The 57,671-nt window shown below is 61.9% G+C and carries 50 protein-coding genes and 1 pseudogene (1 of these 51 running past the window's edge); 38 read left to right on the forward strand and 13 right to left on the reverse strand.

The genetic code is table 11. From position 1 onward, the window contains the following. The 5 genes from B0G83_RS16880 to B0G83_RS16900 form a co-directional block, all read right to left on the reverse strand. Positions 1 to 1,136, reverse strand: a 1,136-nt coding sequence (locus B0G83_RS16880; protein WP_105508913.1) for a type VI immunity family protein, incomplete at its 3' end; no start/stop codon positions are given. Positions 1,137 to 1,181: 45 nt separating this feature from the next. Next, complete coding sequence (locus B0G83_RS16885) at positions 1,182 to 2,432, reverse strand: VRR-NUC domain-containing protein (RefSeq protein WP_105508539.1); 1,251 nt, start codon at positions 2,430 to 2,432, stop codon at positions 1,182 to 1,184. Positions 2,433 to 2,454: 22 nt separating this feature from the next. Further along, a complete protein-coding gene (locus B0G83_RS16890; RefSeq protein WP_105508540.1) occupies positions 2,455 to 5,220 on the reverse strand; it encodes a type VI secretion system Vgr family protein in 2,766 nt (921 codons plus the stop codon). A gap of 245 nt (positions 5,221 to 5,465) precedes the next feature. Continuing rightward, the gene (locus B0G83_RS16895; RefSeq protein ID WP_105508541.1) at positions 5,466 to 6,989 is read right to left on the reverse strand and encodes a CoA-acylating methylmalonate-semialdehyde dehydrogenase; all 1,524 of its coding nucleotides are present in this window, start codon (positions 6,987 to 6,989) and stop codon (positions 5,466 to 5,468) included. Positions 6,990 to 7,230: 241 nt separating this feature from the next. Then, positions 7,231 to 8,307 carry a hypothetical protein gene (locus B0G83_RS16900; RefSeq protein WP_105508542.1) on the reverse strand — a complete coding sequence of 359 codons (1,077 nt, stop codon included), beginning with the start codon at positions 8,305 to 8,307 and terminating at the stop codon, positions 7,231 to 7,233. A gap of 262 nt (positions 8,308 to 8,569) precedes the next feature. Here B0G83_RS16900 and B0G83_RS16905 point away from each other — a divergent pair, with 262 nt between their 5' ends. The 3 genes from B0G83_RS16905 (at position 8,570) to B0G83_RS16915 (ending at position 11,430) form a co-directional block, all read left to right on the forward strand. After that, the gene (locus B0G83_RS16905; protein ID WP_105508543.1) at positions 8,570 to 9,475 is read left to right on the forward strand and encodes a LysR family transcriptional regulator; all 906 of its coding nucleotides are present in this window, start codon (positions 8,570 to 8,572) and stop codon (positions 9,473 to 9,475) included. Positions 9,476 to 9,608: 133 nt separating this feature from the next. Further along, positions 9,609 to 10,265: an HAD family hydrolase gene (locus B0G83_RS16910; protein ID WP_105508914.1), complete on the forward strand. Its 657-nt coding sequence runs from the start codon at positions 9,609 to 9,611 to the stop codon at positions 10,263 to 10,265. A 25-nt stretch (positions 10,266 to 10,290) separates the two neighbouring features. Beyond that, positions 10,291 to 11,430 carry a DSD1 family PLP-dependent enzyme gene (locus tag B0G83_RS16915; protein ID WP_105508544.1) on the forward strand — a complete coding sequence of 380 codons (1,140 nt, stop codon included), beginning with the start codon at positions 10,291 to 10,293 and terminating at the stop codon, positions 11,428 to 11,430. A 32-nt stretch (positions 11,431 to 11,462) separates the two neighbouring features. On the opposite strand, the gene B0G83_RS16920 is transcribed toward B0G83_RS16915, so the two are convergent. After that, a complete protein-coding gene (locus tag B0G83_RS16920) occupies positions 11,463 to 11,696 on the reverse strand; it encodes a hypothetical protein (RefSeq protein ID WP_105508545.1) in 234 nt (77 codons plus the stop codon). A 37-nt stretch (positions 11,697 to 11,733) separates the two neighbouring features. Here B0G83_RS16920 and B0G83_RS16925 point away from each other — a divergent pair. After that, positions 11,734 to 12,018 (forward strand): annotated as a pseudogene (locus B0G83_RS16925) (response regulator transcription factor); the annotation flags it as partial. Positions 12,019 to 12,027: 9 nt separating this feature from the next. Here B0G83_RS16925 and hpaR read toward each other — a convergent pair. Continuing rightward, a complete protein-coding gene (gene hpaR / locus B0G83_RS16930; RefSeq protein WP_105508547.1) occupies positions 12,028 to 12,435 on the reverse strand; it encodes a homoprotocatechuate degradation operon regulator HpaR in 408 nt (135 codons plus the stop codon). Between the two features lie 180 nt (positions 12,436 to 12,615). On the opposite strand from hpaR, the gene B0G83_RS16935 reads away from it, so the two are divergent. Genes B0G83_RS16935 through hpaI form a run of 7 tightly spaced genes read left to right on the forward strand, consistent with a single transcriptional unit; the run spans position 12,616 to position 18,600 of the window. Continuing rightward, complete coding sequence (locus B0G83_RS16935; protein WP_105508548.1) at positions 12,616 to 13,398, forward strand: fumarylacetoacetate hydrolase family protein; 783 nt, start codon at positions 12,616 to 12,618, stop codon at positions 13,396 to 13,398. Then, positions 13,395 to 14,153, forward strand: coding sequence for a fumarylacetoacetate hydrolase family protein (locus B0G83_RS16940; protein ID WP_105508549.1), 759 nt, complete (start codon positions 13,395 to 13,397; stop codon positions 14,151 to 14,153). Before B0G83_RS16935 ends, B0G83_RS16940 begins: the two co-directional genes overlap by 4 nt. Before the next feature lie 37 nt (positions 14,154 to 14,190). Further along, entirely contained in the window at positions 14,191 to 15,648 is a 1,458-nt protein-coding gene (gene hpaE / locus B0G83_RS16945) for a 5-carboxymethyl-2-hydroxymuconate semialdehyde dehydrogenase (RefSeq protein WP_105508550.1), read from the forward strand. Between the two features lie 10 nt (positions 15,649 to 15,658). Next, positions 15,659 to 16,522 carry a 3,4-dihydroxyphenylacetate 2,3-dioxygenase gene (gene hpaD / locus B0G83_RS16950; RefSeq protein WP_181156916.1) on the forward strand — a complete coding sequence of 288 codons (864 nt, stop codon included), beginning with the start codon at positions 15,659 to 15,661 and terminating at the stop codon, positions 16,520 to 16,522. A gap of 21 nt (positions 16,523 to 16,543) precedes the next feature. Continuing rightward, positions 16,544 to 16,942, forward strand: a complete 399-nt coding sequence (locus B0G83_RS16955) for a 5-carboxymethyl-2-hydroxymuconate Delta-isomerase (protein WP_105508551.1) — start codon at positions 16,544 to 16,546, stop codon at positions 16,940 to 16,942. Between the two features lie 36 nt (positions 16,943 to 16,978). Next, the gene (gene hpaH, locus B0G83_RS16960) at positions 16,979 to 17,782 is read left to right on the forward strand and encodes a 2-oxo-hept-4-ene-1,7-dioate hydratase (RefSeq protein WP_035556232.1); all 804 of its coding nucleotides are present in this window, start codon (positions 16,979 to 16,981) and stop codon (positions 17,780 to 17,782) included. An 8-nt stretch (positions 17,783 to 17,790) separates the two neighbouring features. Continuing rightward, entirely contained in the window at positions 17,791 to 18,600 is an 810-nt protein-coding gene (gene hpaI / locus B0G83_RS16965; RefSeq protein ID WP_105508552.1) for a 4-hydroxy-2-oxoheptanedioate aldolase, read from the forward strand. 96 nt (positions 18,601 to 18,696) lie between these two features. Here the strand turns inward: hpaI and B0G83_RS16970 are convergent, their stop codons facing one another. Both B0G83_RS16970 and B0G83_RS16975 read right to left on the reverse strand, forming a co-directional pair. After that, positions 18,697 to 21,024: a bifunctional diguanylate cyclase/phosphodiesterase gene (locus B0G83_RS16970; RefSeq protein WP_105508553.1), complete on the reverse strand. Its 2,328-nt coding sequence runs from the start codon at positions 21,022 to 21,024 to the stop codon at positions 18,697 to 18,699. Positions 21,025 to 21,180: 156 nt separating this feature from the next. Continuing rightward, positions 21,181 to 21,459, reverse strand: coding sequence for a hypothetical protein (locus B0G83_RS16975; protein ID WP_181156919.1), 279 nt, complete (start codon positions 21,457 to 21,459; stop codon positions 21,181 to 21,183). Positions 21,460 to 21,923: 464 nt separating this feature from the next. On the opposite strand from B0G83_RS16975, the gene bcsD reads away from it, so the two are divergent. From bcsD to B0G83_RS17010, 7 genes are all read left to right on the forward strand, one after another. Then, positions 21,924 to 22,379: a cellulose biosynthesis protein BcsD gene (gene bcsD / locus B0G83_RS16980; RefSeq protein WP_105508554.1), complete on the forward strand. Its 456-nt coding sequence runs from the start codon at positions 21,924 to 21,926 to the stop codon at positions 22,377 to 22,379. 200 nt (positions 22,380 to 22,579) lie between these two features. Next, positions 22,580 to 23,392 (forward strand): cellulose biosynthesis protein BcsP, encoded by an 813-nt coding sequence (gene bcsP, locus B0G83_RS16985; RefSeq protein ID WP_105508555.1) that lies wholly within the window; start codon positions 22,580 to 22,582, stop codon positions 23,390 to 23,392. Then, a complete protein-coding gene (gene bcsQ / locus B0G83_RS16990; protein WP_105508556.1) occupies positions 23,389 to 24,177 on the forward strand; it encodes a cellulose biosynthesis protein BcsQ in 789 nt (262 codons plus the stop codon). Before bcsP ends, bcsQ begins: the two co-directional genes overlap by 4 nt. Further along, positions 24,174 to 26,378, forward strand: coding sequence for a UDP-forming cellulose synthase catalytic subunit (bcsA, locus tag B0G83_RS16995; protein ID WP_105508557.1), 2,205 nt, complete (start codon positions 24,174 to 24,176; stop codon positions 26,376 to 26,378). Before bcsQ ends, bcsA begins: the two co-directional genes overlap by 4 nt. 3 nt (positions 26,379 to 26,381) lie before the next feature. Continuing rightward, entirely contained in the window at positions 26,382 to 28,955 is a 2,574-nt protein-coding gene (bcsB, locus tag B0G83_RS17000; RefSeq protein ID WP_105508558.1) for a cellulose biosynthesis cyclic di-GMP-binding regulatory protein BcsB, read from the forward strand. A 9-nt stretch (positions 28,956 to 28,964) separates the two neighbouring features. Further along, positions 28,965 to 30,146: a cellulose synthase complex periplasmic endoglucanase BcsZ gene (bcsZ, locus tag B0G83_RS17005; protein WP_105508559.1), complete on the forward strand. Its 1,182-nt coding sequence runs from the start codon at positions 28,965 to 28,967 to the stop codon at positions 30,144 to 30,146. Next, positions 30,137 to 34,903, forward strand: a complete 4,767-nt coding sequence (locus tag B0G83_RS17010; RefSeq protein ID WP_105508916.1) for a cellulose synthase subunit BcsC-related outer membrane protein — start codon at positions 30,137 to 30,139, stop codon at positions 34,901 to 34,903. The genes bcsZ and B0G83_RS17010 overlap by 10 nt, the downstream gene beginning before the upstream one ends. Positions 34,904 to 35,014: 111 nt before the next feature. On the opposite strand, the gene B0G83_RS17015 is transcribed toward B0G83_RS17010, so the two are convergent. Next, the gene (locus tag B0G83_RS17015; protein ID WP_105508560.1) at positions 35,015 to 36,247 is read right to left on the reverse strand and encodes a DUF2252 domain-containing protein; all 1,233 of its coding nucleotides are present in this window, start codon (positions 36,245 to 36,247) and stop codon (positions 35,015 to 35,017) included. A gap of 212 nt (positions 36,248 to 36,459) precedes the next feature. Between B0G83_RS17015 and B0G83_RS17020 the strand changes: the two genes are divergently transcribed. The 13 genes from B0G83_RS17020 to B0G83_RS17075 all read left to right on the forward strand — a co-directional run bounded on the left by B0G83_RS17020 (position 36,460) and on the right by B0G83_RS17075 (position 47,330). Beyond that, complete coding sequence (locus B0G83_RS17020; RefSeq protein WP_105508561.1) at positions 36,460 to 37,380, forward strand: DUF72 domain-containing protein; 921 nt, start codon at positions 36,460 to 36,462, stop codon at positions 37,378 to 37,380. 133 nt (positions 37,381 to 37,513) lie between these two features. Beyond that, positions 37,514 to 38,674, forward strand: coding sequence for an N-methyl-L-tryptophan oxidase (gene solA / locus B0G83_RS17025; protein WP_105508562.1), 1,161 nt, complete (start codon positions 37,514 to 37,516; stop codon positions 38,672 to 38,674). Between the two features lie 305 nt (positions 38,675 to 38,979). Further along, positions 38,980 to 39,408, forward strand: coding sequence for a VOC family protein (locus tag B0G83_RS17030; RefSeq protein ID WP_105508563.1), 429 nt, complete (start codon positions 38,980 to 38,982; stop codon positions 39,406 to 39,408). 47 nt (positions 39,409 to 39,455) lie between these two features. Then, positions 39,456 to 39,749, forward strand: a complete 294-nt coding sequence (locus B0G83_RS17035; RefSeq protein WP_105508564.1) for a DUF1330 domain-containing protein — start codon at positions 39,456 to 39,458, stop codon at positions 39,747 to 39,749. A gap of 244 nt (positions 39,750 to 39,993) precedes the next feature. Then, the gene (locus tag B0G83_RS17040) at positions 39,994 to 40,500 is read left to right on the forward strand and encodes a GNAT family N-acetyltransferase (protein ID WP_105508565.1); all 507 of its coding nucleotides are present in this window, start codon (positions 39,994 to 39,996) and stop codon (positions 40,498 to 40,500) included. A gap of 231 nt (positions 40,501 to 40,731) precedes the next feature. Further along, a complete protein-coding gene (locus tag B0G83_RS38200) occupies positions 40,732 to 41,331 on the forward strand; it encodes a hypothetical protein (RefSeq protein WP_146120250.1) in 600 nt (199 codons plus the stop codon). 565 nt (positions 41,332 to 41,896) lie between these two features. Further along, complete coding sequence (locus B0G83_RS17045) at positions 41,897 to 42,517, forward strand: trimeric intracellular cation channel family protein (RefSeq protein ID WP_105508566.1); 621 nt, start codon at positions 41,897 to 41,899, stop codon at positions 42,515 to 42,517. A 453-nt stretch (positions 42,518 to 42,970) separates the two neighbouring features. Then, positions 42,971 to 43,489, forward strand: a complete 519-nt coding sequence (locus B0G83_RS17050; protein ID WP_258167957.1) for a GNAT family N-acetyltransferase — start codon at positions 42,971 to 42,973, stop codon at positions 43,487 to 43,489. A 273-nt stretch (positions 43,490 to 43,762) separates the two neighbouring features. Further along, positions 43,763 to 44,563: a PhzF family phenazine biosynthesis protein gene (locus tag B0G83_RS17055; RefSeq protein WP_105508568.1), complete on the forward strand. Its 801-nt coding sequence runs from the start codon at positions 43,763 to 43,765 to the stop codon at positions 44,561 to 44,563. 301 nt (positions 44,564 to 44,864) lie between these two features. Next, positions 44,865 to 45,578 carry a hypothetical protein gene (locus tag B0G83_RS39160; protein WP_258167921.1) on the forward strand — a complete coding sequence of 238 codons (714 nt, stop codon included), beginning with the start codon at positions 44,865 to 44,867 and terminating at the stop codon, positions 45,576 to 45,578. Between the two features lie 9 nt (positions 45,579 to 45,587). Beyond that, positions 45,588 to 45,941, forward strand: a complete 354-nt coding sequence (locus B0G83_RS17065; protein WP_105508569.1) for a hypothetical protein — start codon at positions 45,588 to 45,590, stop codon at positions 45,939 to 45,941. A gap of 126 nt (positions 45,942 to 46,067) precedes the next feature. Further along, positions 46,068 to 46,574 carry an NUDIX domain-containing protein gene (locus B0G83_RS17070; RefSeq protein ID WP_258167922.1) on the forward strand — a complete coding sequence of 169 codons (507 nt, stop codon included), beginning with the start codon at positions 46,068 to 46,070 and terminating at the stop codon, positions 46,572 to 46,574. Between the two features lie 180 nt (positions 46,575 to 46,754). Then, positions 46,755 to 47,330 (forward strand): cupin domain-containing protein, encoded by a 576-nt coding sequence (locus B0G83_RS17075; RefSeq protein ID WP_181156924.1) that lies wholly within the window; start codon positions 46,755 to 46,757, stop codon positions 47,328 to 47,330. A gap of 74 nt (positions 47,331 to 47,404) precedes the next feature. Here B0G83_RS17075 and B0G83_RS17080 read toward each other — a convergent pair whose 3' ends face one another. Continuing rightward, positions 47,405 to 47,974, reverse strand: a complete 570-nt coding sequence (locus tag B0G83_RS17080; protein WP_146120251.1) for a hypothetical protein — start codon at positions 47,972 to 47,974, stop codon at positions 47,405 to 47,407. Positions 47,975 to 48,556: 582 nt separating this feature from the next. Between B0G83_RS17080 and B0G83_RS17085 the strand changes: the two genes are divergently transcribed. Further along, entirely contained in the window at positions 48,557 to 49,264 is a 708-nt protein-coding gene (locus tag B0G83_RS17085) for a response regulator transcription factor (protein ID WP_105508919.1), read from the forward strand. Continuing rightward, entirely contained in the window at positions 49,174 to 51,090 is a 1,917-nt protein-coding gene (locus B0G83_RS17090) for a 7TM diverse intracellular signaling domain-containing protein (protein WP_258167923.1), read from the forward strand. The genes B0G83_RS17085 and B0G83_RS17090 overlap by 91 nt, the downstream gene beginning before the upstream one ends. Positions 51,091 to 51,178: 88 nt before the next feature. On the opposite strand, the gene B0G83_RS17095 is transcribed toward B0G83_RS17090, so the two are convergent. After that, the gene (locus tag B0G83_RS17095; RefSeq protein ID WP_181156926.1) at positions 51,179 to 51,646 is read right to left on the reverse strand and encodes a VapA/VapB family virulence-associated protein; all 468 of its coding nucleotides are present in this window, start codon (positions 51,644 to 51,646) and stop codon (positions 51,179 to 51,181) included. A 367-nt stretch (positions 51,647 to 52,013) separates the two neighbouring features. Between B0G83_RS17095 and B0G83_RS17100 the strand changes: the two genes are divergently transcribed. After that, positions 52,014 to 53,213, forward strand: coding sequence for an aspartyl protease family protein (locus tag B0G83_RS17100; RefSeq protein WP_181156928.1), 1,200 nt, complete (start codon positions 52,014 to 52,016; stop codon positions 53,211 to 53,213). Positions 53,214 to 53,250: 37 nt separating this feature from the next. Here B0G83_RS17100 and B0G83_RS17105 read toward each other — a convergent pair whose 3' ends face one another. Then, a complete protein-coding gene (locus tag B0G83_RS17105) occupies positions 53,251 to 54,162 on the reverse strand; it encodes a TetR/AcrR family transcriptional regulator (RefSeq protein ID WP_258167924.1) in 912 nt (303 codons plus the stop codon). Between B0G83_RS17105 and B0G83_RS17110 the strand changes: the two genes are divergently transcribed. The 4 genes from B0G83_RS17110 to B0G83_RS17125 all read left to right on the forward strand — a co-directional run. After that, the gene (locus B0G83_RS17110; RefSeq protein WP_105508920.1) at positions 54,115 to 55,575 is read left to right on the forward strand and encodes an amidase; all 1,461 of its coding nucleotides are present in this window, start codon (positions 54,115 to 54,117) and stop codon (positions 55,573 to 55,575) included. The two genes, B0G83_RS17105 and B0G83_RS17110, sit on opposite strands and share 48 nt — an antisense overlap. Before the next feature lie 211 nt (positions 55,576 to 55,786). Then, the gene (locus B0G83_RS17115; protein WP_105508921.1) at positions 55,787 to 56,389 is read left to right on the forward strand and encodes an HD family hydrolase; all 603 of its coding nucleotides are present in this window, start codon (positions 55,787 to 55,789) and stop codon (positions 56,387 to 56,389) included. 26 nt (positions 56,390 to 56,415) lie between these two features. Beyond that, entirely contained in the window at positions 56,416 to 57,195 is a 780-nt protein-coding gene (locus tag B0G83_RS17120; protein ID WP_105508576.1) for a hypothetical protein, read from the forward strand. Positions 57,196 to 57,240: 45 nt separating this feature from the next. Then, positions 57,241 to 57,671 carry the 5' end (the start) of a S9 family peptidase gene (locus B0G83_RS17125; protein WP_105508577.1) on the forward strand. It continues 1,474 nt past the right edge of the window, so 431 of the gene's 1,905 nt are visible here — the first part of the coding sequence; the start codon lies at positions 57,241 to 57,243; the stop codon falls past the right edge of the window.

Raw genomic sequence — 57,671 nt, forward strand, 5'->3', positions numbered from 1 at the left:
GTTCGATGGCGCAAACTCGTTGTATCACACGCGATCGACCTGACTGTCAATTGCCCGCTTAGCGGCAAAAATCGAGTTTCCACACACTCTGGGTCGTATAGATGCAAGCCATCAGGCTTCGGGTCGCGCAGCACACGCAATACGCTGTTCACGAAGACATATGGTTCGGGTAGACCTTCTTCGGGCGCGCCGAGACGCGGGAAGTCACCTGCACGAATCAGTAACGACGATCCGATACGCTCGATATGGATGTCGGGGCGGTCGAGTGCTTTGCGTAGTGCAGCTTCGCCGCCAAAACGCTCTACAAAGAAATCGCCGAGAATCGTGTACCAGTTCACGCCTTTGATGAAACCCCATCGACCGACCTTTGCTCCCGGGTGCAGGTGATCGTAGGCCGCAGTCAAATCATCCCTCGACTCGCCTTCATATGAAACGGGGTCGTAGCTATAAATCAACAGATGCGCCGTACTGTCGATTTCCAGCCCACTGAATCGGCTAGCAAGTGCCCATTCCTGCGACGTATAGCGGTGATAGCTATAGGGAAGAATCGGAGAAAGGCCACCGTAACCGCCGCGTACAACCAATTTTTCACACACGTAACGCAGGAAACTTTCGTACTGCGCGATGCCCTCTTCAGTCGTCACCAGATCCATCGGCACGTTGAATTTCAGATACGACAAGCCGGATTCTTTGCCCTTGGGTACTTTCAATCGCCCCGTGGGCGAAACGTAGTCATCGGGGTTCGCGACCCCGGTTAGCGTATGGATACTGTATTCGGCAACAGTGTCCTGATTGGTTGCGCTGGAACGAATCACGCTGACTTCGAGGTATGACGGAGTATTAAGAATAGCCCGTCTTATCTTTTCGACACCGGCAGAAGTGCGTTTGGTGAAATTACCTAGATCAGTATCTTTGCCTCCCTTCAGATGCTCGCCGAACACCTCATCGAAGCGGTCGAAGCAATCGAGAATGGCTTGACGCACAGCCGGTTGGGAACCGCGCTCAAAGTACATCGTGCCAATCACACCAGGCAGCACGCCCATACTGTTATCCGCGAGGCGCACGCTCAATTCTTCCTTGTAGCGAGCAAGCGCTTGCAAGGGAGTCAGGACAGGTTTCGAATCACGAAGCGTCATTGTCAGGTCTGCGTTTGTTGAGTGTGTTCAGATGCTATGGAAGGACTAACCCGCCGACGCGACTACCGTCACGCCAAGCGCCAAGGCAAGTGCCGCAAGCGCTTCTGCACTAGCCGCAGAGACAATCGCGGCCAGCGCAGTGAAGATTGCGACCAGCACTGGAGCAAGCAGGACGACGATTGCGACAGCAGCAACCACGACGACAACAGCAGCAAGTACCTCGAGCGTTGTGATGGCGACCTGAGCCCAATCGATCTGCTTCAGGAATTCCCAAGTCATATCGGTGGTGCGCACGATCTCATTCCAGCCGGCCCGTAACTGCTCCATCGAGTATCGATAAATTTCCTGCCCTTTTTCATCGACCCACATCCATGCATCACTGGCCTTGTCCGCAACCCACTGACCGGCCGTAAATATCCAAGGTGCCTGCTCGTGCAGGAAAGCGCTCGTTTCTTCGGACAGGTAGGTGTAGCCGCGGTGAACCGCATCCCATACTGGCGCGACCGCTTCGGCGACGTCTTCGACGTGCCGTTCCGCCGACGACCACCAGTCCTCATACCAGACCGGTTCAGTCACAGGTGCAATTGTGCGGATAGGCACGCGTCGTCGTTGCCTTCCCTTAGCGGACTGCGAAGCGGGTACGTTCGCCAGCGCTCGCTGGCGCACTTTCTCCAACTCGCCATTGCAATCGCTCACGTCAATTACCGTCATACGACTTTTAAAGTCACCCGCAATGATCTGATAGGCGCGCTCCTGACCAACGCCCCACTTATCACCGGGAAATTTCACCTCGACGAGCCTTAACATGTTATCGACATGAGGCTTACCCTCCCGATCGACGTTACCGCGACCGGGCCATCGGTCCGCCGGATTATTTACGATGACTACGTCGGGGCGGCGCAGATATCCCAGCCTCCGTCCGGGCGGAAAAGGATTCAAACTGTGACGCCGCCCCGGCCCTTCTGTCTTGTCGCTACTCAAAAATGGTATTGGTGCTGCGATGCCGCCCGACACGGTAAACGGCCACATATCAAAGCTCACTTCCGCCTTGTATTGCCAGTAAAACAACGCCCTCGTTTCATCGTAGCGAATCGCCAATGTCATCGCGACCTGCTTCAACAAATTGACCGTCGTCTTACCATCCGGTAACCGGATGTACACGATCTTCGGCATCTGCAACGCGTGCTCGACTTTCTCCTGTAAATAACCCTTTTTGCCCGGCGGAATACGCGCGTACTCCGGTTTCTCGTTGATCGTCGTGCAGGTCGAACCTGCTTCTTTAAGCGATGCCCCCATGCTATTTAGCCTCCTGTCCTATTCAATCGTTACCGGTATCGCCCAGATAGTCGGCCTCAATATCCGCCTGCCCACCACCCGCAAACGCCCAGGGCTTCACCTCGGCCGAATCCTGTTCAAGCGCCCGCAAATGCACTTCCTGCGCACTGGACGTAAACACCGGCACCGTCTCCCCCAGATCATTCGTGCGCGCCGACAACATCCGACCGGAAGGCAGCGTCAATTCATAAGGGTGGTGAATCATCCGCGCGCCGTCCGTTTCGCTTTCTAGAACGTACCGCGCCTGATACGGCGGTCTGAACATCGGCAGAGGATAGGACTCACCGCCCGGCCCCTCGAAGCTGTACTGACTTCCCTTGAAAGAGATCTCGCCGGGCGCCTGAATGTTGACCTTGCCCCCAGCTAACTCGATATAACCTTCACCTGACGACAGCCGGATGCCGTCCAGCGCCGCGATATCGACTTTCCCCTTGATTGCCAGCAGCTTGATCACCCGCTCGGCGATCAATTCGATATCGTCGTCGTGAGCCTGAATCCGGACGGGCCCCTTGGCAGCGAAAAAATCGATTCCGCTGCGCTGTGCGAACAAACTGATCTTCTCGACCGCACCCGCGATGAACGACTTCCCGGCCGCCATGACAGTACTCAGGCCACTCACGAGATTGATGTGCCGATCGGCGGTTGTATGAATGGAAGCCTTGCTCGAAAAACCAATGTGCTCCGGGCTTCCAAGCGCCAGTAGCGGTTTGGCAAACACATTCGCATTGCCGGTGCCGCCACCGGCTGTCCGCCCTCCCTTCGAAGTGCCTGACACACTGTGCCGCGTCGCATCCGAAAAGTCCTTCAGTTCCTGATGCCCCGGTTTCAGACTTTCGGCCTGGATCTGTTCACTCGCGTCGGCCAAGGTTTCGAGCAGGCTTGCCGAATTGCCGAGTTGCTCCTGCGTCTCGCGCGCATCGAGCGGCTGGCTGCCCGACGGTTTCGTATACGTGCTCACATACAGGCCGCAATTGGCCCGTATCGCGCCCCATGCATCGGTTTTCAGATCGAAGCCCGAACCGAGATAGTCGCCGCGTATATTGCCGCTCTGATCGATCAGGTAGCCTATTTGCAGCAGGGTTATGCCGTTGCTGCCGCTATTCAACAATTGGGCGCGTGTCTGGCCCGTCGCATCGTCCATGACGAAGTGACTGAAATCCGAGCCGTGATATTCCTTCGACCGATAGCCCGAAAGAATGCCGTTCGTGTGCCACGCCGGACGTACCGCTCCGTTGTAGACGCGATGCACAGCAAGCGGTCTGTCGCAATCTCCGCCGACGTGATCGATGATTAACTCTTCGCCTACTCTCGGCACATGCACGCCGCCGTAACCCGCGCCGGTATCGGCCTGCGCAGCACGAATCCAGCACGACGCGCCCGCGTTGCCGGGGTTGTGCCGGTCCCACAAAAACACCACCTTGATACGGTTCAGTTCGTCCGTGTAGACCTCTTCGCCCTTCGGCCCGACCACAATCGCGGTCTCGAGATGCATCACCGGCTTTTTATGGTCGAACGGGCTGCGATACGGCACCGTCGTACGCTGCGCTTCGATCTCGACCAGACAGCATCCTTCACTGCCGTCGAAGTGACGAATCTTCAAGGACTCGTCGTCGGCGCGTCCCGCCATCGCCTGTTTCAACTCGCGTTTCAGGCTGTGCGGATAATCCGGCTCGTGACGCGAGACGGGCAGATTGTTCTCGAGGTAGCGCCATACCTTGAGCGCAACGAATTGCCGCTGCTCTTCCGGCTCGCGATCATGTTCGGGATGATCCACCAACTGGAAAACGCGGCCCGCATCGATACCGGGCAGACCACCTACGCCATGAAACCGCTTCGCGCGCGACTCCCATTCTTCGACGCGAATCTTCGACAGCGCATGACCCCGTTCGCTTTCCCGGTACGTGTACGAGCCGGTGTAGTCGAAGATTTCGGCTTGCCTCGGCAATGCACCCTGATCCGGGCGAGCGTGAACAAGCGTGCCTTTCGGACTGGACGGACTGGGCGGATTCTTGTAATCGGAGGTACGTGTCGCATACGCGGCGCTTTGCAGCGTGCGCGAACCCGTCCACAGCGTAAGCGCATCGACGTCGCTGCCACGTATATCGGATCGGTAGTAGCGCACGGGCGCGATCCCGTCGACGTACCGAAGAGTGTCCGTAATAACGAACGTATGCGATTGACCGTCTGCGCTGTACCGGAAGAATCCGTATAGCCCCTCCGATTCCATGAGTCGGTGAACGAAATTCCAGTCGGTTTCACTCTGACGGCAATACGACAGCAACGGTAAGGATCGCGATAACGCGAAGGTGAATTTGCCCTGCGCCTGCGGGTGCTCGTTGAATACGTCGCTGATGATGTCGTCGACGGACCGGCCCTGCCAAATCCGCATGTCGCTGCGCAAGCGCAGAAAATGCAACCATGACGCGACGCTGACCTGATAGCTGGTCAGATCGCCGTTAGTGCCGAGTCGCCGGAACCGATGAACATAGCCGTTGATAGGCAGATAGGATTTATCGGCCTGCTGAATCCAGAGGGTCATCGGCTGAGACATCAGCTTCTTGAGTTCGATATCGCTGTCTACCGAGACCATGTCGATCGTCACGCTGAAATCGCGACCGAGCTCGGCAACCGTCACGGCCCGGCGTGGTAACAGCGTGTTCGCAGGCAGCGACGGAATATCCGTTTTTAGCAGTCGCTCATGCTGGATCAGGTCGCTGCGAATAGCGTGAATCAAATCGGTTAGCTTCATTCTCCGTGCCCAATTTTGTCTCCCGTGGCTCGCGCTCCCACACCAACTAACGGGCCAGAACGCGGGATTCTACGTATGACGCGGCGACGAAATTGACGAGGCAAAGGTGAGAAATTTCAGAAAGCAACCCGATTCAATGCAGAACGAATATCTAGCCTATTCTTAGGCCTCAAATGAAAAAAGCCACGCCTGATTAAGGCGTGGCTTTCTTATTACAACCGGTCTTCTTTTCTATTCTCTACCGATTACTTCGCTACCGGCATCGTGAACTCCGCACCCTTCGCAATACTATCCGGCCAGCGCTGCATGATGCTCTTGTAGCGCGTATAGAAACGCACGCCCTCTTCGCCATAAGCATGGTGATCGCCGAACAGCGAGCGCTTCCAGCCGCCAAACGAGTGCCACGCCATCGGCACTGGAATCGGCACGTTAATGCCGACCATGCCGACCTGAATCTGCCGGCCGAACGCGCGTGCCACGCCGCCGTCCGACGTGAACAGCGACACACCGTTGCCGAACTCATGCGCATTGATCAACGCAACCGCGCTCGCGAAATCGGGCACGCGCACCACTGCCAGCACCGGGCCGAAGATCTCTTCCTGATAGATCTTCATTTCTGTCCCGACGTTATCGAACAGCGTCCCGCCGATAAAGAACCCATCTTCGTTCGCCACCGGATGCGTGCGGCCGTCGACGATCAGCTTCGCGCCTTCCTCCACACCCGAAGCGATATAACCGGCCACCTTGGCCTTATGGTCGGCGGTCACCAACGGTCCCATCTCCGCGTCGAGATGCTCGCCGTTCTTGATTACCAGCGACTTGACGCGCGGCACCAGTTTCTCGATCAGCGTATCGGCGACATTACCCACCGCCACGGCCACCGAAATCGCCATGCAGCGCTCGCCCGCCGAACCGTAGGCCGCGCCGATCAACGCGTCGACCGCCTGGTCCAGATCCGCGTCCGGCATCACGACGAGGTGGTTCTTCGCGCCGCCGAGCGCCTGCACGCGCTTGCCGCGCTTCGACGCTTCCGTGTGAATGTATTCGGCGATCGGCGTGGAGCCGACGAACGACAGCGCCGCGACGTCCGGGTGCTCGATCAGCGCATCGACCGCAACCTTGTCGCCGTTCACGACGTTGAACACGCCGTCCGGCAAACCGGCTTCCTTCAGCAACTCCGCGATACGCAGCGACGCGGAAGGATCGCGCTCCGACGGCTTCAGCACGAACGTATTGCCGCAAGCCAGCGCGACCGGGAACATCCACATCGGCACCATGACCGGGAAATTGAACGGTGTGATGCCCGCGACCACGCCAAGCGCCTGACGCAGATTCCAGTTGTCGATGCCGCCGCCGATCTGGTCGGTGAAGTCGGTCTTCAGCAGGTTCGGAATGCCGCACGCGAACTCGACCACTTCGATGCCGCGCACCACTTCGCCTTGTGCGTCCGTGAACACCTTGCCATGTTCACGCGTAATCAGCATGGCGAGTTCGTCGTGATGCTGGTTTAGCAATTCCTTGAACTTGAACAGAATGCGTGCGCGCTTGAGCGGTGCGGTTTCGCTCCACGCCGGGAACGCGGCCTTGGCGGCCTGGACCGCCGCGTCCACTTCCTCGATCGATGCCAGCGCAACCGAACCGGTCACCTTGCCGGTGGCCGGATTGAACACGTCCTTGAAGCGGCCGCTAGTTGCCGCCACCGGCGCACCGCCGATGTAGTGGCCCAACTGCTGCACCGACAGCTTCGCCTGCTCGTTCACTGCATTCATGTCCTTACCTCGGGTTCGGGATCGGCCGCGACGCAGGTCGGGTTCCCGGTCGCAGGCAAAAAGATCAGGCTGAGCCGCGCCGCGCGCGAGCGGTGTTCCGCTCGCCGGCGGGCTCGCCAAGACCTGCAAACTGTAGCGACGGCGCCGGTCGGATTCCCGATACAGCGCGATAAAACCGCGCCTCACTGTATTGTTTTTTGCGTCGCAACTGTATTGGTCTGCTAGCTGTCCACAAGCGCGATCAGCGCCAAAGCTCCGTCAGCTCGTTGGCCAGCACCATCTTCTCGCGGACCCGTTCGATGAAATCTGTATTGGTCGCGCCCTGCGCCCTGAGGAATTTCAGCGCGGCGGAGTGAACGGCGCGCATAGACCGTCCGTCGATGCCGGTGATACGCGCCGCGCTGCGGCGGGTCTCGTCCACCAGATCACGTGCACTGCCGAACTCGGGCGATAAGCCGCTTTGCGTCTCGAACGCGGCACGCAAGCCGGCCGCATAGTCGCGCGATTGCCCGAGGCGGTCCATATCGACCAGCAGATCCACGCCATCGGCCATGCGCAACGCGCAAAGAATCCACAACGCGACGAACGCCCGGTACGCGTTATTGGCTTCCGCGCTGCGCGCATATTGCTCGCATGCCAGCGCATACGCATCGTCCGAGGTGGGCGCGACGGGCGGCAAGCTCACGTCGCAGACGGCGATGGCCTCCCTCACCAGCGGGTCCGACTGATTCAGACCCAGCACACGAAACGGCGCGGCGACAAAAAACGCGTTGCTCCATTGCTGACTGAGCAGCCAGCCCGACGCGAACTGGGACGCGGGATTACGCAACACGCCCACATGCATGACCTGCGGAAAGGCTTGTTTCAGCCACGGCAAACGGCCCGACGAGCGGCAGAACTTGAAGACCGGCACACGCCCCTGCTCCAGGGTGCGCTCGAAGAGATTGCGCAAATAGGCCTGCAACGCGGGAAATTCCGCATCCGGTGCGATGGCGAAACGATCGATACTGAAGCGTTTTCCATACCCTTCGACACCGCGCGTGCCTTCGTGAAGAAAGGGCCGGTATTCGTCGAAGTACGGCGCGGCGAGCGGCGGGTGACCGGACGTCAGCGTGGGACGCGACGCGGCTATATCCGTGAGGCTCAGATCCGCGAGCACATTGCTGAGCGGTTCGTAGAAACCGCTCGCCGTGTCGAGCGCGCGCAGACGCGACCAGACCCACGTGCCCGCGCTACGCCAACCCGTGTGCAGGAAGATGCCCTGTTTCAAGGGATTTTCTTGCGTGGTAGCGTCCGACGGATTAGATGAAGACGGCATGAGACTTCTCTTCCAGTGAAAGCGGCAACGATGCGCGGTAAACGGATGCGGCCTGCGCCGCTTCAATCCTGGGGCACACTTTAGCGGGTCAAGCTGTCGAGTGCGTTACAGAATCATCACTTTACCTTGCAACACAGGCCGTGGAGGTTGGCTGCCGCAGACCGTGCGGCGGTCCAGATCACGCATCCAGCAATGCCAAAACGGCTCGAAGCCCATTGAAAGGCTTTAAGCTGGCAGATTCCCGCCATGAGCCGTAGCCGATATGAACGATTCGACCGATATCCGTTTCCTGCTGACCATTCGCGACAGCGGCAGCCTGATCGCCGCGGCGCGAAAGCTGGGGCTATCGCCGTCGGCGGTCACTCAGCGTCTTCAGCAACTCGAAAAGAAGTTGGGCACGCAACTGGTCAATCGCACCGCGCGCCGCCTGCAATTCACGGAAGAAGGCACGTTGCTGTGCGAACGCGGCGCCGACCTCGTCCAGCAGTTCGACGCTTTGTTCGACGATCTGCAATTGCGGCGCGGCGGCCTGATCGGCACACTGAAAATCAACGCACCGCTCGGCTTTGGACGTCGCCACCTCGCGCCGGCCATTGCGGCCTTCCAGCAGGAGAATCCGGATATCGACGTCGCCCTCACGCTATCCGATCAGCCGTTGACCGAGACGATGGATCGCTTCGATATCGTCGTGCATATCGGCGATCTGCCCGTGTCGAACCTGGTCGGCTTTACGATCGCGCCGAATGCACGCTTCGTCTGCGCGGCGCCCGCACTGATCCGGCGCGTCGGCATGCCGGAGTCGCCGGAGGATTTGAGCCGCCTGCCCTGCATCGTGCTGCGCGAAAATAACGAAGACGTCACGCTCTGGCAGTTCAGCAAAGGCCGCACGCGTCACAGCGTGCGTGTGTCGCCGCGTATGAGTTGCAACGACGGCGACGTGATCCGCCAATGGGCCTGCGAAGGCCGCGGCGTGATTCTGCGCTCGGAGTGGGATGTCGCCGACGACATCGTTAAAGGCAAGCTGGTGCGTGTGCTGCCCGGATGGAAAACGCCGGACGCCAACGTGATCGCGCTCACGCACCAACGTAGCGGACTGCCGGCGCGCACCCGTCATTTCATGCAGTATTTGCAGGGCCGTTTCAAGCCGCTGCCGCCGTGGCGGCGCTGAATATCAAAGCACGGTGCGCTGGGTGCGTGAGCGCAGCAAGATTCAGCCCGGCTGAATCTATGAGTAAAACCGGCTAAACGCCACGGCGCCGATGCAAATCTATAATCGGGTCACACTCAAAGCCGGGCACATCATGACTGACACATCCGCACCCGCCGCCTACCCGAAAGCGGTGCTCTTCGACCTTCTGACCGCGCTGCTCGACTCGTGGACGTCGTGGAACCACGCCGCCGGCTCCGAGCCGACCGGCCGTGCGTGGCGGGCCGCCTATCTGCGTCTGACCTACGGCTGCGGCCAATACGTTCCGTATGAACAACTGGTGCGCGACGCCGCCAAAGAAGTCGGTCTGCCGGAGTCCGCGCCGCTCGCGCTCGAAGCCGACTGGCTGAAGCTCGCGCCCTGGAGCGGCGCCGTCGGCGCGTTGCAGGCGCTCGCGCCGCATTGCAAGCTGTCTGTCGTCACCAACTGCTCCGCGCGCCTCGGCAAACAGGCGGCGAATCTGTTCCCGGTCCGCTGGGACGCCATCGTGACCGCCGAAGAAGCCGGCGTGTACAAACCCGATCCGCTGCCCTACCGGCTCGCCCTCGAACAACTCGGCGTGCAAGCGCACGAAGCCGCATTCGTCGCGGGCTCAAGCTACGACATGTTCGGCACCGCGGCCGTCGGCTTGCGGACATACTGGCACAACCGCGTCGGCCTGCCGCTCGTCACAGGCGCGCAGCCGCCCGAGATCGAATCGCCCGCGCTCGACCTGCTGGTGCCGTGGCTGCGCCGCTTCGGCCAGCATTGAACTCACGCTATTCATCGGTGAAAACATGAAACTCGACCATATCGAAACGCCGGCCGCGTTGATCGACATCGCACGCATGCAGAAGAACATCGCCCGTATGCAGGGGCAGATGAACACGCTGGGCGTCGCATTCCGCCCGCATGTGAAGACCACCAAATGTATCGACGTGGTCCGCGCGCAGATCGCGGCCGGCGCGCGCGGCATCACGGTGTCCACGTTGAAGGAAGCGGAGGCGTTTTTCGCGGCCGGCGTCGCCGACATTCTGTACGCGGTCAGCATGGTGCCCGCCAAATTGCCGCGCGCGCTGGCATTGCGTCGCCAGGGCTGCGATCTGAAGCTGGTGGTGGACAACCCGAGCGCCGCGTCGGCGATTGCCGCATTCGGCGACCAGCACGGTGAAAACTTCGAGGTATGGATCGAAGTCGACACCGACGGCCACCGCTCCGGCATCACGCCCGAACAGGACACGTTGCTCGTGGTCGGCCGGATTCTGCACGAGAACGGCGTCAAGGTAGGCGGCGTGATGACGCACGCCGGCTCCAGCTACGAACTCGATACGCCCGAAGCGCTCGCCGCGCTCGCGGAGCAGGAACGCGCGGGCTGTGTGCGCGCGGCGGAGCGGCTGCGTGAAGCGGGCATTGCGTGCCCCGCCGTCAGCGTGGGATCGACGCCCACCGCGCTGGCCGCCGCGCAACTGGACGGCGTGACCGAAGTGCGCGCCGGCGTCTACGTGCTGTTCGATCTGGTCATGCACAACGTCGGCGTGTGCTCGCTCGAGGAGATCGCGCTGAGCGTGCTCGCCACCGTGATCGGTCATCAGGCGGACAAGGGCTGGGCGATTCTCGACGCGGGCTGGATGGCGTTGAGCCGCGATCGCGGCACCTCGAAACAGGCGCACGATTTCGGCTACGGCCAGCCGTGTTTGCTGAACGGCACACCGTTGGCGGGCTACGTAGTGAGCGGCGCGAATCAGGAACATGGCATTCTGTCGTCGACCGAGGCAGGCGCGATTCCCACCGACGACATCACACAGCACTTTCCGCTCGGCATGAAGCTGCGCATTCTGCCGAACCATGCGTGCGCAACCGGCGCGCAGTTCCCCGAGTACCACGCCGTGACGCCGGATGGCGACAGCGTGGAATGGAGACGCTTTCACGGCTGGTGAGGGGCCCAAGTACGCCCCCGGCCACGCCGTTGTCAGAACTGATGCTGGATACCCGTTGTCACCACCAGTTGCCGGCGCGTGCTCGACGGGCTCACACCATAAATCTGCGCCACCGCATGACGCCCCTGTTGCGCGACACCGATCAGATACAGCGTCGTGCGCCGGGACAGCAAATACTCGGTACCGAGGTTGATCTGATCCCAGCCCGGTTCCGCATTGCCCGTGCCGCTGCCCGAATAGCGTCCGTTCGTGCGGATGTAGGCCATCCCCGTTTGCCACGCGGGTGCGCGCAATCTGCAATGGCTTCGGTGCGGCTCGCCGGTGGTCGGCCTGTTCCAGCTCGAAGCGCGGCAGCGTTCGCCGCTCGACCGGTTGAGTCCGCGCGAACTCAGCGCGATCAGGCTGTATGGCGATGGCCTCTCGCACAAGGAAGTCGCGCAACGCATGACGATTTCACCCGCCACGGTGCGCCACTATCTGCGTTGCGCGTACAAGAAGCTCGGCATGCACGACAAGAGTCAGATTCCGTGGCTGCTCGGGGTGCGTGACAACGCCAGCAACGCTACGACCGCCGACGCGGGCAACTAAGCCGAGGGACTATTCGTCCTCTTCTTCGAGACCGGCCAGCAGATCGTCCACCGCGCGATAAACACGCTCGACGATCTCCGGTCCGACCTTGCGCTCCAGCTCGCGGTAATGCGCCTCGAGATCTTTTGAAATCACCCGCACCAGTTCCACGCTGGTATCGGTCAGCGATACCAGCACGCGCCGCTGGTCTTCCGCGAAACGCTCCTTGATCACCAGTTCCATGCTCTCCATCCGCGCGAGCACGCCGGCCATGCTCGGGCTCGAAATCGTACAGATGTCGGAGATGTGGCGCGGCTCCATCGGGCCATGCTCGTTGAGCGCGCGGATCACGCGCCATTGCTGCTCGGTCAACCCATGTGCGGTAATCAGGGGACGGAAACGCTCCATCATTTTTTCTCGGGCGCGCAACAGCAGCATGGGCAGGTTGCGGTGCAAAACTCGGGTGGAGGCAGCGGACATGTTCGAAGGAGAATAAAAAAAGTAGCCGTCGGAGCTTAAGGGAAAACCCGCGATCAGCCGACATGGCTATTGACCCTGGATCATATCAAGCGCGATACTACTAACATGTTAGTGTTTTTGCGGAGAGACAGCCAGCTTATGTTTGCACTTGCCGATCATCTGCTGCATCCCGAAGGCGACGCGCTGCCTCGCGACGTGGACGCAGCCACCGTGGCCGCCCTGCTGGGCCGTGGCATGGCATGCCGCGCGCCGGTTAGCGGCGCGCTTTATGGCACCTTGCTGAACGACCGCGCCACGCTCGCGGCGCTGGGCGACGCGATGCACGCCGCGCCGTACAAGGCGCCGCCGCAAGCGCCGGTGCTGTATCTGAAGCCGCGCAATACGTTCGCCGGGCATCGCGCGCGGGTCGTCGTGCCGGACAACGCGTTGGGCGTGGAAGTGGGCGCGTCGCTCGGTATCGTGATCGCCCGCACTGCAACACGGGTCGATGCGCACCACGCGTTGGACTACGTCGCCGGTTACACGCTGGTGGGCGACCTCAGCGTGCCGCATGCGAGCGTGTACCGCCCGTCGGTGCGGTTCCGCGCGCGCGACGGTTTTTGCGTGATCGGACCGGCGGTCGTTGCAGCGCATCATGTTGCCGCGCCGGATCGTCTCGACATCGCCGTGTCGCTCAACGGCGCGGGGCCGTTCACGGCGAACACGGCTTCGTCGGTGCGCGGCGTGGCGCAATTGCTCGCCGACGTCACCGATTTCATGACCCTCAACGCGGGCGACGTCATCACGCTCGGTGTGCCGCACGGTTCGCCGGTCGCGCATGTCGGCGACACCGCCACGCTGTCCATCGGCGGCATGCCGCCGTTGAGCATTTCGTTTGTCGCCGCTTCCGACGCGGCGGAACAGACAGGAGAACCGTCATGATGCGCGGCCGTTTAGCGTATGCAGGCGCGATCCACGAAGCCTATCCGGATGCGCGAGGCGTGCGCCTTGCCGATGGCCGCGTGCGTCGCGAGGATGAAGTGGTCTGGCTCGCGCCGATCGACGTCGGCACGATCTTCGCGCTCGGCTTGAACTACGCCGAGCATGCCAAAGAGTTGCAGTTCAGCAAGCAGGAAGAGCCGCTCGTGTTCCTCAAGGGACCGGGCACGGTGATCGGCCATCGCGGCGTCACGCGTCGTCCGGACGGCGTCGCCTTCATGCACTACGAGTGCGAGCTGGCGGTGGTGATCGGCCGTACCGCGCGGAACGTGACGCGCGAGCACGCCATGCAGCACGTGGCCGGCTACATGATCGCCAACGACTACGCGATCCGCGACTACCTCGAAAACTATTACCGCCCCAACCTGCGCGTGAAGAATCGCGACGGCGGCACGGTGCTGGGCCCCTGGTTCGTCGACGCCGCCGATATCGCCGACGTCACGCAACTGGAATTGCGCACGTTCGTGAACGGCACGCGCCAGCAGCACGGCAACACGCGCGACCTCGTCACCGACATTCCGGCGCTGATCGAATACCTGAGCGGCTTCATGACGCTCGCGCCCGGCGACGTGATCCTGACCGGCACGCCGGAAGGCATCGTCAACGTGAATGCCGGCGACGAAGTGGTCTGCGAAATCGACGGCCTTGGCCGTCTCGTCAATACGATCGCCTCCGACGCGGACTTCGGCCGCGCCTGATCGCCAGATCGACAGTGAATAGAGCAAGGACAACGCAATGCGAATCGACCATCTGATCAACGGCAAAACCAGCGCCGCGCAGGATTACTTCGAAACGGTCAATCCGGCCACGCAGGAAGTGCTCGCCGAAGTCGCCCGCGGCGGCGCACGGGAAGTGGACACCGCCGTGCGCGCGGCCAAAGACGCGTTTCCCGCATGGGCCGCCAAACCCGCCGCCGAACGCGCGAAACTGATCCGCAAGCTCGGCGAGCTGATCGTGAAGAACGTGCCGGAGATCTCCGAGACCGAAACGAAAGACACCGGTCAGACGATTTCGCAAACGCGCAAGCAACTCGTGCCGCGCGCCGCCGACAACTTCAACTACTTCGCCGAGATGTGCACGCGCGTCGATGGCCATACGTATCCGACGGACACGCATCTGAACTACACGCTGTTCCATCCGGTTGGCGTGTGCGCGCTCATCTCGCCGTGGAACGTGCCGTTCATGACGGCCACGTGGAAGGTTGCGCCCTGCCTCGCGTTCGGCAACACGGCCGTGCTGAAAATGAGCGAGCTGTCGCCGCTCACCGCGTCGATGCTCGGCCAGCTCGCGCTCGAAGCGGGTATTCCGGCGGGCGTGCTGAACGTCGTGCACGGTTTCGGCAAGGACACCGGCGAGCCGCTGGTCGCGCATCCGGACGTCCATGCCGTGTCGTTCACCGGATCGACCGCGACCGGCAACCGTATCGTGCAGAGCGCCGGCCTGAAGAAGTTCTCGATGGAACTGGGCGGCAAGTCGCCGTTCGTGATTTTCGACGACGCCGACTTCGAACGCGCGCTCGACGCCGCCGTGTTCATGATCTTCTCGAACAATGGCGAACGCTGCACCGCCGGTTCGCGCATTCTCGTGCAGCGTTCGATTTACGCGCGTTTCGCCGAGCGTTTCGTCGAGCGTGCGAAGCGCCTGACGGTGGGCGATCCGCTCGCCGACAGCACGATCGTTGGGCCGATGATCAGCCAGGGGCATCTGGCGAAGGTGCGCAGCTATATCGAACTGGGCCCGCAAGAAGGCGCGACGCTCGCGTGCGGCGGACTCGACGCGCCCGCTTTGCCGGACGCCATGCGCAAAGGCAATTTCGTGCAGCCGACGGTGTTCGTCGACGTCGACAACCGCATGCGCATCGCGCAGGAAGAAATTTTCGGCCCGGTGGCCTGCCTGATTCCGTTCGACGACGAAGCCGAGGCGATCCGGCTCGCCAACGACATCTCGTATGGCCTGTCGAGCTACATCTGGACCGAGAGCACGGGCCGCGCACTGCGTGTCGCCGCCGCGGTCGAGGCCGGCATGTGCTTCGTCAACAGTCAGAACGTGCGCGATCTGCGGCAGCCGTTCGGCGGCACGAAAGCCTCGGGCGTGGGTCGCGAAGGCGGCACGTGGAGCTACGAAGTGTTCCTCGAACCGAAGAACGTCTGCGTGTCGCTCGGCTCGCATCACATTCCGCGCTGGGGCGTTTGAGGAGATCAACGTGGGCACACTAGCACTAGCAGCAAAAGTCACGCACGTCCCGTCGTTATATCTGTCCGAACTCGACGGCCCGCATAAAGGCTGCCGTCAACCGGCGATCGACGGTCATCATGAAATCGGCCGACGTTGCCGCGAACTGGGCGTGGATACGATCGTCGTATTCGACGTGCACTGGCTGGTGAACAGCGAATACCACATCAATTGCGCGCCGAAGTTCGAAGGCGTCTATACCAGCAACGAACTGCCGCATTTCATCAAGAACATGCCGTACGCGTACCCCGGCAACGTCGGGCTCGGCGATCTGATCGCCGAAGTCGCGAACGAGATGGGCGTGAAAAGCCGCGCGCATAGCCAGACCACGCTCGAACTTGAGTACGGCACGCTGGTGCCGATGCGCTACATGAATAGCGATCAGCACTTCAAGACCGTCTCGGTGGCGGGCTGGTGCATGTGGCACGACCTCGCCACCAGCGCCCGCTTCGGCCTCGCGGTGCGCAAGGCGATCGAGGAGCGCTACGACGGCACTGTCGCGATTCTGGCGAGCGGGTCGCTCAGCCACCACTTCGCCGATAACGGCACCGCCGAGCAGTTCATGCACAAAGTGTGGAATCCGTTCCTCGAACAGATGGACCGCAAGGTGGTCGAGATGTGGGAAGCGGGCGACTGGAAAACCTTCTGCGACATGCTGCCGCTCTACAACGAGAAATGCTGGGGCGAAGGCGGCATGCACGACACCGCGATGCTGCTCGGCGCGCTCGGCTGGGATCGCTACGACGGCAAGGTCGAAGTCGTCACGCCGTATTTCGGCAGTTCGGGCACCGGCCAGATCAATGCGATCTTTCCAGTTACGCCGCTGCCCGCCTGAATTATCGTTAAGGAGCCTGACGTGCCGCATCTCACACTCGAATACAGCGCCAATCTCGCGGACGCCGAGCACATCGGGCAACTGTGCAACGCGCTCGCGCGATGCCTCGACGCCCAGCGCGAAAACGAACAACGGGTCTATCCGCTCGGCGGCATCCGCGTGCGCGCGTTGCGCTGCGAACAGTACTGCATTGCCGACGGCCGCCCCGACGCCGCCTTCCTGCACGCGAATCTGAAGATCGGCGCGGGCCGCTCGGAGGCCGCAAAAAAGGCCACCGGCGAAGCATTATTCGCGCTGATCAAACAGCACTTCGCCACGGAATTCGACCAGCACGGCCTCGCGTTGTCGCTGGAAATCAACGAGTTCAGCGAAGCCGGCACCTGGAAGCACAACAATCTGCACGCACGGCTCAAGGCCTGATTTAGCCGAAAAAACGCGGCTCATCGAGAACCCATCATGCTAGACGAACAAACTATCCGCGATCTCGCGGCAGAACTCGACCACGCCGAGAAAACCCGCACGCAACTGCGCCACTTCTCCGCGCGGTTTCCGACCATGACCGTTCAGGACGGTTACGCGATTCAACGCGAGTGGGTCAAGCTCAAACTCGCCGCCGGTCATGTGATCAAGGGCCGCAAGATCGGCCTGACGTCGCGAGCCATGCAGCGTTCGTCGCAAATCGACGAACCCGATTACGCGCCGTTGCTCGACAGCATGTTTATCGAAGCCGGCCAGGACATTCGCGCGGATCGCTTCATCTCGCCGCGCGTGGAAGTGGAATTGGCGTTCGTGCTGAGCAAGCCGCTGAAAGGCCCGGGCGTGACACTGTTCGACGTGCTCGACGCCACGGCCTACGTGACCCCCGCGGTGGAAATCATCGACGCGCGCATCGAGCAGTTCGACCGCGACACCAAGGCACCGCGCAAGGTCTACGACACGATCTCCGACTTCGCCGCCAATGCGGGCATTGTGCTGGGCGGGCGTCCGGTGCGGCCGCTGGACGTCGATCTGCGCTGGGTCGGCGCGCTGCTTTACAAGAACGGCGCCGTCGAGGAAAGCGGCTTGGCCGCGGCGGTGCTCAATCATCCCGCCACCGGCGTGGCCTGGCTCGCGAACAAGATCGCGCCTTACGACGAATCGCTGAACGCCAACGACGTGATCCTGAGCGGCTCGTTCACGAGCCCGATTCCGGCGCGCGCGGGCGACACATTCCACGTCGACTACGGTCCGCTGGGCGGAATTGGTTTGAATTTCATCTGAGACGGCTCATGTCCTTACCCCTCCCGCACAATCCCTTCAAACGCGCGCTGAGCGAAGGCCAGGCGCAATTCGGCCTATGGGCCGCGCTCGCCGATGGGTACGTGACCGAATTGCTGGCCACGGCCGGTTTCGACTGGCTGCTGATCGATAACGAGCATGCGCCGAACGACGTGCGCAGCACGCTCGCACAATTGCAAGCAATGGCCGCCTACCCGTCGCATCCGGTGGTGCGGCCGGTGCGTAGCGACAGCGCGCTGATCAAGCAGTTGCTCGACATCGGCGCGCAGACCCTGCTGCTGCCCATGATCGATACCGCCGCGCAGGCCGCCGACGCGGTCGCCGCTACGCGTTATCCGCCGCAAGGCATTCGGGGGGTGGGCAGCGCGTTGGCGCGCGCATCGCGCTGGAACCGGATTCCCGATTATCTGAACGCGGCGGCTAGCGAACTGTGTGTGCTGGTGCAGGTGGAAACCGTGCAAGGCATGGAGAACCTGCCGGCCATCGCGGCCGTGGAGGGCGTCGACGGGGTGTTTTTCGGACCGGCGGATTTGAGCGCGTCGATGGGTTTGCTGGGCAAACCGGGCGACCCCAGCGTGCGCGAAGCGATCCGTCGAGGCATCGACATCGTGCGGCGAGCGGGCAAGGCGGCGGGTGTGCTGGCGCCGGACCCGGCACTCGCGGCCGACTATCTCGCGGCGGGCGCGACGTTCGTGGCGGTGGGAACCGACACGTGCTTGCTGAGCCGCGCGGCGGCGGATCTGGCGGCGTCGTATAAAAACACGGCGGGCGCGGCGGCGCCGGTTAAAGGCGGGTATTGAGTTCGTCGCACGGTGACCGGCAATCGGTCACCGCCCGCCTATCGCGCAAGCACCGCTTGCAGTGAAGACCGACCGCTCACTGCCGCCTGCGAGCGATTAATCCCCCGCCGGCCACGGCAACCCCAGCGCCGACCAGTCCAACTCCACGCCAATCACCGAGCGCCCGGCCGCGAACTGCACCGCCAACGTCACGGCGACACACGGCCGGCCGCTCGCCAGCGACAGATACGGATTGCTCGCCACCGCCACGCCCGGCAGCAGCACCGCGTTGCGGAAATACGGCCGATGATCCCAGCGCGCATCGCGCGGATTCGCGACCGGATGCAGCGACGCGCCCTTGCTGTTGTGCGCCGGCCCAGGCACCTCGAGCCCGACCTGCCGCCCGGAATCGTCGAGAATGAAGCAGCTGATGCAGCGTTCGAAGCGCGACAGCGCGGCAAACGCGTCGTCCATCACGACGCCCGCCAGCAGCGCGTCTGCCGCGCCCCGCAAACCCAACCGGTAAGGCTCCACTTCGGACTCGAACAACGCATGCTGATGCGCGCGGCCCTGCGCGATCACGTCGAACGCGTCGTCGATACGCCGATGCACCGATTCCGGCGGCGCGATCTCCGCCGCCGGCCGGCCGAGCAGATAGCCTTGCGCAAAATCCACGTTCGACTCCACCGCGAGAATCAGCTCCTCGGTCGTCTCCACGCCTTCGACCACCACCAGCATGCCCGCCTGGTGCAGCAGCGACACGAGCTTCGGCAGGATCGGCTGTTCGGTGCCGTGACTGGTCGCGCGAATCAGTTCGCCGTCGAGCTTGACGATGTCCGGGCGGATCCGCAGCAAACGGTCGAGATTCGACTGACCGGCGCCGAAATCGTCCACGGCGATCAGGAAGCCGTGCTCGCGATACAACGCCGCCGCGCGCGACATGTCGTCGACGCTGCCGCCATGCGATTCGAGAATTTCGAGGATCACGCGTTCAGGATCGAGCCCGACCGACCGCACGATCATCGCGAGCTGATCCGCATAACCTTCCGCGATGAAAGTCGCGGGCAGAATATTGAGGAACAGCCACGAATCGGCGGGCAGCGACTTGCGCGCATTGCCCAGATGCACCGCATGACTTGCGCGGTCGAGCGCGCCTTCGTCGCTGGAGGGCTTCGGCGCGAACAGCACCACGGGCGGCACCAGCGTGCCGTCGTCCTGTTCGCCGCGCAGCAAGGCCTCGAAACCGACCTGCTTCTGATGCGACAGGCTGTAAAGCGGCTGGAAGTGCGAGGTCAGGTAATACTCTTCCCAGCGATGCCGGCGCAGCGTGCCTTCCGCAGACAAATCGTCGCCGAGCAGTTGCAGCGCTTCGAGCGGCAGCGCGCGCTCGGCGCACACGCGATTACGCCCGGAGTGCTTGGCGCGCAACAAGGCTTCGTCGGCACGATCCAGCAGCACCATGATGCTTTCGCCGCGCCGGTGCTCCGCCACGCCGAAGCTCGCGGTCAAATGACCGTCCGGCCGCTCGATCGCGGCGATCGCGCCGCGCAGCCGCTCGGCCAGATGCAACGCGCCGGCCAGCCCGTCGCGCCGCAACACCGCGAACTCCTCGCCGCCGATCCGGCTCACGCTGTCTTCCGCCGAGGTCTCTTCCATCAGCACCTGAGCGACCTGATACAGCGCATGGTCGCCCACCGCATGACCGAAGCGGTCGTTCAGCGATTTGAAACTGTCGATGTCCAGAAAGATTGCGCTGACCCGCTCGTCGGGCGCGCGGGTATCGAGCCTGCGCTCGGCCTGCTTGACGAACGCGCGGCGGTTTTGCAGGCCGGTCAGCGGATCGGTCGCGGCGAGTTGCGCCAGTTGGCTCTCAAGGAGAAAGTGGTTGCGCCGGAAGCGGTAGAACCCGAAGTGAAACACCGCCGACGTCGGCATGCCGATCGCCGCGATCCACATCCACACCACCACGTTGACGTCGTGCGGGCGCGGTTCGCCGGACAGCAGCGCGAGGGCCGCCGCATAGAACAGCACGGTGCCGGTGAAAAAATGCGTGGGCGTAAGCCACAGCGGCGCGGCGCAGACGGGGATCACCGCCAGCGCCGGCAGCACCCACAGCAGCGGCGCCTCGACACCGGCGACGTTCAACGCCATGCCGGCCACCAGCACCTGCAGATAGACGATCCCGATCGCGCCGAACAGCCAGATGGTTCGGGCGCGCGGAATCGCCAGCACCAGCAGGGCGAGCACGAGCGCGCACGTGAGCCGGTAGGCGAGCGGCGCGGCCGGACCGCCGACCAGGTTGCGCGCCCCGACGAAGCATAAGAACGCGACCACGGTGAACGCCATGGTCACCGTGGACAGTGGACGCTGGTGTTCAAGCGATCGTCGATGGAAGCGATCGCGTAAACCGGAATCGGACAGATGTTGCGTGGAGTTCGAAAGCATATTGATGGGTATCAGGCTCGTTCCGGTCACTCTGCCCATGGTTATCGGCAAACATCTGACAAATATTTAACCTTTCCACGCAAATCGATACGAACGCCTGTTCGCTTACGGCTGCTTCAGGCCGTTTTACGGTGTTTCACCCTGCTCCCGCAACCCTCATGCGGCTTGCGCCGTGGCGGCCATCACGCGATTGCGGCCGGCCGCCTTGGCGGCGTACAGCGCGTTGTCGGCACGCACCACGGCGAAGGTCCAGTACCACAGCTCTGCGAACAGAACGGCCAAGTCGGCGTAGGCCGCCCACGGTCGCGCGGGGCGCGCGAGAAAGCGCCGGCAGTCGACGCCGGGAATCGCCGCGCGCCGCAACGAGCCGAGCACGACCATCGCCATGGCGCTCGACAAAACGGTGACCAGCCGAATACTGAGTGGATTGAGCATCGCAATGAGTGGATCGAACAGCAAGCGGCTAAAGCATCGGCAAGAATGTCTGCGTAGACCATTGTGGGCCGACACCCTGCTCTCACCGCCTGGCGTTGCGTTCAGCACGAAAAAGAAAAGCTAAAACAAGCGCGCGAACTGCCGTTAGTACAGGCTAAGCGGTCGATCTTACGACACGCGTTCAGGCGAAGGTGTTATTGCATCGTAATCAGAAAAAATTACGTCATTGCAATGCATCCGACGCAATCGATTGCGCGTATCAAAAGACAAATGGAAAGTGGCTAAAACTTAACGTCTTAAGTAGACTCCTGCGCATTGTGTCTGACAAAGTTTGACAAACCCGACAAGCCGGTAAAAACAACCTGGCCGCGCGCAAGACGCGATTCCCGAAACACGTTCTTTTGCACCGGCCGTCATCGCCCGCCTGTTACACGAGGAGGCGGAACGGCCACTTCCCGGAAAACATGGTCTCCATTCTCGATTACCTGCTGGAACGTCAGATCTCGCCACAGTGGCGCGGCATGCTAAGCGCCTTGGCGACCGAGTTCGAAGCGCAGATTGGTCGCGATGAACTACGTCAACTGATGCACCGGGTCGGCAGCCGTTTCGCGGCCGCGCATCCGCTGCCGGCTTGCGGTTCGACCGCCGAGCTCGCGCACACGTTGAACCTGGTCTGGCATGAGATGGATTGGGGCTATGTGGAACTGGCGGACGAACCCGAATCGTTGCGAATCGTTCACTACTGCTCGCCGTTGCTCGCCTTCGGCGGCACGGCCCTGACGTGGACCCCGGCGTTCCTCGAAGGCGTCTATCAGACGTGGTTGAGCGCCTTGGGCGCGCAGGGCTTGTCGGTTGCGCAGACGAGCGGCTACGGCGAGGACACCGCGATCGAGTTTCGGCTCGGGCGCCATCCGGGTTGAACGCGGCTTGCGGACAGGTCGTGAGTGGGAGTAGTAGCAGTAAATAGTCGTGACGGTTGCTTTTGTCGAGCAGCATCAGGCAGTCGAACCACGCGCCAGACCGGTGCGCGTGCAATGGCAGATTCCGCTTTCCAGCGCCGGAAGCAGGCAGGGACGTACGGCGTCGGGGTTACGCAAGTCATGAACAAGACGGTGGCACTATGAGTTCATCCAGCGACATCGAGAAGCTTTTCGATCATTTCGGCGGCGACGCCAATGCATACCAGGAAATCGGCCGCGAAAACGAAGCGCGTTCGGCGCGTACGCGCTGGCCCCTGCTGGTCACGCTGGATCTGAGTCAGCCGACCATTCCCGCGATCGGACAACGCGTGGCGCGGGCTCAGCCGCCGGTGGCCGCAACGCCGCTCGCCGCCGATCCGCAGGACACCCCACCTAAAGACGCCGCCTCGGTCACGCGTGCCAAGGCGCCGTTGTTCACGCGCTCGCATCGGCGGGACATTCCACCTGTGGCGGTGGCTGCCGCGCCGTCCAACGCACCGCGCGGCGCTTCGCGCTTCGGCGAACTCGAGTTGCCGGAGACGGTTGCGAAGATCGATGCGGTTACGCCGGTGGCACCGACTGTCGCGCGAGTCGACGCGGTGGCGGCGGAGGTCGTGCCGGCGGCACAGGCTGCTACGCCGATTGCGAGTGCCCCGGTCGCCGCCGTCCAGTATCGTGCGCCCGTCTCGCAACCCATTCCGCCGAGCCCACCCGTCGCGCCAACCTGGACGCAACCGGTAGCCGCCGCGCCCGCCGCACCCGCTTCAATCCTCGGCAAACTCTTCGCTCTGGAACCCGCCGCCACGCCGCCGCAACCGGCTGCGTCCCAAACCGCCGCCGCGCCGCTGCACTCGGTGTTCGACCGTCTGCGCGGCACGCCCGCTCAACCAGTCGCCGCCCCGGTCAGCACCACGCGCGCCGCCGCGCCCGCCCCCTCCAATTCGTGGCTGGTCAACGGCCCGCGTCGCTCATGAAAGTTATCGCGGTGGTGTCCGCCAAGGGCGGGGTCGGCAAGACCACCCTCGCCGCCAATCTCGCCTGCGTGCTGGCCGCCGGCGGCCGGCGCGTGATCGCGATCGACCTCGATCCGCAGAACGCGCTGCGTCTGCACTTCGGCGTGCCGCTCGACAGCATCGACGGTTTGTCGCGCGCCACGCTGACGGGCGACCCGTGGCAAACGGTGTTGTTCGACGGTCTGGACGGCGTGACCGTGCTGCCCTACGGCGCGGTACTCGAAGACGACCGCCGCCGCTTCGAAGCGCTCGTCGACCAGGACACGCACTGGCTGGCGCAAGCGTTGCAGAACCTGCGGCTCGATCCGTCGGACGTGGTGATTATCGACACGCCGCCGGGTTCGTCCGCGTATGTCCGCGCCGCGCTGAGCACGGCCACGTTCGCGCTGAACGTGGTGCTCGCCGACGCCGCCTCCTACGCGGCGATTCCGCTGATGGAGCGGCTGATCGATAGCTACGCCACACCGCGCGCCGAGTTCGGCGGCGTGGGCTACGTGGTCAACCAGATCGACCAGTCGCGCCAGCTCACCAAAGACGTGCTCAAGGTGCTGCGCCAGATGCTCGGCACGCGGCTCTTCCCCGGCGTGATCCATCTGGACGAAGGCGTGAGCGAGGCGCTCGCCTGCGACACCACGCTGATTCATTACGATCCACTCAGCCAGGCCGCCGCCGATTTCCGTGCCTGCGGCGCGTGGCTGATGACAGCGGTCGACGCGATCGCCGTCTCGCCGAGGAGCGTGGCATGAGCACGGCACCGTCGCAGGACATCGAGACCGCCGAACCCTCGCGGCTGGAACGCTTCGTCGACGCGCGCTTCTGGAACAGCCGCGTCGTCACCGGGCTGGTGACGCTGTTCGCGCTGACCATGCTGTACTTCGTGTTCACGGTGCCGCTTGCGTTCTACCAGCAACTGACGTTCGCGACCTGCTGCTTCGTGACCGCGCTGCTGTTCCGCCGCCTGCCCGGCCGTTACGCGACGATGGTGATGATCATGCTGTCGGTGGTCACGTCGGGCCGCTATATGTACTGGCGGCTGACCGCGACCACTTACTGGGAACATCCGCTCGACGCCGCCTGGGGTCTGCTGCTGGTGTCCGCCGAGGTCTATTCGACCGTCGTGCTGATGCTCGGCTACTTCCAGACCGCGTGGCCGCTCAAGCGCAAGCCGATGCCGCTGCCCGCCTCGCGCGACCTGTGGCCGACCGTCGACATTTTCATTCCGACCTACAACGAGCCGCTCGCGGTCGTGAAGCCGACCATCTACGCCGCGCTCGCGCTCGACTACCCGGCCGAAAAAATCTCGATCCACGTGCTCGACGACGGCCGCCGTCCCGAGTTCAAGGCGTTCTGCGAAGACGTCGGCGTCAACTGGACGATCCGCACGCACAACCGCCACGCGAAGGCCGGCAACATCAACGAAGCGCTGAAGATCACCAGCGGCGAATATCTTGCAATCTTCGACTGCGATCACATTCCGACCCGCTCGTTTCTGCAGATCGGCCTAGGTTGGTTCCTGCGCGACAAGCTGCTGTCCATGCTGCAGACGCCGCACCATTTCTTCTCCGCCGATCCGTTCGAACGCAACCTCGGCACCTTCCGCAAGGTGCCGAACGAAGGCGAACTGTTCTACGGCCTCGTACAGGACGGCAACGATCTGTGGAACGCGACCTTCTTCTGCGGTTCGTGCGCACTGCTGCGCCGGACCATGGTCGAGGAGATCGGCGGCATCGCGGTCGAAACCGTCACGGAAGACGCGCACACGGCGCTGAAACTCCACCGCCTCGGCTACACCACCGCCTACCTGGCGATTCCGCAAGCGGCGGGTCTCGCCACCGAATCGCTGTCGGGCCACATCGGCCAGCGGATTCGCTGGGCGCGCGGCATGACGCAGATTTTCCGGATCGACAATCCGCTCACCGGCAAAGGCCTCAAGATCGGTCAGCGGCTGTGCTATCTGAACGCGATGATGCACTTCTTCTACGGCATTCCGCGTCTGGTGTTCCTGACCGCGCCGCTGTCGTATCTGTTCTTCGGCGCGCACGTGATCGAAGCCGCCGCCAGCACGATCGCGATCTACGCGCTGCCGCACATGATGCACGCGAGCATCACCAATTCGCGGATGCAGCGCTCGTTCCGCCATTCGTTCTGGGCCGAGGTGTATGAGTCGGTGCTGGCCTCGTACATCACCGCGCCGACCTTGCTCGCGCTGATCAACCCGAAGCTCGGCAAGTTCAACGTGACGGCCAAGGGCGGCCAGATCGAGAAGAACTATTTCGACTGGGCGATCTCGCGGCCGTACCTGTTCCTGCTGTTGCTGAACCTGATCGGCTTCTGCGTGGGCATCGTCCATATCTATTTCAACTGGCATCTGCGCAGCGTGGTGCAGACCACCGTGCTGAACCTCGCGTGGACCACCTACAACATGCTGATTCTCGGCGCGAGCGTGGCTGCCGCGAGCGAGCGCCGGCAGATTCGCGCGGTGCACCGCGTGGCGATGCAAATGCCCGTGATGCTGAAATTCTCGACCGGCCGCACGCTCGCCTGCGAAACCATCGACTACTCGGAAGGCGGCGTGGGTGTCGCACTGCCCGCGTCGATCCAGGTGCCGATGCACGAACGCGTGACCGTGTCGCTGTTTCGCGGCGACGAAGAATACGCGTTCCCGGCAACGGTCGGTTTCACCGCGCCGGGCCGCGTCGGCCTGCGCTTCTCGCAACTCACGCGCGAGCAGGAATACGAGTTCGTGAAGACCACCTTCGCCCGCGCGGATGCATGGACCGGCTGGGCCGAAGGACGTCAGCAGGACACGCCGCTGCGCGGCCTGTCGCATGTGCTGACGGTTGGCGCGCGCGGCATCGTGGGTCTGTTCGAGCATCTTTACGCCGACCTTCGCAGCTCGATGAAAAGCCGTCCAGCGGACGTCAAGAAGCTAAAAACCAAAGACTGATCTATGCGCAACCGGATGGCGAAGGCACACAACGAACGCTCGCGCGACGAGCGCGGTGGGATGGAACCGGCAGCGCGCCGCGTCGCGGGCCCAGGCTCGCAACGGCTGATGCGCGGGCTCGCCTGCTGGCTCGCGTTGCAGACCGCATTGGCGGCGCCGCTCGTGTCGGTCGCCGAGGCGGCTGAAGCCGTTGCGGCGGCAACGAACCCCACGGCGGGCTCCGCCCCGGCACACGCGACAGCGACCACTCAAGGCGCACCCGCCGCGCCCGTCGCCACCGGCGTGGGCAGTGTGCCCGCGCCGAGCCCCGCCGTGCCGTACGACCCGAACACGCTCGCGCAAGCCGCGCTGGCAACACCGACACCGGCGCTCACCGCGGCCTCGATGAAGGCCTTGGGCGTCAGGACGCCGACCACCGCCGAACCCGGCACGCTGGTGCCGGGCGGCCGGCGTCAGACGCTGAACTTCGCCGATCTCGGCGCGCTCGATCCGCTGCAACTGCGCGGCACCGACGGCCAGAACGGCGTCGCGTTCTCGGTGCGAGGCGACGAAGTGGTGACCGGCGCGGTGCTGCACCTGGTTTATAGCTACTCGCCCGCGTTGCTGCCGAACATCTCGCAACTGAAGGTGCTGGTGAACGGCGAAGTCGCCGCGACCCTGCCGGTGCCGCACGAACAGTCCGGCATGCTGGTGGCGCGCGACGTGTCGATCGATCCGCGCTTCATCACCGAATTCAACCACCTGAACGTGCAGTTGATCGGCCATTACACGACGAGTTGCGAGGATCCGGCGAACTCGTCGCTGTGGGCGACCGTCAGCAATGCAAGCTCACTCGATCTGACCTACGCGTCGCTCGCCAGCAAGCCGGATCTGGCGGCGTTGCCGCAGCCGTTCTTCGACCGTCGAGATGTGCGCCGGCTCGAACTGCCGTTCGTGTTCCCGCAAAAACCGGGCGCCGCGACGCTCGAAGCGGGCGGCATCGTCGCCTCGTGGTTCGGCGCGCTGGCCGGTTATCGCGGCGCGGTATTTCCGGCGCAACTGGACAACGCACCGTTGTCGGGCAACGCGGTGGTATTCGCGACCTCCGACCAGCGCCCGGCCGGCATCGAGATTCCGGCGATCTCCGGTCCGACCATCGCGGTGGTGGATCGCGAGGCACCGGCGCGCGGCAAGCTGCTGCTCGTGCTCGGGCGCACTGAAGCCGAACTGAAAACCGCCGCGAAGGCGCTCGGCATCGGCCAGAACACGCTGACGGGTGCGAGCGCAACCATCACGCAGTTGAACGAACTCGGGCCGCGCGCGCCGTACGACGCGCCGAACTGGTTGCCCACGCATCGTCCGGTGCGCTTCGGCGAACTCGCCGAAGCGCGCGATCTGACCGTGTCCGGCTACGACGCCGACGCGGTGCGCGTGAATCTGCGCGTGCCGCCCGATCTGTTCATGTGGCACACCAAGGGCGCGCCGATCGATCTGCGCTACCGCTACACGGTGCGCCCGCACGTCGACCGCTCGTCGTTGAACGTAAGCGTGAACAACGGCTTCGTGCAGGCCCTGCCGATTCCGGCCGAGTCCGCCTCCGTGTTCGATCTGAGTCATTACTTCGCGCGCGTGTTGCCGGACAAAACCGCCGAGGCACGCCGCACCGTCTACATTCCGCCACTGCTGCTGACGCCGCGCGCACAGGTGCGCCTGCACTTCTACTACGACATTCCCGATACCGGCGAATGTCACGGCCGTCTGCTCGACAACGTGGTCGGCGCGATCGATCCGAATTCGACGATTGACCTGTCGTCGTTCCCGCATTACATGGCGCTACCCGATCTGGCCGCGTTCGCCAATAGCGGCTTCCCGTTCACGCGCATGGCGGACCTCTCCGAGACCGCCGCGATCCTGCCGAACGAGGCCGATTCGAGCGACTACAGCCTGTATCTGCTAACCATGGGCCGCATGGGTGCCTCGACCGGTTATCCGGTGAACGGTGTGAGCGTCGGCACCGCGGACGACGTCGACAAGTACGCGAACAAAGATCTGCTGGTTTTCGGCGCGCCGGGCAAGCAGCCGCTGCTGCAACGCTGGGCCAAGTCGATGCCGTTCTCGAGCGACGGCGATTCGCGCACCTTCCAGCTCTCCGACATCGTCTTCAAACTCGAGGACTGGTGGCACGGCGAGCGTGGTGTCGAACGCACGCCGGCGCGCGCCGACCTGACGCTGGTGAGTTCAAACGGCGACGCGCTGCTGACCGGTTTCGAGTCGCCGTTGCAGAAGAACCGCAGCGCGGTCGCGCTGGTGAGCGCGGCCGGCCAGTCGGACGCGGATCTCTCCGCGGCGCTGCTCGATGCCGACGTGCTGCCGGAAATTCAAGGCGCGATGGCCGTGATTCACGGCCGCACCGTGACCGTTACGTCGAACGGCGAAGCGTATTACGTCGGCCATCTGTCGCCGCAGGAGTATCTGCGCTGGGCGCTGTCGTCGCATCCGCTGCTGTTGATGCTGGGCGGCGTGCTCGCCGCCCTTATCATCGCGGGCCTGTTCTACCGGACGCTGCGCTCGGTCGCCGCGCGCCGCCTGAAGGACTGAGGACTGTTTATGCAGGTTCGAATCAACCGGAAGGCATGCCTCGCGTTGACGCTCGGCCTCGCCGCGTCGGCGAGTTTTGCCAATCTCGTGAAAGTGGCCCAGGTGAATCCCGCGCCCGGTGCCTGCGGTGAGTGGAGCGGCTACCGGAGCTTCGTCGAACGTTTCGTGCAGGCCGACGGCCGCGTGATCGACTATTCGACGCCGACCCAGCAAACCACCTCCGAAGGCCAGTCGTACGGTCTGTTCTTCGCGCTGGTCGCGAACGACCGCGCGACCTTCGACCGGCTGCTCGGGTGGACCCGCACCAACCTCGCGGGCAATCAGTTCGACGCGCAAAACATGCGGTTGCCGTCGTGGCAATGGGGCAAGAAGCCAGACGGCTCGTTCGGCGTGCTCGATCCGAATTCCGCCTCCGACTCCGATCTGTGGATCGCCTACGACCTGCTGCAAGCCGGCCGGCTGTGGAAAGACCCCACCTACACGCAACTCGGCCAGGCGCTGGCCACACAGATCGCGCGTCAGGAAATGACTACGTTGCCGGGCGTCGGCCCGATGCTGCTGCCTGGCCCGCAAGGCTTCAAGGTAGGCGGCCTGACGCGTCTGAATCCGAGCTATCTGCCCTTGCCGGTGCTGCGCGCGCTCGCCCATGAACAGCCGGACGGCCCGTGGGCCAAACTCGCCGAAAGCGCCTACAAGCTGATCAAGACCACCGCGCCGCAAGGCTTCGCGCCCGACTGGGCCGCGTGGCAAAACGGCCAGTTCGTGGTCGATCCGAAAAACGGCGACACCGGCAGCTACGACGCGATCCGCGTTTATCTATGGGCGGGCTTGACGTCGCCCGCCGATCCGCTCGCCAAACCCTGGCTCGCGGCGCTCGGCGGCATGCGCACGAAAGTCGCGCAAACCGGCATTCCGCCGGAGAAAGTCTCGTCGACCAGCGGCGCGGCCAGCGGCGAGGGTCCGCTCAGTTACTGGGCCGCGCTCGCGCCGTATTTCAAGGCGCTGGGCGACGAGCGCGGCCTCGGCCTCGCGCGCACCCATCTCGCCGCGCTCGACGCCAATGTGCCCGGCCGCGAGCCGGTTTACTACGATCGTGTGCTGGGGTTGTTCGGCACGGGGTTTATCGACGGCCGCTATCGCTTCGACGAAGCCGGCCGTCTCGTGCCTGGTTGGAGAAACGCATGCGATTGAGCGCCCTCGCGTTGTCATTGCGCTTTGCGCTGAGCGTCACGGCGGTCTGCTACGTGGCGACCGCCGCGCCCGACGTGCTGGCGCAGGCGTCGAAAGATCCGCTGAACGTGCTGATCGATCAGGGCAAATACTGGCAGTCGCATCAGCGTGGCGACCTCGCCGAGCAGGCCTGGCTGAAGGTGCTGCGGCTTGATCCGAAGCAACCCGACGCGCTTTTTGGCATGGGCATGGTGCTCGCCGACCGCAAGGACGGCGCCGGCGCGCAGCAATATCTGGCGCGCCTGAAAGCGGTCGCGCCGACCTACCCGAATCTGGATGAACTCGGCCGGCGTCTCGGCGAATCGAGCCTGCGCGACCAGACCGTGAACGACGCGCGGCGGCTCGCGCAAAGCGGCCAGAGCGCGAGCGCGGTGGAGCAGTATCAGCGCGCGCTGAACGGCAAACCGGCCACGCCCGAATTGCAGCTGGAGTATTACCAGGCGCTGTCGGCCACGCCGCAAGGCTGGGACCAGGCGCGCCGCGGCCTCGAACAGCTCGCGCGCGACAACCCCGACAATCCGCGCTACGCCCTCGCCTACGCGCAGCATCTGACCTATCGCGACGTCACGCGGCGCGACGGGATCGCGCGTCTGCAAAAACTCGCGGCCGACAGCACAGTCGGCGCGTCGGCGAAAAAGAGCTGGCGTCAGGCACTGTTGTGGCTCGACGCGCGGCCCTCCGATTCCGCGTTGTACGAGTCGTATCTGCAAACCGCCGGCGACGACGCCGCGGTCAAGGCGCGCTTCGATTCGATGGTGCAGCAGGACAAGGCGGCGCGCGACCGCTCGCAGGAAAACGCCGCGACGGATGCCCGCGGCCGCGTCATCGCCGACGGTTTCACCGCGCTCGACAAAGACGACGTGGCGACCGCGCGCTCGAAGTTTTCGTCGGTGCTCGCCAACAGCCCGAACGACACCGACGCGCTCGGCGGCATGGGGATCGCCGCGCTGAAGCAGGAGCGCTTCGCCGAGGCGCGCAATTATCTGGAACGCGCATCGCGCAACGGCAATCCGGCGCGCTGGAAAACCGCGCTCGACAGCGCGACCTACTGGACCTACACCAGCGACGCCATCGGCGCGCGCAGCAACGGCGAATTCGCGAAGGCGAAGTCGCTGTTCGAACGCGCGATCGCGCTGAATCCTTCCGACGTCACCGCGCAGGTACTGCTCGGCGAAATGCTGCTCGCCAACAACGACCCGGTCGGCGCGGAACAGGCGTACCGGATGGCGCTGCGCCGCCAGGCCGACAATCCCGACGCCGTGCGCGGGCTGGTCGGCGCGCTTGCCGCGCAAGGCCGTGGCGACGAGGCGCTGCAGTTCGCCAATCAGTTGAACGCCGAACAGCAAACCAAGGCCGGCGGCATCAACCGTCTGCGTGGCGAGGCGCAAGCCGCGCAGGCGCGCGCCGCCGAAGCACGCGGCGATCTCGGCAGTGCCCGCAGCCTGTTCGAAGATGCGCTGCTGAACACGCCCGACGACCCGTGGCTGCGCCTCGACCTCGCGCGCATTTACGTGCGCCAGGGTGCGGTGGCCAACGCTCGCAGCATGATGGACGGGCTGCTGGCCGCGCATCCCGACATGACCGACGCGCTGTATGCGAGCGCGTTGCTGTCGGCGGAAACGCAGGACTGGTCGGCGGGGCTCGCGCAGCTGGAACGCATTCCGGCCGCGCAACGCACCGACGCGATGACCACCTTGCAGCACCGTCTGTGGGTGCATCAACAGGCCGATCTCGCGACACGGATGGCGCGCAACGGTCAGAACCAGCAGGCGCTCGCCACGCTGCATGCGGCCGAACCGGTCGCCGGCAACAGCCCCGAACTGATCGGCGTGATCGCCGCCGGTTATCAGCAGGCGGGCGACCCGAACCGCGCGTTGGGTCTCGTGCGCAGCGCGATGAACGCGGCGCCCGGCAACACCGATCTGCTGCTGCAATACGCGGGCATTCTGTCGGCCACGCAGCAGGAAAACGAACTCGGCATGGTGATGCGCCGGCTCGCCGCGATGCAGTTGACGCCGCAGCAACGCACAGACTTCGGCAATCTGAATCTGGGCATCGTCATCAAGCAATGCGATGCGGTGCGGCAGCGCGGCGATCTGGCCAGCGCGTACGACGTGATCGCGCCGTGGCTCGCGGCCATGCCGGACAACCCCGATCTGCAAGCGGCGCTCGGCCGTCTCTATTCGAGCGCGGGCGACGACCGCAACGCGCTCGCCAGCTATCGCGTCGCCCTGCAACGCAAGCCCGACGACCTGAACCTGCTGCAGGCCACCATTCCCGCTGCGGTCGGCGCGAAGCAGTTCAGCTACGCCGAAACGCTCGCGAATCAGGCGTTGCGCGCCGCGCCCGGCGATCCGGGCGTGCTGGCCACCGTCGGCCGGATGTATCGCGCCGAAGGCAAGCTGTCGCTCGCATCGACGTACCTGCAGCGCTCGCTGGTCGCCGCCAATACGCCGCTGATGGCCAACGCGCCACGCACCCCGGCGAGCAACGTGCCGCGCGGCTGGGAAGTGGCCATGCGCCGGATCGGCGCGACGCCGCTGCCCGGCACCAATCCGTTCGAAGGCAAAACCGCTACCGTCACGCCGTCCGACGCCGACAACGCCGCGCTGGGCGGAGGCAATTACACCGCCGCGCGCGCCGCGCTTCCGTACTCGCAGTCCTCCTTGCCGACACAGACCGTGCCGAACTATCCGCCGCCCACGCAGCCCGCGCCGTATGTCGCGCCTTATTCGGTGCCCGCGCAACCTTATGCGCCGAACGGCGCGCCCGCTGCGTTGCCGTACAACGCGCCTCGTCCCGCCGTGAATTCTGGTGGCTATGGGCAGGAAACTTACGGGTCGAGCCAGTCGGGCGCGCCGTTGCAGCCTTATCCGGGGCAAGGGCAACCGCCGATGCAGGCGCCGATGCAGGCGCAACAGCAACCGTATAACCCGGGTTACCCGCAGCAGGCCCAACAGCCCTATCCGCAGCAAGCGCAATACGGCGCGCCGGACGGCTACGCCGCGACGCCATGGCCGATGTCGCCGGCCGCGCGCGAAGCGCAGGCCAACGCCGGTTCGATGCAAGCGCAACCTTATGCGCCTTATGGCGCCAACGCGAAACGGTCGACCTCGACCGCTAAAAAGCAGACTACGTCGAAGAGCAAACGCAGCACGCCGACCTATGCGCGAGCGCCCTATGGGCAACAGCAGGGTTATCCGCAGCAACCGGGCTATTACGGACAGCAGCCGTATCCGCAGCAACAACAGGGCTACGCGCAACAGCCTTATCAACCGTATCCGCCGCAACAGCAGGGGTATGGTCAGCAGCCGTATCAACCGGTGCCGCCGCAGGCTTATCCGAATCAGGGCTACTACGCGCAGCAGCAGCCCTATATTCCGCAGCCGCCGAGCGGTTACGCGCAGCCGTATTACCCGCAACAACCCGGCGCAAATGGCAATGGCGGCAACGGCGCGAATTACGCGCCGTCGAACGTGGCCAACACGCAAACGCTCGGCGTCGCGGAAGAACTGGCGCAGGTCAATCGCGAACAATCGAGCAGCGTGACGGGCGGGATCGTGTTCCGCAACCGCACCGGCGAGGACGGCCTGTCCACCCTCACCGATATCGAAGCGCCGGTTCAGGGGCGCATCAAGGCGGGCAACGGCCACATCGTCATCACGGCCACGCCGGTGACGCTCGATGCGGGCACCGCCGCGGGCACCACGTCGACGCTGGCACGCTTCGGCGCCGGGCTGTCCAACCCGAAGTCCGCGATCGCGGCGGTGGCCGGCAACAACACCTACGGCAGCCAGACCGCGAGCGGCGTGGGTCTGTCGCTCGGTTACGAAGGCCGCAGCATCAGCGCCGATATCGGCGTGACGCCGCTCGGCTTCCCCGAGAAAAACATCGTGGGCGGCGCGCAGTACAACGGCGCGATCACCGACAAGGTGACCTACTCGCTCGCCGTCGCGCGCCGTGCAGTGACCGACAGCCTGCTCTCCTATGCCGGCGCGCGCGATTCGGGCTCCGGCCTCGAATGGGGCGGCGTCACGTCGAATGGCGGCCTGGGCAGCCTCGCGTGGGACGACGGCACCAGCGGCCTGTACGTGAACGCTTCGTATCAGCACTACATGGGCTACCACGTCGCGAGCAACAACGCGTACAAGGGCGGCGGCGGCGTTTATACGCGTCTGCTGAAAGACGCCGACCAGACGCTGACGGTCGGCGTGAACACCACGCTGATGACGTACAACAACAACCTGTCGTACTTCACGTATGGTCAGGGCGGCTATTTCAGTCCGCAGCAGTACATGATCCTGAATCTTCCGATCGAGTGGATGGGCCGCAACGGCGCGTTCACTTACGACGTGAAAGGCTCGATCGGTGTGCAGCACTATCGGCAGGACGCGTCGAATTACTTCCCGCTTAACGACGGCTCGAATCGTCAGGCCAACGCGGCAGGACAGGCCAATTCCCTCGGCGGCGGACTGGATGGCAACGCGGTGTATCCCGGCCAGAGCAAGACCGGCGTGTCGTATTCGCTTAGCGCTGTCGGCGAATATCAACTCGCGCCGCAACTGGCGTTCGGCGCGACGGCGTCGCTCGGCAATGCGTATGAGTATCGCGAATGGCTCGCGGCGGTTTATGTGCGCTATAGCTTCAGCAAGCAGACGGGCTTGCAGCCGTTCCCGCCGACGCCGCTCAGTTCGCCTTATCTGTCGCTGTCGAACTGATGCCGTAGTTTGAGGTTTTTGTTGGCGGCGGCGACAGCGGGGTTTTTCGGGCCGCTGTCGCTGTCGCTACCGCGCTTGCTGGCGCTCGGGATGTCCCCCGGGATGGCTCCGTTAGTCGTCCCGGCGTTCGGTGGCATAGCGGCGGCAGTGCTCCAGATAGCCGGCCGCATGGCTGCTCACCAGTTCCACGATGCTGGTCCAAAGCCAGCCCGGCGCGTCGAGTGTCTTCGAGCGATTGCGGCGCAATTCGGTGAGCCACGCCTTGCGCTCGCCGCTATCCATCTGCCGTGCGTGCGCCTTCCCCACCACCAGCGCGAGAAAGCGCGCCGCTTTCATGGCCTCGTCGCGGGTCAGTTGTTCGATCGTCAATTTCATGTCTTGCGGTAGCAGTTCGCGGATCACGACCGCGCGGTCTCCGAGGCGTGCCGCGCGCATCCGCTCGCCCAGTGAGGGCGACAGATGCCGCGCGCCCTCCACCACCCGCTCGGCGTTATCGCGCGGCATCCTTACGCGCGGATAACGCGGCGCGGCCGCCTGCGCGGCCTCCTTGATATCGATCAGACAGAGATCGTCGCCGTCCAGCGCGGCGCCGTCGATATCGAGCAGCACCGCATAGCGCAAGCGGCCCAACGAGCTGCACCCTTTGACCCAATACGCGGCGTCGAGCACTTCCACGTCGGCTTCGTCGCCGGCGCCGCGCAGCACGGTCGCCAATCGCGCCAGCGTGCCCTTTTCGAACAACGCGTCGATCTCGCGACGCTCGCTCTTCGCTAACGGCCAGAAGCGCGGGCCCAGCGGAATGGTCGGTTCGATATCCTCGATCCGTTCTTCCGCCAGATGACGCCACGACCGGCGCACCGCTTCCTTCATCACTACACGCACCGCTTCGGGCTTTTCGGCGTGGATGTCGGCGTCGCCCGCGGCTTCGTCGAAGGCGCGCTCGTAGCCGTCGGCGAGCGCTTCCATCATGCGCACCGTGGTCACGCCCGGCAGGTCGGACCCGCGCGCGGCGGTGGCCAGCGACAGACCGAGGCGAATCAGATCGTGCGCCGGATTGCCGATCACGGTCTGGTCGAGATCGCGAATCTGGATTTCGACGCGGCCTTGCGCGTCGGCCACCGGTCCGAGGTTGCCGGTGTGGCAATCGCCGCAGATCCAGATCGCCGGGCCTTCGGGCAACGTGTGGCTCTCCATGCCGTCGAGCCATTCGTAGAATTTGCTGGTGTTGCCGCGTACGTAGGCGTGCGCGGAGCGCGCCATTCTGGCGTTGCGACGCGTGATCAGCAGCGCCTGGCGGGCGTCGGCTTTCGGCAGTTTGGCGAGGGTGGAGGTTTTCTTCGACATGTTGGGGTCCGCGTTTATTGATGTTCGAATTCAGCGTGCTGTCCAGTTGCACCTTGCGCTCATTGGCGCGCGCGAACAAGTAGCGGGAGCACGAATCGGGCCTGAGGCGCGGCAACGGAGCGCGTGCGTTTGGGCCGCGAGGTTGTGACCTACAATGATTTGAGCCGCGCGGGCGGTCGGCGCGCGCGGCTCACATTCACACAGCTTCGCTCATGGACATCCAATGCGGCACTGCCGGCTGGACCGACAAGACGCTGATCGCCTGCAAGCGTTTCTATCCGCGCGGCAGTAACAGCGCCGAAGCGCGGCTGCGCTTTTACGCGTCGCAATTCCCGTTGGTCGAAGTCGATTCGGCTTACTACGCCATGCCGTCGGCAAGCAATGCGCAGCTTTGGAACGAGCGTACGCCCGAGGGCTTCACTTTCAATTTCAAAGCGTTCCGCCTGTTCACCGGGCATCAGACTTCGCCCGACGCACTGCCCAAGGACATCGCGATGGCGCTGCCGGCGGGCATCACCGGTCCGCGCAAAAAGAACGTGTACTACCGCGACATGCCCGCCGAGATACTCGACGAATTGTGGCGCCGCTATCTGGAAGCACTCGAACCGCTGCGCGTAACCGGCCGCCTCGGCGCCGTGCTGTTCCAGTTCGCGCCGTGGATCACGCGCGCGCCGGATGGTCTCGCGCTCGTCGACGAATGCCGGACCCGCATGGCGGACTATCTGATGGCCGCCGAGTTTCGCAATCAGTCGTGGTTCGACGACCAGCACGCGCCGTGGTCGCTCGATTTTCTGCGTGAACGCAGCCTTGTACACGTGATCGTCGACGCACCGCCGGACGTGACGAACCGCGTGCATACCGTGTGGGAAGCGACCCATCCCCAGCTTGCGATGGTGCGTTTGCACGGCCGCAATACCCAGACATGGAGCGCAACGGGCGCAGCCAGCGCCGCGGATCGGTTCGACTACGACTATGACGATGAAGAGCTGCGTGAACTGGCTGCGCCGATTCGTGCAATCGCGACCAAGGCAGGCCGAACGCATGTCATTTTTAACAACTGCCTTGAAGATCAGGGGCAGCGTAATGCGCGGACGTTGATGACGATACTTGAAGGTAATGCATTGCGGTCCTGATGATGGCGGGAGGCAGGCATGAACGCTTGTCGACAGATGAGCGTGAATTGCCGACAATCCAGGTTGACTGTCGTCGCTGCCGGCCGATCGCCGCTACGCAACTTTGCGCATCATTAGCACAGGACCGCTTCATATGCATGATTTGAACTTCCGCGATCAATCTTTTGACACCGTGATCGTCGGCGCGGGCTCGGTAGGCATGGCCGCGGGATATCACCTGAGCAAGGCGGGCAACAAGGTATTGTTGCTCGATGCTGACAACCCACCCCATGGAAACGGTTCGCACCATGGTGGTACGCGCCTCATTCGTCACGCCTATGGAGAAGGCGCGGCGTATGTCCCGCTTGCATTGCGGGCGCAGCAGCTCTGGCTGGAACTGGAGCAGGAAGCCAGCGCAAGCATCTTCGAACGCACCGGTATCGTCAACATCGGACCGCGGGACGCGCCCTTCATGCAGCAGGTCCAACGCAGCGCATCACAGTACGGGTTGCCCGTGGAATTTCTCGACGGTGCCGAAGCCAGTCGACGTTGGCCTGCGTGGCGATTGTCGAAAGAGCAGATCGTGAGCTTCGAGCCCGATGCTGGCGTGCTGTACTGTGAGCAGGCGGTGAAGAGCTATCGGGACCTCGCGAGTACGCTGGGTGCAACGCTACGAACGAACACGCTGGTCACGGGCATCGAGGTACACGGCCAGGCCGGCGTAAGCGTCGTCACGAATCAAGGCGAGCGCTTTGGCGGCCGGGATCTGATCGTGTGCGCCGGCAAATGGAGCCCCGCTTTGCTGGCGCCCTTCGGGACACGGATTCCGGTCACTCGCGTCCGCAAGACATTCGCATGGTTCGACGTTGCCCCGAACCTGTTTGAACCGGACGTCTTTCCTGGTTTTGCCGTCGCCTCCCATAGAGGCCAATACTATGGATTCCCCAGTCTTGACGGCGCCGGCCTGAAGATCGGACGCCACGACGGCGGCCAAGCTGTTGCCGCAAACGCGCCGCTGGTCCCTTTCGGTCAGGAGCCGACCGATTTATCCGAACTCGAAAACTTCCTGCGCGAGTATCTGCCGGAATCTGGGACGTTGCGTATGGGTAAGACCTGCGAGTACGACGTAACGCCGGACGAACATTTCATCATCGATCAATTGCCGGCCTGCTCGCACGTTTACATGGCAACCGGTTTCTCGGGACATGGCTTCAAATTCGCGAGTGCGATCGGCGAAGCGCTGGCCGAGCGGATCACGCAAGGTAGCAGCCGTTTGGATCTTTCGCCTTTCTCACTTGGACGCTTTGCCGGATAACGTGAAGATCGTCAACGCTGATCGTGTCGCTGCGATTAGCGTCGTGGATTTTCATGCGGGTTTGCGACGCACCTATGGCGGGAAATCGAGCCGGTGCTGGCCGGTTGTGGTGTTTGATTCCCGCGTTCGCCGATTGCGCGGAGCGGAGCATTGGGTGAGCGGTTTGTGGGTAGGTTTCGGGGCGGCTGGGGGGCGATCAGGGTTGGGTGTCGTCGGGTTCAGTTCGGCCACTTTCGATCACTCGACTCGGCCGATTAAATTGCCGACAAACGATGCGACTTTCCAGATGACCGGGGGGAGTACCTGTGTTTTCTCATGTTTTTGTTAGCGTTCGCGACTTCGAACGCGCCCTGCGCTTCTATGATGCCGTGATGGGCAGCCTAGGCATTGAATCGCGATTCTGTGAGCAAGAAAAGCCGTGGGCGGGTTGGCACAGCGCGAGCGATTCGCGTCCATTTTTCGTGATCTGTAAACCGTTCAATGGACAGCCTCACGATCCGGGTAACGGGCAAATGATCGCTTTCGCGGCGACCTCCCGAGAGACCGTTCGAACGTGCTATCAGATCGCCCTGGAAAATGGCGGTACGTGTGAAGGACCGCCTGGGCTACGTCCGCGATATCACGAGAATTACTACGGCGCGTACTTTCGCGATCCTGACGGAAACAAACTCTGTGTGGCTTGCCACGTCCCAGAACCCGATAACGCAAAAACGTCTATCGGAACTAGCGACTGAGGTCATCCATCAGTTGCCGCACACACCGCTTTATCAATGGAGGCACTATGCCAGCATACGTACACGTCAATCTCCGCGTTATCGACGCCGCCAAGCAGGCCGTACTCGCTCCGCGTTTTCAGCAGGCACTCATAGAGGCCGGCGGTAAGATTCTATATTTCGGCCCCGTTGTCCAGACGCTTGAGGGGGATGAAGTGCCGCTGCCACTGGCGGGCGTGTTTGAGTTTCCGACGCTCGCTCAGGCGCTTGCTTTCTACAATTCAGAGAGATATGCACCGATCAAAGTCGAGCGCCAGGAAGCTCAGCAAGCGCGGATGTTCGTAGTTGAAACGCCATCGTGAGTGACCGCTTTCGGCAAGGATGAAGGTCTGCTTTGAGTGGCTGCCGATCGCTGCTTCGCGAGGCTGAAGAATTGCACGCAAAGTGCATGAATCGGCGCTTGGCCAAAAACAGCCCTTCGTCGTCCACACGCAGATCGTCGACAACTTGACTTATACGGATAGGCCAAAGGTCTGACCGTCGAAACTTGCGCGGCGTGGTTGATGTCGAGTACGGTAAGCGTTCTTTGGTCGCCCCTTATATCGCATGGTCGCTGTCCGCCTACTAGATCCCGACGACGCAGAGCAATTCAAAGCATTGCGTCTTCTCGCTATCGATAACTCCCCCACCGCCATATGGCCTACCCGTCAGGAGGAAATGGCACGCCGGACTGAGGAGGTTGCCGAGCGCATTCGTTCAACGTCGACACAGGCCGTCTTCGGAGCGTTCGAGAGCGAGGCGCTGATCGGAATAACGGGTGTCCGTCGTGAACCGCTGTGCCAAGTAAATCACAAAGCCACGATTTGGGGCGTGTTTGTTAACCCTTCATACCGTGGGCGAGGAATCGCACAAACGCTTTTGTCGGCAGCGACAGCTCACGCGGCCGAGGAGTGGGACGCCATCCAGCTGATGCTTTGCGTCAATGCAGAAAACCTGCCGGCGAAGAGGCTTTACGCATCCTATGGCTTTCAGACTTTCGGCCTGGAGCCACGCGCCATGAAGGTTGGAGATCGATTTTATGACGAGGAGCATATGTGCAAGCAATTGGTCTAGCGCACCGTATTGCGCTAGACCGGGTTCTGCCATGAGGCGATATTCGACACATCAGGCGAAATCATCGACAATCGGCGATACCGTGGCCGTAGGGTGCCGGTTAACGAGTGCAAATGATTGGGGCGGCTTACATTGCAATGCGCTTAGTTCAGGGTCATTTCCTTCTATAAAAATTCAGAAGTCGAATTGAAAATAATCAATTATCTATCGCTTGCGTCAAGGGGGTGAGAGTTGGGAAAACTAATTTTTCTACTGATGTTGCCTACACTCCTCGTTATAGTGCCATATGGAATGGTAAAAATTGGCAGAGACGCCGAAACATGGCAGGTAGAGGTCAAGAAAATATTAGAAACAAAAGACATTCCTCAATCCATGCATTTTTTCTACTCAAAGGGAACCGTTGCATTTGAAGCGATTGCTCTACTAGTCCTCACCGGAACGTTTCTGCTCATGAACACGGCGTGGTTGTGGGCTCCCTCGAAGCAGCCCAATGATCATCTGGCTTCAATCGTGCTTGGCATCATATTTTTCCCTGCAACGATTTTCTTTGGAAGGAAGGCTTGCGACATTGTGCGAATTTGGTGGAGTATCGACACACCCGCAGTAACGCTTTCAAAAACTGGTTACCAACACGGGAATTTTAAATTCCCGTGGGCTTTCGTTGAAAACGTAACTGCGACCGGTGGATACAGGAGGGCACCATCAGTCGCGATCACATTTAAGAATGTCAATGGAAAATCAGATAGGGATGTAATTAATTTATCTCTGCTGAGAGACCGGCATTTAGAGGAATATATCAATGTCTACATGTCACTTTCTCAAGAGAGCTGATGGGACGACAATCTTCAGCAATGGGAACAACCCGTGACGGATTACTTGCCCCTGCTTTTGAGTGTCCGCTTCGGAGCGCGACCGCTCCGGGTCAGGTTATACCCTTTGTATGATCGGCCGCACCACGGCGATCGCCGTGCTCGGTCGTCGGGCGCTAGGCGGCCACTTTCGGACGTTCGACAGTGCGTCGATGCGTGACGTTAGCGTATCGGTGTATCGGTCGGGTGTACTATTGCGCGCGAAGGAGGATCGAATTTAATAAGATGCAATGTCGTCTCTCGTCGGTGGGAGCGTTGAGCTCGGCGATGGACCGAGTTCGACCCACAGCCGTCGGCCTGCCAAATCGACGGGATGACCTCGACGAGGCGCTCTGGGAACGCCACTTCTTCTGAGCATGTGCCTTTGTGGGGGCGCTCCCCGAATGCGAACGTCATGGCATTGCTTGCTCGTTTGGCCCGGGTTCGCTAACGGGTGTAGGTAATGAAAGGCCAGTCGCGGTTATCATCGCGGTCAGTTACCGGGCGGCATTCCGCCAGTCCTCCTCTTTAATCCACTCCCGACGTCTATGAAAAGAATCGAATCGGTCGTGCTTGCTGCCGACCTTGCAGGCACCGCTGTATTCGCGTTCGAGGGTGCTTTCGCCGCGATGCACGGCGGCCTCGATCTGCTCGGCGTGATGGTGCTGTCGTTCGTAGTCGCGCTGGGTGGCGGCGTTATACGCGATCTGCTGATTGGCGCGACGCCGCCGAATGCGGTACGCGACTGGCGTTATCCCGTGCTCGCGTTCGCGACGGGACTGCTGACCTTCGTCTTTCACGGCGCCGCGCGCGAACTTCCTCCGCTGCTCGTCACAACGCTCGATGCGGCAGGCCTCGCGCTGTTCGCAGTGGCGGGCGCCCAGAAGGCGCTCAACTTCGGAATCGGACCGTTCATCGCGACGCTGATGGGCACTGTAACTGGCGTGGGCGGTGGGGTGATCCGCGACCTGCTGCTCTCGCGCGTGCCGAGCGTTCTGGTCACCGATATCTATGCGAGTGCTGCATTCGTCGGCGGTGTTGCGCTCGTCGTCGCGCGACGCTTCGAGGTGCCACCGGTCGCAACTGCGCTGCTCAGCGGCGCGGTCTGCTTCGTGCTGCGGATGCTTGCCGTCACACACGGCTGGCAACTGCCGAAGGCTGCGATGTAGACAGACCAACCGTTGCACGGCAAATTTCGCGCGCGCCGTCAACTCCGTCCGCGACGCTCGCCGAGTGCGGTGCGGACGAACACAGCGATCGACGCGACGTCGACCAACCTCTTCCGATTCCGCGATGACGATGAACGATCGCGCAATAAAGATAGCAACTTTGCGACTATAAGTTCGTCATTTCGCGTAATCGTGAGACGTCACATGCCTCGAATGCTTCTTGGGCGGGTCTTTCCCGGATGCCAATTAAAAATGTCAATGGCCGCAACTCGCTTACCGCCGATAGACCTAGCCGGAAGCCGCCGCCCCAGCCCCAACGGGCAGGCATCGGCCATGAAGGGACAGTCGACACGGTAGGCCGAATCGCCGACAATTTGGCGCATCTGCATTTTGCCGACGTTCTTGACGACATTGACCTTTCTAAATCTACCGACAGCGGTTGAAACCGACCGTTTGATCATTAGGTGCCCTCGGCATGGTGATGGTCCTGGTGTGTTTGATGCCACTTTCGACGCATTGGCGGACTTGAGGCGATTCCCCGCGTCCTTGCCATGGGCGCTCGAAACGCCTTCGATCGATACGTCCGAGTCATTTTGCGTTGCAGGCTCTGCAAACTTTCACGCAAGAAAAGATTTTCCGTTTTTGTTTATCGATAAGACGTCTCGCATGGTTGTGGGCTGCGGTGGTCTTCACCGGCCAAGATGGACCGTTCCGGCTTTTGAACTCGGTTTTTGGGGAAGGTCGTCGCTTGTGGGACGGGGTTTGTTCAGCGAAGCCGCCGATGCCTTGGCAAACTATGCCTTTTACAATTTCGACGCGAAGCGAGTCGATGCAATCTGCGACGATTTGAACGCAAGGAGCATTCGAGTTTGTGAGCGCATCGGGATGCAACTGGAGGGCGTGTTACGTCAGGAACGGCGCGCTCCGGATGGTAGTTTGCGAAACACGCGAATCTATTCAAAACTAGCTTGAATACCCACTGGGTTGGGCGAGTGTCGGCCATCTATGGACATTCGACCGCTGGCTCACGCGGACATTCGAACGTCGGCATTAGCCAGCCAACGGACCTTCACACTCGGCTATGCCTCGCGTCGTCGGCTCAGGTGGATGGTCACTGACCACAGTTGCATTTTGTCCCCAGCATCGAAAACTGTACATGTTGGCTAGCTGAACGGGCTGATATCGTGTTCAACGATTTGGACTGCAGGTTGCTGACAAGCCTATCGCTTTGAACAGGAGCATCTCATGAAACTCCCGATCTATCAGATCGATGCATTTTCGGACAAAGTCTTTAAGGGTAACTACGCTGCGGTGGTGCCGCTCGAACACTGGCTGCCCGATAGCTTGATGCAGGCGATCGCTACCGAGAACAATCTATCTGAAACAGCATTCTTCGTGAAAAATGCTGGCGGCGCGTTCGACGTGCGCTGGTTTTCGCCTCTCACCGAAATTGCATTTTGTGGACATGCCACGCTGGCAAGTGCATATGTGATCTTCAAGCAATGTGACGATCTGGACGTCATCGAATTTGTTGCGAAGGCAGTCGGTCGGCTTACTGTTCGCCGTATGGATGACGGTCTGATTGAAATGAGCTTCCCACAGCGTCGGCCTGAACGATTGAACGAGATACCCGACAACCTGACGATGGGGCTTTCGATACGGCCTCAAGAAATACTAGTAAATCAGCAAGCCTACATCGCCGTCTACGAAACCGAACACGAAGTGCGATCCGTGGTACCCGACCTCAATCTGCTGTCAACACTTGCTCCTCTCGATGTCGTCGTGACGGCGTCGGGCGATGACCACGATTTTGTGTCCCGCTACTTCTGGCCTGCCAATGGCGGCGATGAAGATCCGGTGACCGGATCCATTCACGCAGCGCTTGCACCATTCTGGTCCGAGCGTTTGGGCAAGTCCGAACTCGTGGCCTTGCAGGCGTCACGCCGCAGTGGGCTGCTTCATTGCCGTGTACAGAACGACCGGGTGTATATCTCCGGCCAGGCCGTTCAATATCTTGAAGGGACAATCGAAGTTCCTGAAGCGTAGGCGATAAAGGTCACGCTGCGTAGAGTCTTTCGCTGCAGTCCCGCAGGTAGGCCACACGACTGCAGGAGCGGCCGATACACGTTCGAAGCTGCCTTTGAGGCCGCGTCTGGTCGAAAGGCGGCTCAGGGTCGAGTGCTGCTGATCGTAGCCATCGAGGTCGAAGCGTCGTATGCGCGGCGCATGAGTCGGCAGCCGGCCACAAACCGCCCTTCGACATACCGTCGCGAATGGTCGACAATTGCAAAGAGTACTGAATAGACGCCTGCCCATGCCCCGTCCGCCCCGCTCGCCCGACCTTATAGTGAACTTTGCCCTGACTGCGCTCAGAAACGACGGTTTGCCGAAACGAGTAATGTCAGGATACCGGCCGATTTATAAGGCACGTCCTGATTATTGGTCCTCCGCTTATCACGAATTCGTAGACGGCAAGGGCGTTGAAACTGGGGGAAATAGTGAAGCAGAGGTTTGGCTGCTCACGCCTCAGGCGTACCCGCAGGCTTTCTGGATTGGTCGACGCGTCGAAGTAGCCGAGGGCACAAGAATTGTTGGGCTGATTGAGGTGCTACAAATCCTGAATCCACTGCTTAAGCTCTCCGATACGGCAAACGAGTCGCCTCCGGCGTTGGTTCGGCAAATGGAGATCCCCCAAGGAATCAAAAACGAGGCACTGTGGCGAAAGCGTTGCCGAAAAATCCATGCTAGAGCGAAGGATCTTCTGGAGGGACGCGTCGGGATCATTGAGACAGCTCGTGCAATGAACCCACTAGCGTTTTGGACGTGCGCCGACAGCAATTCCGAGTTCGAACTTTTTCGTGCCATTGACTCGGAGACCCTAGGTTTGCCGGCCGGGGCGGTCCGACAATATTGGGCTCCCGAGGCGCTTGAAAGTGAGGACGTTCGTATCGAGGCCGCCGAGAGTCGCTGGAGGGAACAAGCACTTGCTGCCGCTGAAAGGTTGGTAGAGCGATACAGTTGGGCTCTTCAGCGAAAGGACCAGCGATCCGACGAGGCATAGGCGGACGACATGACACAAGAATACCTCGTCATTTTTCAGTATCACGAACCTGAACCCCGGCAGCTATTCGAGCGTGGAGTGATTGAAGACTATGACGCGACGACCGGAGTTTTCATCGCGGCGGAGTCAGCAGAAGATGCTTTGCTTTGGTGCGAGGCAATCGCCCAACAGGTCCTTTCTCACTGCAATCACGACAGGTCGTTAGATTGGAAGCAGTTGGGGTATTCGTGTTGGATTGAATCCAATCCCGACACATCGTCATGGAGCCATTGTTTGGGCTTCTTTCAGCATGTACGGGTCGGCGAAATGCCCAATGTCGACGCCATGGGTACTGACGCCTATGTTAGCTGGCGGAAGCGATAGCGCGATCATCCCACCACACACCGTCCCAGTGACCGGTTTGAGAAATGCGAGGGACCGCTCAGGGTCGGCTCCAGTCCGTGGCGATCGGACCGTGTCCGGCCATGAAGCGACATTCGACAGAGTGGCTTGGATCGCCGAAAATCGGACGAGCACAAACTCATTGGGGGGAAGGTGTCGCTGCACGTTGATAACGAAAGCTACATCAGTTGGCTGAGGAAAAAAGTTGGAGGAGATTTGATTTTGAGTCCGTCTGTTGCAGCGGTGATTCACGATCATGAAGGCAAACTGCTGCTTCAGGAGAAATCGTCTGGAGAGGCATGGAGTCTGCCCGCTGGCGGAATTGAACTGGGGGAAAGCCCGCAAGAGGCAATCGCTCGAGAGGTAATGGAGGAGACTGGGCATGCAATCCGCATTCACGGCATTCTCGGCGTATTTGGCGGACGGCCGTTCCGATACACGTATCCAAGTGGCGACCAAGTCGAATACGTAGTGACTGTGTTCCAATGCAAAATCATTGGCGGCTCAGAGGTACCCAGCGATTCGGAAACCAGGTCAATTCAATATTTCGGAAGGCATGAGATGCCGGAGCTGGCACTCCCCTATCCGAAAGACGATTTGTTTCGCCTTTTCTAAGATCACAGCCGGACGCCGTTGCGGTTTGACGTGCCTCCAGATTTGGCCACAACCGGAAGCACTCCAAGTAGTCTAAATCGTCGACAATTGACGGCGAAAGTTGCGCGACAAGGTTTTTCGGCCCCGCACGCAAATCGTCTCAGCTATATTCTTCGAACGCGATATTCAACGGAGATGAGTGTGGAGAAGGACAAGGATATATACGAACACCCTAGACTTGTCGTTAACGTTGACAACATCAAGGAAATCGAACAAATGGAGGGCGATCATTGGGGAAGCGCATGGAAGCCGCTAACGCCAGCCCTCGATGTTCGTCCCGGACGTCTTGGTGCTAACCTGTCGCGAGTGCCACCGGGTCGCACTGCCTGTCCTTTCCACACCCACGCGCGCGAGGACGAGGTTTTCTTCGTGCTTTCTGGCCGGGGCGTTTTCCGCTACGGCGAGACGGTACAGGAGATCCGTGCGGGGGACTGTATCTCATGCCCGGCTGGAACCGGCATCGCTCACCAACTGGCGAACCCGTTCGACGAAGATCTTGTGTATTTTGCCGTTGGGCTAAACGATCCTCACGAGGTCTGCACTTATCCGGACAGCGGCAAGGTGATGATCCGCAGTCTCAAAACGGTCGGACGGCTGACGGACACGCCTTATATGGACGGGGAGTTAAGCAGGCCGCAAGTGCTTGAGCTAGCTCAAGCACTCGTCCTTGCCGCAGGAGAACGGGCGAGAGCGGGAAGCGAAGGCGATAAGTGCTAAATGTAGGGTGGCGGCGCGCCGTGCCGCAGCATTGAACACCCCGGTGCGACTAGGAATGGACGTTCAGGAGGCATTCAGTTCTTTGTGGCCAGCCGGAACGGATCAACGGCCCACATTTCGCCCACGCGGAGATAAGGCTGTGACTGAGCGAGCCACTCTTCGAGCGGCGTGAGACCGATGCCAGGTGAAACTGCTCCGCCGAACGACTCGGAGACAAACGCCGCACTATCCTCAGTGCGGCGCACGACCTGAACAATGTGGGTGATCCCGCGAGGACGAGGATGGTTGCTCGCCCACGAAGGCTCTCCCATTTTCAGGCCAATGGTGGCGCAGCGCGGGAGACTGTGTGCCGTAATTTTGTCCCCTTCGAGGACAAAGCCCGTGCGAGTCTCGATCTCCTGAACGATCCGATCCGACCATACTTGAAGGGCTTTCATGTCACCAGAATCGAACACCGTGCGGCCCGCGGTCTCGTTCTCTGCTTGCATCGCCTTTGTGAGGAGCAACGTGGTCCACCCCGAGCAGTCGATGACCGGCGGAACAACCAATAGGCCTTCCGACTTCATGCCACGCTGGTAGCCGACTCGGCCTGTGTAGGTTTGTACGAGATTCCACATTGTTCTCTCAGCAGTCTCGAATTGCATGACACTCCCGGTTACCGCAGTCCGTATCTATTATCCGACGTCGACGAGGTGTTAATCCTGTGGCTGCTATCGGGCGAGTGGAAGGTCCCCTGCGGGTCGGCCCTAACCCGTGGCGATCGGACCGTTTCCGGCCAGTATGACATTCAACATTGACACCCAGATCGTTGACGATCTATTGCCATAGTGTTCTTGCCAATCGCGTTTAACCTTTCGGCGATCAGCGCCAGATTCGAAAGAAAGCGCTGGCCGCTGGTCGCGTCAGCATCGACGACATTGGAACTGACGCGTAGCCGAAGCACCCTGACCTCGTGTCGCGTCGCGTAGATCAGTTGCGCGCGAGCGTACCTATGCTCGCCGGCAGTTCCATCGAACCTCGCCAACGGCTGACATACAGCGCGCGCACGACACGGAGCCCAGCGCAGCATAATTCGCCCGGCCGTGCTCGCACATCCCTAAAACCAGGTACCCTGGGCGAGGCACATTTAGACCTCGCTCGCAGCTGAACGACGATCTACACTCGTGGAAGGCCGCCGCGGTGACGTATCCCGCGCATCGCTTTTTCATCACCCGTTGCGCACCACCATGATCCAAACAACCACCGACAGCAGCGAACCGGTATTGCCTGGTCCAATGCTCGTCGTCGAAGACGAAGCCTTGATGCAGGTTCGGATGCGCGCCGTGCTCGGCAAGCTGGGCTACGCCGACGAGGAACTCTCATTTGCCGGCGACCTCGCCTCCGCGCGTGCGCAGCTCCGTGACCAGCCGTACGCAATGGTGCTCGTCGACGTCGGCTTGCCCGACGGCAACGGGATCGACCTCATTCGCGAATTGCATGAACGGGACCCGGCATTGCCGGTTCTTGTGATCTCCGCGTGGAGCACCGAACAGGTGATCTTGACCGCTCTCCAAGCCGGCGCCACGGGTTATCTGCTCAAGGAGCGGGACGACGTCGAGATGACCATCTCGATCCGTAGCGCACTGCGCGGCGGCGCGCCCATCGACCCGTTCGTCGCCCGGCGCATTCTCGATCTGTTCAGTCTTTCAACGCACGGTAAGGCCGCGCAGCCAGGCAATTCGCCGGATACCCTTGCGGTCCCGCGACTTAGTCGGCGAGAATGCGAAATCCTCGCGCTCGTCGGGAAAGGCCTGACCAATCGGGAGATCGCCAACCTGCTGTCTCTGTCGAAACTGACGGTCGAATGCCACATCAAGAATATCTACAAGAAACTCGCGGTCAATTCCCGCACTCAGGCGATCTTCGAGGCGCGTTCGTTTGGGTTGCTGCCCTGATCTGTGCGATGGCATTTCACTGTGCCAGCGCCGCCGCGCAAATCCAGCAGCCGCCCCCTTCTATCCGGTTCGATCACATCGAAGCCGTCCGCGGCGACAGCGCCCTCGCGCTGCCGCCTTCCACCGGCTGGCTGCCGGTTACCCTCCCGGACGACTGGACTTCACGCTGGCCAGATTTCAACGGCGTGGTCTGGTACCGGCTTGACTGGCAACAGACCGGCACCGGCCAGCCGGTCGGGCTGATGTTCGACTACCTGAATATGGCGGGTGCCGTGTATGTCAACGGCAGCCTCGTCATGCGCGACGCCAGTCTGGTCGAACCCTTGACGCGCGCCTGGAATAGCCCACGATATCAACTTCTGCCGCCCCCTCTGTTGCGCGTCGGGACAAACACGATACTCATCCGCGTCTCGGGTCTGGCGGCCTATCAACCTGGGCTCAGCCCGGTCTATGTCGGCGCTCCGCAAGTCCTGAAGGCCCGTTATGAGCACGCATACTGGCTGCGCCAGGATTTGCAGCTCTTCAGTCTTGCCGTCACGACCACACTCGGATGTTTCTTCTTTTCGTTATGGCTAATGCGCAGGAAAGAAGTGGTGTATGGCTGGTTCAGTGTGATGTCGGTCGCCTGGTGGTGGGTGGCATTCAATCAGATCGCGACGAGCCCGTGGCCGTTCAGCAGCACGGATACCTGGGAGGGAGTCAACACCATCGCCCTGCTCATCTACAGCGCCGCGTTCACCATGTTCATCGCGCGTTTCTGCGAGCGACGGCTACCACGCCTTGAGACAGCGCTGTGGCTGCTCGTCGGACTCGGTGCCGTGGCCATGCTGGCCGCACCGCCACGCTTTCAGGGTACAACCCGCGCATTCCTGGTCATTGCGCACTCGGTCAATTTTTTCACGACATGCCTTGTCTTTATCGTTTTTGCGTGGCGCCACGGTCGCACCGATCAACGCATTCTGTCTTTCTGCATTGCGGCGTTCGTTGCGGCCGGCTTGCACGACATGCTGACGTTTTTCGGCATTCTGGAGACCAACATCTACTTCACGGCGCCCGTCGCGCAGGTCCAGATGATCACGATGGCGCTCGTACTCGCCTGGAATTTCGTCGCGAATCTGCGTCGGATCGAACGGTTCAACGACGACCTGAACATTCGTGTCGATCAGGCTCGAACAGAACTGACAGTGAACCTGCGCCGCCAGCACGATCTCGAAGTTGCGAACGCGCGCCTCAATGAGCGGTTGAACCTCGCGCACGATCTGCACGATGGCCTGGGTGGCACGCTCGTGTCGAACATCACAGCGCTCGAATACGCGCCGCATGATATTTCGCCAGACAGGTTTCTATCGGTCCTGAAGGGCATGCGCGACGATTTGCGCATCATCATCGATGCTGCCGCTAACCAGCAGTTCGGCGAGTCGTCGCTGGCTGCGCAGATCGGCCCCTTGCGTCATCGCTTAACGCAATTGTTCGAACAGCAAAGCATCGCGTGCCGCTGGCATGTGGTCGATCTGGAAGAGTGTTACCTGCCAACTTCGCAAACGCTCGATATCATGCGCATCTTGCAGGAAGCGCTGGCCAACACGTTGAAGCACAGCCGTGCCAGCAGGATCGATATCGATCTGCGCAGCAACGCACACGGGTTGGATCTGGCGGTTCAGGACAACGGCATGGGCTGCGATCCCGGCAGCCCTGGGTTCACTCCTGGCGCGGGCATGCGCAGCATGCGCGCCCGCACACAGCGGCTGGGCGGAACGTTCAGTTTCGAGTCGACACCCGGCTCGACAATGCTGAGCATACACATCCCCCGCACGGCCACCACCTGATTCAGTCCGCAGCGCGCGGGCTGCTTGCCGCTTGCCGCAAACGCACCCGCGCTTGCCAGGCGTGGCTATGACCTCGCGTGAAGGTTGTTCATTTCCAGCGACCGCTTCCGCCGCCTGTGCCACCTACGGTACTCACGCCGCCCGACATGAAATTACCGAGAAACTTGCTGCCGTTACCGAAAAAATTCACGTTCAACATGACCGGGCTCGCATTGAATTGAAAGCTCTTCGTCTCGGCGTATAACTGTTCGATGTCTTTCGTGAAAATCGTCCCGAACATGGTGCCGCCGCCGGGACTGGAAATCCCCCCGGCATTCCCGGTGAAAGACTTGAGAACCTTGTTGTAGTGTCGGTCGGTCGTCGTCTCGATGTTGAAGCGCAGATAGAAAATCGCGCTGATGATGGTGGCTTTCGTCGGATACTGCTTCGCGTCCTGGTGCGCTTGCAATTCTGCGGACACGTTCGCAATCTCGTCCGACGACAAGACCGATTGCATGGACTCGGCAAAAATCCTTGCGGCGCCGACGTGGTCAAAGCTGGCCAGTTCCTGTTCCATTGCGTTGTTCTCCTTGATAGGTTCAACGATGTGAGGCGATAAAGAGGCGCGCCTGAACGCCGCCCGGATCAAACCGGGCATAGGTACATTCAGTCTTGCTTCATGAAGCGCGCATCTAACGTTAAGCCTTGCGAGGGCCAAATGGACATACCTGGAACCTGGTAATCCTCCGATAATTCAGGCACTCTGCATAATCCTGTACGGTCGAGGCTTCGTAGAACCGGCAATGGCCAGAGCCGGCGCACGCCGACTGTGCCGACGAGGAGCGTGTCGATGTGCAAGCATTGTGTTTCTGGGTCCACCTCCGGTGCATTTTTCTATCCAGTCGACTACATTTGTCACCGGCTTCGATCAGGGGGAGAAAGATATGCGTCTCGCAAAGGCAGCCTTTCTGGCGCTGGTTTGCCTGTCCGGTTCCGCGACCCATTCCGCACCGGCCTATGTGCGTCCTCAGCCGGGAGCGTTCCCGCTTTCGATCATCGACAACCGCCCGTTCATTGCCGTGAAGGTCAATGAAAAAGGGCCTTTCTCTTTCATTCTGGATACCGGCTCGTCGAGTTCGACTGTCAGTACCGCTCTGACGGAAAAGCTAAAGCTTGCAGGCACGAGCGCCGGGAACGGAATGGGAGCCGGCGAGCAGCCACTATCTTTCAAGATCGTCCACCTGAGTGATCTCAGCGTCGGGCCGTTCTCGGTCGGTGCTCTGGATGCGCCGTCAATGGACACATCCCCGCTCAATCGGATCATCGGTTTTCAGCATTTCGACGGCGTGCTGGGCACAGAGATATTCAAGAAATACGTTTTGACTCTGGATGCCGCGCGACAACAAGTCACGATTCAGAGCGAGGATCAATTCAAGCCGGCGGTGGATGCAATAGCCATCCCCTTTTCTCTTGACGAGAATGCCATGCCCGTTGTGCACGCAACGGTCGCGGGTGTACCGGGGTTGTTTCAGGTCGATACCGGAGACCGGTTTAGCCTGACACTGTTTGGCGCCTTTTGGCGCGCGCATCGATTGGACGAGCACATGGGCACGACCGTCGAGGCGATGACCGGGTACGGGGGCGGAGGACCGATCCGCGGGATCGTCGGGCGCCCCGCACGCTTTTCGATCGGCGACATCCCGGTGCCCGCACCCGTCACGCGCCTGTCGCTTCAGAAGGCTGGCGCGTTTGTCCGGGGCGACCGGGCAGGCAGCATCGGCATGGGGATCCTGAAGCGATTTACCGCCTCTTTCGATTATGGCCACCATGTGATCTGGCTGTCGAAGGGTCCCGGATTCAACGCTCCTGATCTCTATGATCGAAGCGGCATGTGGTTAGGCTTATCCCAACAGCGAGGACTCGGAGTAATCGATGTGACGGCGAACGGACCCGCGGCAAGGGCGGGGCTTCGCGCCGGCGACACTATTGTCGAAGTAGGAGCACTTCGCGCCGAAGCCGGGACGTTGTTCAGGATACGAGCCATGCTTGAGGAGCCGAACACGTTGGGCGTGCCCATTCTCGTCAACCGGGCGAATGGTGATCAGCCGATCCGTCTCGTGCTTCAGGATCTGATATCGCCCTAGGCGCGAATAGCACGGCGCGCACGGCCGGCATCAACCACTATTTACTTCCTGTCGGTTTTCGCTTCGCTGCCTTCGTCCGAGTCGCCTGGCGCGCGACGATCGCATCGACGATCCACAGCAGCCGGGCGCCAATCTCGGCGACCGACCTGTTCTGCGCTGCCACCTGCGCGCCCTCGAGGACAATCATGATTTCATCCGCGGTCGCTTCTGGCGAAGCGAGACCTGCTGCTTCGCACAATCCGGCAAGCCGCGTCCACTGACGCGCCTTATGTTCCTCGATCAGTTGTCGGGCCGGATGGTCGCGGTCCGGTAACTCCGCAATCGAGTTGATGAACGGACAACCGCGATGCGACCACGCCGCCACTTCGTCGGCGGCGAAAGTGGCCCAGCCGAGAATCTGCTCGCGCGGGTCGCCTTGATGAGCCGCTTCGATGCGATCGAACGCGGCCCAATAGTGGGCGGTGACCTGGCGCAACCATTCGACGATCAGCGCGTCCTTCGACTGAAAGTGGCGATATAGCGCCATCTTCGTGGTGCTTGCGCGCGCGGCGATCGCCTCGACGCCCGTGGCGCGAATTCCCTCGTTATAGAAGAGCTCGGCCGCGGCGGCAAGCACGCGCTCGCGCGGTGGATCCTGCTTTGCCGCGCCGGAAGACTTCGCCGCCGCGCCGCGCTTGACGGTGTGCTTAACCGAAGCCTTGGCAGCCCCCTCCGCAACGACGCGCGTTCCCGTTGTCGCTCGAGCGCCCGCGCCCTTTTCACTACCGTGGATTTTCTTCATATCGCCTTGACAGTGATACCAATCGGTATCAGTATACCAGCCCACAAAGATACCGACCGGTATCTCAACATGATGGCGGTGCGCCCTACGCGCGTTGCCGTCGCCTGGGAGCATTCCATGATGAAACTGTCGGAGTACGTCAGCTACGACGCTGTCGGTCTGGGCCACCTTGTCAGTCGCGGCGAAGTCAGTCCGCAAGAGCTCGCCGACACGGCCCTTCGCGCTTGCGAATCGGTCAACCCGCACATCAACGCAGTGATCGAAACATGGCAGCCGGAAAGGGTGGATGTCGCGTCAGCGCTAGCACTCCCGTCGCCGCTCGCAGGCGTACCGTTCCTTATCAAGGACGTCGGCGTGACCATGGCGGGCAGGAAGCTCGAATTCGGCAGCCGCCTGTCCTCCGGCTTCACGCCCGCTGTGGATTCGATTCTGATGCAGCGCTTTCGCAGCGCCGGCCTCGTCACACTAGGACGCACGACGATTCCCGAATTCGCGTGGAGCGGTACGACGGAATCCGCGCAAGGCGGCGCCACGCGCAACCCATGGAATCTCGAACACGGCGCGGGTGGCTCTAGCGGTGGCGCGGCGGCGGCGGTCGCGGCAGGCATCGTGCCGCTCGCTCATGCAACCGACGCAGCCGGGTCGATTCGCATTCCATCGGCCAGCACCGGTGTATTCGGTCTGAAGCCGACGCGCGGCCGCGTCTCGAACGGCCCCGCGTTGGACGAAGCCATCAACGGGCTGGCGGTACAACTCGGCGTCAGTCGCTCGGTGCGCGATAGCGCGGCGTTACTCGACGCCGTGCAGGGAGCCACAAGTGGCGAGGCGTTCGCGATTGCGCCGCCTACATCGCGCTATCTCGACCAGGTGAGCACGGCGCCGGGCAGCCTGCGAATCGGTGTGTTGTCGCAAGCGTGGGGCGGCGGCCGTACTCAGCCCGTGGTCCTCGAACGTCTTGCTGCAACGGCACAGCTTTGCGCGTCGCTGGACCACGAAGTCGAGGAAGCGGAAATGCCGCTAGGGGTAAGCTGGGAAGCCTTTGTCCAGGCAAGCTCGGTGCTGTGGGCCGTCAACATCGCGGCGTGGATCGACGACATGGCGGCGGTGACCGGTCGCAAAATCGATGCGACCACACTCGAACCACAGACGCTCGCGGTATATCGAACGGGACACGGAATCGGCGGCATCGACATCATCCGCGCACTCGATCTGCGCAATGCCGTAACCCGGAGCGTGGCGGTGTTTTTCTCCCGCTACGATATGCTACTGACGCCAACCTTGCCGGACCTTGCGCCGCGTATCGGCACCTATGCACTCGGCGCGGAGACGATCAGCGGACACGAATGGACCGACCGCGTATTCGGCAGCTCGCCGTTCACACCGGTATTCAACGCAGCCGGATTGCCTGCCATGTCCGTACCGCTCTTTAACGACGAAGCAAGCGGTCTACCCATCGGCATGCAGTTCGTCGCGTCGGCAGGCCGGGAAGATCTGCTCTTCCGTGTTGCAGGACAACTCGAAGCGAGTTTGCCGTGGGCGCGCCGCACACCAGGCACGTGGGCGGGCTCGACGAACGACTGACAGCGCGGTCTTTTGGGCGATTCGGCGAGCGCGGGGGGATACGCCGTCGCATAGCGACGGACCTCGACTTTGCTAACATCCTTCAATCGTGGTTGCGCCGGTGGTTCGCTCCGCGCCAGAAGACGGTAGACGTCAGCCGTTATCCGAATCGCAACATCCAATGCAGAAGATCGGTAAGCTCTCCCCATCCACAGCCATCAATGCACCGTCCATGACTCCCCTACCCACCGATCAAATCGCACAGCAGCTCGCCTTCCTCGTGGAGCTGGACAAGCTGAAGTCGATCCTGCGGCAATCTCCACTAATCGATCAGAGCCGCAAGGAAAACTCAGCCGAGCATTCCTGGCACCTGAGCATGTTTGCGCTCGTCCTCTCAGCGCACGCCAAGGAAACCGTCGACACCCTCCACGTCGTCAAACTTCTGCTCGTGCATGACGTTGTCGAGATCGACGCCGGCGATCATCCGATCCATTCAACCTGCGGCGAGGCTGCACACATCGCCGAGGCCGAGCAACATGCCGCCGAGCGGATCTTTGGCCTGCTGCCCGAACCCCAGGGACGCGAACTGCTCGCGCTCTGGCGCGAATTCGAAGCCGCGCAGACACCCGAGGCGATTTTTGCCAAGGCGTTGGATCGATTGCAGCCCCTGTTGATCAATACCCTATCGAACGGTGGAACATGGACTGAAAACGGGGTCACGCAGCAGCAGGTGATGGAAAGGTACGGCCCCGTGATCGCACGCGGCTCACCCGCCCTTTGGGAAGTTGCAAGCGAGCGCGTCAGCGAATTTTTTGCCGCGAGTAAGCGCAGCTAACTCAACTGTGGCACGAGGAGATTTCAATGGTCGGTCAAGACAGGTTGCATCCGCTACGTCCGCTACTGAAGAACTGGATCTGGGAGCATGGCCGGATCGGCACTCGCTATCTGGACTTCGCCGACGGCGAAATCAAATTCGACGAGGGCAAAAAATCGCACTTCGCGTCTGAGGAATACATTTACGTGCCGCTCGACCGGCAGGCCACAGACAATGCCTCAGCGCACGGACCCGCAATCCAGGAAGCGGGACTGGCGCGATTCCTGAAAGCCGCCCAGTTAGGCAAACCGGAAGAAGCCGGCTCGCCGGCCGAAGTCTCGCGCGCGGTAGAAGACTGCCTCGAACTCGGCCTGTTCTCCGCCTACCAGCGCGCCGCTCGCGAGGCGCTTGCGCGTTACGCGCAGGAAGCCATGTTCGACGATGAAATCCGCGCGGCGGTGGTCGACGATATACGGCGCCTCTACAGCGACGCCCGGGAACAACTGGCCTTATACGACTTCAGCGTGCTTTACGGGCTACCCACGCCGCTGCTGATCAGCGACGCGCCCTTCATCGACTGGCGCGTGCGCGCCACGCCCGCTCTTCCGTTCGTGTCGTTGCCGCTCGGACCATACTGCCTGCTGGTGGGCGCCGCGTCGGGCAGAAAAAGCCGCGCCGCGCCGGTGGTCTGGAAAGCCGCTGCCGCGATGGGTCCGCTGAAAGACCACAACCGCCAGATCACGGAGCATGCGCGCTTATGGCTCGTGGCCACGACCGACGATCAACTCATAGCGTGCAAAGCCGCTTTACCCCGGTTCGCGACATAACACCGCGTCTCGTGTTCAAATGCACTTTTATTCACGGAGGCAGGCATGATCGCAGAAGGTCGAGACAACGTTAAGGGCCACGACGGCGCGGTCAAGCAATACCCGGTGCGAGATTTTTTCCGCCGACCTGACCAGCATTCGTTCGTCATTGCCCCCGACGGACGGCACCTGTCTTTTCTCGCAAAGCGCGCCGGCCGCGAGAACATCTTCGTGCAGGAAATCGACGCCGACGGCGCGCTCGTGGGCGAGCCGCGTGCCCTCACCAATGAAACCGAGCGCGACGTGCCCGGCCACTCATGGAAGGGCAATGACCAGATTCTGTTCGTCAAGGACTTCGGCGGCGACGAAAATTTTCACGTGCTGTCGGTACCGATCGACGGCGGCGAGCCGCGTGACCTGACGCCGTTCGACGGCGTGCGCGCCGGCATTGTCGACGATCTGCGCGAAGACGACCGCCATGTACTGATCCAGATGAA

Source organism: Paraburkholderia sp. BL21I4N1 (genome assembly GCF_002973525.1).
In the GTDB taxonomy this organism is placed as follows: domain Bacteria; phylum Pseudomonadota; class Gammaproteobacteria; order Burkholderiales; family Burkholderiaceae; genus Paraburkholderia.

Bases quoted from the DNA above. Each gene is read 5' to 3' on its own strand.
- B0G83_RS16885 (WP_105508539.1), bottom strand. From the start codon at position 2,432: ATGGGGGCATCGCTTAAAGAAGCAGGTTCGACCTGCACGACGATCAAC.
- B0G83_RS16890 (WP_105508540.1), bottom strand. From the start codon at position 5,220: ATGAAGCTAACCGATTTGATTCACGCTATTCGCAGCGACCTGATCCAG.
- B0G83_RS16895 (WP_105508541.1), bottom strand. From the start codon at position 6,989: ATGAATGCAGTGAACGAGCAGGCGAAGCTGTCGGTGCAGCAGTTGGGC.
- B0G83_RS16900 (WP_105508542.1), bottom strand. From the start codon at position 8,307: ATGCCGTCTTCATCTAATCCGTCGGACGCTACCACGCAAGAAAATCCC.
- B0G83_RS16905 (WP_105508543.1), top strand. From the start codon at position 8,570: ATGAACGATTCGACCGATATCCGTTTCCTGCTGACCATTCGCGACAGC.
- B0G83_RS16910 (WP_105508914.1), top strand. From the start codon at position 9,609: ATGACTGACACATCCGCACCCGCCGCCTACCCGAAAGCGGTGCTCTTC.
- B0G83_RS16915 (WP_105508544.1), top strand. From the start codon at position 10,291: ATGAAACTCGACCATATCGAAACGCCGGCCGCGTTGATCGACATCGCA.
- B0G83_RS16920 (WP_105508545.1), bottom strand. From the start codon at position 11,696: ATGGCCTACATCCGCACGAACGGACGCTATTCGGGCAGCGGCACGGGC.
- hpaR (WP_105508547.1), bottom strand. From the start codon at position 12,435: ATGCTGCTGTTGCGCGCCCGAGAAAAAATGATGGAGCGTTTCCGTCCC.
- B0G83_RS16935 (WP_105508548.1), top strand. From the start codon at position 12,616: ATGTTTGCACTTGCCGATCATCTGCTGCATCCCGAAGGCGACGCGCTG.
- B0G83_RS16940 (WP_105508549.1), top strand. From the start codon at position 13,395: ATGATGCGCGGCCGTTTAGCGTATGCAGGCGCGATCCACGAAGCCTAT.
- hpaE (WP_105508550.1), top strand. From the start codon at position 14,191: ATGCGAATCGACCATCTGATCAACGGCAAAACCAGCGCCGCGCAGGAT.
- hpaH (WP_035556232.1), top strand. From the start codon at position 16,979: ATGCTAGACGAACAAACTATCCGCGATCTCGCGGCAGAACTCGACCAC.
- hpaI (WP_105508552.1), top strand. From the start codon at position 17,791: ATGTCCTTACCCCTCCCGCACAATCCCTTCAAACGCGCGCTGAGCGAA.
- B0G83_RS16970 (WP_105508553.1), bottom strand. From the start codon at position 21,024: ATGCTTTCGAACTCCACGCAACATCTGTCCGATTCCGGTTTACGCGAT.
- B0G83_RS16975 (WP_181156919.1), bottom strand. From the start codon at position 21,459: ATGCTCAATCCACTCAGTATTCGGCTGGTCACCGTTTTGTCGAGCGCC.
- bcsD (WP_105508554.1), top strand. From the start codon at position 21,924: ATGGTCTCCATTCTCGATTACCTGCTGGAACGTCAGATCTCGCCACAG.
- bcsP (WP_105508555.1), top strand. From the start codon at position 22,580: ATGAGTTCATCCAGCGACATCGAGAAGCTTTTCGATCATTTCGGCGGC.
- bcsQ (WP_105508556.1), top strand. From the start codon at position 23,389: ATGAAAGTTATCGCGGTGGTGTCCGCCAAGGGCGGGGTCGGCAAGACC.
- bcsA (WP_105508557.1), top strand. From the start codon at position 24,174: ATGAGCACGGCACCGTCGCAGGACATCGAGACCGCCGAACCCTCGCGG.
- bcsB (WP_105508558.1), top strand. From the start codon at position 26,382: ATGCGCAACCGGATGGCGAAGGCACACAACGAACGCTCGCGCGACGAG.
- bcsZ (WP_105508559.1), top strand. From the start codon at position 28,965: ATGCAGGTTCGAATCAACCGGAAGGCATGCCTCGCGTTGACGCTCGGC.
- B0G83_RS17010 (WP_105508916.1), top strand. From the start codon at position 30,137: ATGCGATTGAGCGCCCTCGCGTTGTCATTGCGCTTTGCGCTGAGCGTC.
- B0G83_RS17015 (WP_105508560.1), bottom strand. From the start codon at position 36,247: ATGTCGAAGAAAACCTCCACCCTCGCCAAACTGCCGAAAGCCGACGCC.
- B0G83_RS17020 (WP_105508561.1), top strand. From the start codon at position 36,460: ATGGACATCCAATGCGGCACTGCCGGCTGGACCGACAAGACGCTGATC.
- solA (WP_105508562.1), top strand. From the start codon at position 37,514: ATGCATGATTTGAACTTCCGCGATCAATCTTTTGACACCGTGATCGTC.
- B0G83_RS17035 (WP_105508564.1), top strand. From the start codon at position 39,456: ATGCCAGCATACGTACACGTCAATCTCCGCGTTATCGACGCCGCCAAG.
- B0G83_RS17040 (WP_105508565.1), top strand. From the start codon at position 39,994: ATGGTCGCTGTCCGCCTACTAGATCCCGACGACGCAGAGCAATTCAAA.
- B0G83_RS17045 (WP_105508566.1), top strand. From the start codon at position 41,897: ATGAAAAGAATCGAATCGGTCGTGCTTGCTGCCGACCTTGCAGGCACC.
- B0G83_RS17055 (WP_105508568.1), top strand. From the start codon at position 43,763: ATGAAACTCCCGATCTATCAGATCGATGCATTTTCGGACAAAGTCTTT.
- B0G83_RS17065 (WP_105508569.1), top strand. From the start codon at position 45,588: ATGACACAAGAATACCTCGTCATTTTTCAGTATCACGAACCTGAACCC.
- B0G83_RS17080 (WP_146120251.1), bottom strand. From the start codon at position 47,974: ATGCAATTCGAGACTGCTGAGAGAACAATGTGGAATCTCGTACAAACC.
- B0G83_RS17085 (WP_105508919.1), top strand. From the start codon at position 48,557: ATGATCCAAACAACCACCGACAGCAGCGAACCGGTATTGCCTGGTCCA.
- B0G83_RS17090 (WP_258167923.1), top strand. From the start codon at position 49,174: ATGCCACATCAAGAATATCTACAAGAAACTCGCGGTCAATTCCCGCAC.
- B0G83_RS17095 (WP_181156926.1), bottom strand. From the start codon at position 51,646: ATGGAACAGGAACTGGCCAGCTTTGACCACGTCGGCGCCGCAAGGATT.
- B0G83_RS17100 (WP_181156928.1), top strand. From the start codon at position 52,014: ATGCGTCTCGCAAAGGCAGCCTTTCTGGCGCTGGTTTGCCTGTCCGGT.
- B0G83_RS17110 (WP_105508920.1), top strand. From the start codon at position 54,115: ATGAAACTGTCGGAGTACGTCAGCTACGACGCTGTCGGTCTGGGCCAC.
- B0G83_RS17115 (WP_105508921.1), top strand. From the start codon at position 55,787: ATGACTCCCCTACCCACCGATCAAATCGCACAGCAGCTCGCCTTCCTC.
- B0G83_RS17120 (WP_105508576.1), top strand. From the start codon at position 56,416: ATGGTCGGTCAAGACAGGTTGCATCCGCTACGTCCGCTACTGAAGAAC.